Source organism: Bartonella taylorii 8TBB, assembly GCF_902825155.1.
Classification (GTDB): Bacteria; Pseudomonadota; Alphaproteobacteria; order Rhizobiales; family Rhizobiaceae; genus Bartonella; species Bartonella taylorii_A.
In genome coordinates this window covers 1-57,671 of the sequence record NZ_CADEAG010000007.1, presented here as the reverse complement: position 1 = coordinate 57,671, position 57,671 = coordinate 1, and the positions used below count along the sequence as shown (strand labels likewise).

The 57,671-nt window shown below is 36.8% G+C and carries 53 protein-coding genes, 2 tRNA genes and 3 pseudogenes (1 of these 58 running past the window's edge); 29 read left to right on the top strand and 29 right to left on the bottom strand.

What is annotated here, in order from left to right; genetic code table 11:
• Positions 1-936: the 5' portion of a UbiH/UbiF family hydroxylase gene (locus J7R13_RS06460; RefSeq protein WP_425523226.1), read on the bottom strand. 213 nt of this gene lie to the left of the window's left edge; the window shows 936 of its 1,149 coding nt (coding positions 1-936); it begins with the start codon at positions 934-936; its stop codon lies beyond the left edge, outside the window.
• A gap of 243 nt (positions 937-1,179) precedes the next feature.
• Between J7R13_RS06460 and pcsA the strand changes: the two genes are divergently transcribed.
• The 3 genes from pcsA to J7R13_RS06445 are packed head-to-tail and all read left to right on the top strand — an operon-like array spanning position 1,180 to position 3,469.
• Complete coding sequence (pcsA, locus tag J7R13_RS06455) at positions 1,180-1,992, top strand: phosphatidylcholine synthase (protein ID WP_208437970.1); 813 nt, start codon at positions 1,180-1,182, stop codon at positions 1,990-1,992.
• A gap of 29 nt (positions 1,993-2,021) precedes the next feature.
• Positions 2,022-3,068: an enoyl-CoA hydratase/isomerase family protein gene (locus J7R13_RS06450; protein ID WP_208437969.1), complete on the top strand. Its 1,047-nt coding sequence runs from the start codon at positions 2,022-2,024 to the stop codon at positions 3,066-3,068.
• Positions 3,065-3,469 (top strand): DUF6163 family protein, encoded by a 405-nt coding sequence (locus J7R13_RS06445; protein WP_208437968.1) that lies wholly within the window; start codon positions 3,065-3,067, stop codon positions 3,467-3,469. The genes J7R13_RS06450 and J7R13_RS06445 overlap by 4 nt, the downstream gene beginning before the upstream one ends.
• A 463-nt stretch (positions 3,470-3,932) precedes the next feature.
• Here the strand turns inward: J7R13_RS06445 and J7R13_RS06440 are convergent, their stop codons facing one another.
• From J7R13_RS06440 to J7R13_RS09665, 10 genes and pseudogenes are all read right to left on the bottom strand, one after another.
• Positions 3,933-4,292 (bottom strand): hypothetical protein, encoded by a 360-nt coding sequence (locus J7R13_RS06440; protein ID WP_208437967.1) that lies wholly within the window; start codon positions 4,290-4,292, stop codon positions 3,933-3,935.
• Positions 4,293-4,397: 105 nt separating this feature from the next.
• Positions 4,398-5,213: an MBL fold metallo-hydrolase gene (locus J7R13_RS06435; RefSeq protein WP_208437966.1), complete on the bottom strand. Its 816-nt coding sequence runs from the start codon at positions 5,211-5,213 to the stop codon at positions 4,398-4,400.
• Between the two features lie 10 nt (positions 5,214-5,223).
• Positions 5,224-5,997: a TatD family hydrolase gene (locus J7R13_RS06430; RefSeq protein ID WP_208437965.1), complete on the bottom strand. Its 774-nt coding sequence runs from the start codon at positions 5,995-5,997 to the stop codon at positions 5,224-5,226.
• A complete protein-coding gene (gene metG, locus J7R13_RS06425; RefSeq protein WP_208437964.1) occupies positions 5,987-7,546 on the bottom strand; it encodes a methionine--tRNA ligase in 1,560 nt (519 codons plus the stop codon). Before metG ends, J7R13_RS06430 begins: the two co-directional genes overlap by 11 nt.
• A gap of 63 nt (positions 7,547-7,609) precedes the next feature.
• The gene (locus J7R13_RS06420; protein WP_208437963.1) at positions 7,610-8,656 is read right to left on the bottom strand and encodes a DNA polymerase III subunit delta'; all 1,047 of its coding nucleotides are present in this window, start codon (positions 8,654-8,656) and stop codon (positions 7,610-7,612) included.
• Positions 8,653-9,321: a dTMP kinase gene (tmk, locus tag J7R13_RS06415; protein ID WP_208437962.1), complete on the bottom strand. Its 669-nt coding sequence runs from the start codon at positions 9,319-9,321 to the stop codon at positions 8,653-8,655. Before tmk ends, J7R13_RS06420 begins: the two co-directional genes overlap by 4 nt.
• Positions 9,322-9,351: 30 nt before the next feature.
• Positions 9,352-10,515: a D-alanyl-D-alanine carboxypeptidase family protein gene (locus J7R13_RS06410; RefSeq protein ID WP_208438005.1), complete on the bottom strand. Its 1,164-nt coding sequence runs from the start codon at positions 10,513-10,515 to the stop codon at positions 9,352-9,354.
• Between the two features lie 279 nt (positions 10,516-10,794).
• Positions 10,795-11,673, bottom strand: coding sequence for a septal ring lytic transglycosylase RlpA family protein (locus J7R13_RS06405; RefSeq protein WP_208437961.1), 879 nt, complete (start codon positions 11,671-11,673; stop codon positions 10,795-10,797).
• A gap of 429 nt (positions 11,674-12,102) precedes the next feature.
• A pseudogene (locus J7R13_RS06400) lies at positions 12,103-12,932 on the bottom strand (phage terminase large subunit); the annotation flags it as partial.
• Between the two features lies 1 nt (position 12,933).
• Positions 12,934-13,251 (bottom strand): annotated as a pseudogene (locus J7R13_RS09665) (hypothetical protein).
• Between the two features lie 465 nt (positions 13,252-13,716).
• Between J7R13_RS09665 and J7R13_RS06395 the strand changes: the two are divergent.
• A pseudogene (locus J7R13_RS06395) lies at positions 13,717-14,422 on the top strand (tyrosine-type recombinase/integrase); the annotation flags it as partial.
• Positions 14,423-14,482: 60 nt separating this feature from the next.
• On the opposite strand, the gene J7R13_RS06390 reads toward J7R13_RS06395, so the two are convergent.
• A tRNA-Lys gene (locus J7R13_RS06390) sits at positions 14,483-14,558 on the bottom strand.
• A gap of 925 nt (positions 14,559-15,483) precedes the next feature.
• Between J7R13_RS06390 and lexA the strand changes: the two genes are divergently transcribed.
• Both lexA and rimO read left to right on the top strand, forming a co-directional pair.
• A complete protein-coding gene (lexA, locus tag J7R13_RS06385; protein ID WP_208437960.1) occupies positions 15,484-16,197 on the top strand; it encodes a transcriptional repressor LexA in 714 nt (237 codons plus the stop codon).
• A gap of 240 nt (positions 16,198-16,437) precedes the next feature.
• Positions 16,438-17,751: a 30S ribosomal protein S12 methylthiotransferase RimO gene (gene rimO, locus J7R13_RS06380; RefSeq protein WP_208437959.1), complete on the top strand. Its 1,314-nt coding sequence runs from the start codon at positions 16,438-16,440 to the stop codon at positions 17,749-17,751.
• Between the two features lie 44 nt (positions 17,752-17,795).
• Here rimO and ttcA read toward each other — a convergent pair whose 3' ends face one another.
• From ttcA to J7R13_RS06360, 4 genes are all read right to left on the bottom strand, one after another.
• The gene (gene ttcA / locus J7R13_RS06375; RefSeq protein ID WP_208437958.1) at positions 17,796-18,674 is read right to left on the bottom strand and encodes a tRNA 2-thiocytidine(32) synthetase TtcA; all 879 of its coding nucleotides are present in this window, start codon (positions 18,672-18,674) and stop codon (positions 17,796-17,798) included.
• Positions 18,675-18,927: 253 nt separating this feature from the next.
• Entirely contained in the window at positions 18,928-19,545 is a 618-nt protein-coding gene (rpsD, locus tag J7R13_RS06370; protein ID WP_208437957.1) for a 30S ribosomal protein S4, read from the bottom strand.
• Between the two features lie 182 nt (positions 19,546-19,727).
• Positions 19,728-20,543: a glutamate racemase gene (murI, locus tag J7R13_RS06365; RefSeq protein ID WP_208437956.1), complete on the bottom strand. Its 816-nt coding sequence runs from the start codon at positions 20,541-20,543 to the stop codon at positions 19,728-19,730.
• Positions 20,536-21,372: an RNA methyltransferase gene (locus J7R13_RS06360; protein ID WP_078691700.1), complete on the bottom strand. Its 837-nt coding sequence runs from the start codon at positions 21,370-21,372 to the stop codon at positions 20,536-20,538. Before J7R13_RS06360 ends, murI begins: the two co-directional genes overlap by 8 nt.
• A 318-nt stretch (positions 21,373-21,690) precedes the next feature.
• Here J7R13_RS06360 and sfsA point away from each other — a divergent pair, with 318 nt between their 5' ends.
• Genes sfsA through radC form a run of 3 tightly spaced genes read left to right on the top strand, consistent with a single transcriptional unit; the run spans position 21,691 to position 24,041 of the window.
• Complete coding sequence (sfsA, locus tag J7R13_RS06355; RefSeq protein WP_208437955.1) at positions 21,691-22,407, top strand: DNA/RNA nuclease SfsA; 717 nt, start codon at positions 21,691-21,693, stop codon at positions 22,405-22,407.
• Positions 22,400-23,230 (top strand): type I methionyl aminopeptidase, encoded by an 831-nt coding sequence (gene map, locus J7R13_RS06350; RefSeq protein ID WP_208437954.1) that lies wholly within the window; start codon positions 22,400-22,402, stop codon positions 23,228-23,230. Before sfsA ends, map begins: the two co-directional genes overlap by 8 nt.
• Before the next feature lie 16 nt (positions 23,231-23,246).
• Entirely contained in the window at positions 23,247-24,041 is a 795-nt protein-coding gene (gene radC / locus J7R13_RS06345) for a RadC family protein (RefSeq protein WP_078691701.1), read from the top strand.
• A gap of 45 nt (positions 24,042-24,086) precedes the next feature.
• Here the strand turns inward: radC and J7R13_RS06340 are convergent, their stop codons facing one another.
• The 4 genes from J7R13_RS06340 to J7R13_RS06325 form a co-directional block, all read right to left on the bottom strand.
• Positions 24,087-24,299, bottom strand: a complete 213-nt coding sequence (locus tag J7R13_RS06340; protein WP_040297034.1) for a DUF3126 family protein — start codon at positions 24,297-24,299, stop codon at positions 24,087-24,089.
• Between the two features lie 387 nt (positions 24,300-24,686).
• Positions 24,687-25,460 carry an alpha/beta fold hydrolase gene (locus J7R13_RS06335; RefSeq protein WP_208437953.1) on the bottom strand — a complete coding sequence of 258 codons (774 nt, stop codon included), beginning with the start codon at positions 25,458-25,460 and terminating at the stop codon, positions 24,687-24,689.
• Positions 25,450-25,974, bottom strand: coding sequence for a DUF192 domain-containing protein (locus tag J7R13_RS06330; protein WP_208437952.1), 525 nt, complete (start codon positions 25,972-25,974; stop codon positions 25,450-25,452). The genes J7R13_RS06335 and J7R13_RS06330 overlap by 11 nt, the downstream gene beginning before the upstream one ends.
• A 209-nt stretch (positions 25,975-26,183) precedes the next feature.
• A complete protein-coding gene (locus tag J7R13_RS06325; protein ID WP_208437951.1) occupies positions 26,184-26,759 on the bottom strand; it encodes a cold-shock protein in 576 nt (191 codons plus the stop codon).
• 337 nt (positions 26,760-27,096) lie between these two features.
• Here J7R13_RS06325 and J7R13_RS06320 point away from each other — a divergent pair, with 337 nt between their 5' ends.
• From J7R13_RS06320 to J7R13_RS06300, 5 genes are all read left to right on the top strand, one after another.
• Positions 27,097-28,230 (top strand): ABC transporter substrate-binding protein, encoded by a 1,134-nt coding sequence (locus J7R13_RS06320; protein WP_208437950.1) that lies wholly within the window; start codon positions 27,097-27,099, stop codon positions 28,228-28,230.
• A gap of 119 nt (positions 28,231-28,349) precedes the next feature.
• Positions 28,350-29,426 (top strand): branched-chain amino acid ABC transporter permease, encoded by a 1,077-nt coding sequence (locus J7R13_RS06315; protein WP_208437949.1) that lies wholly within the window; start codon positions 28,350-28,352, stop codon positions 29,424-29,426.
• Positions 29,426-30,484, top strand: a complete 1,059-nt coding sequence (locus tag J7R13_RS06310; RefSeq protein ID WP_208437948.1) for a branched-chain amino acid ABC transporter permease — start codon at positions 29,426-29,428, stop codon at positions 30,482-30,484. Before J7R13_RS06315 ends, J7R13_RS06310 begins: the two co-directional genes overlap by 1 nt.
• On the top strand, positions 30,481-31,263 hold the full coding sequence (locus tag J7R13_RS06305; protein WP_208437947.1) for an ABC transporter ATP-binding protein: 783 nt from the start codon (positions 30,481-30,483) through the stop codon (positions 31,261-31,263). The genes J7R13_RS06310 and J7R13_RS06305 overlap by 4 nt, the downstream gene beginning before the upstream one ends.
• Complete coding sequence (locus tag J7R13_RS06300; RefSeq protein WP_208437946.1) at positions 31,250-31,960, top strand: ABC transporter ATP-binding protein; 711 nt, start codon at positions 31,250-31,252, stop codon at positions 31,958-31,960. Before J7R13_RS06305 ends, J7R13_RS06300 begins: the two co-directional genes overlap by 14 nt.
• 91 nt (positions 31,961-32,051) lie before the next feature.
• Here J7R13_RS06300 and gatA read toward each other — a convergent pair whose 3' ends face one another.
• Both gatA and gatC read right to left on the bottom strand, forming a co-directional pair.
• Entirely contained in the window at positions 32,052-33,536 is a 1,485-nt protein-coding gene (gene gatA, locus J7R13_RS06295; protein ID WP_004859918.1) for an Asp-tRNA(Asn)/Glu-tRNA(Gln) amidotransferase subunit GatA, read from the bottom strand.
• A gap of 31 nt (positions 33,537-33,567) precedes the next feature.
• On the bottom strand, positions 33,568-33,855 hold the full coding sequence (gene gatC / locus J7R13_RS06290; RefSeq protein WP_078691706.1) for an Asp-tRNA(Asn)/Glu-tRNA(Gln) amidotransferase subunit GatC: 288 nt from the start codon (positions 33,853-33,855) through the stop codon (positions 33,568-33,570).
• Between the two features lie 140 nt (positions 33,856-33,995).
• Between gatC and ruvX the strand changes: the two genes are divergently transcribed.
• The gene (gene ruvX / locus J7R13_RS06285; RefSeq protein WP_208437945.1) at positions 33,996-34,475 is read left to right on the top strand and encodes a Holliday junction resolvase RuvX; all 480 of its coding nucleotides are present in this window, start codon (positions 33,996-33,998) and stop codon (positions 34,473-34,475) included.
• Here ruvX and J7R13_RS06280 read toward each other — a convergent pair.
• Positions 34,460-36,088, bottom strand: a complete 1,629-nt coding sequence (locus J7R13_RS06280; RefSeq protein WP_208437944.1) for an acyl-CoA dehydrogenase family protein — start codon at positions 36,086-36,088, stop codon at positions 34,460-34,462. The two genes, ruvX and J7R13_RS06280, sit on opposite strands and share 16 nt — an antisense overlap.
• Before the next feature lie 127 nt (positions 36,089-36,215).
• Here J7R13_RS06280 and J7R13_RS06275 point away from each other — a divergent pair, with 127 nt between their 5' ends.
• From J7R13_RS06275 to dprA, 4 genes are read left to right on the top strand one after another with little or no spacing between them, the layout of a single operon-like run.
• Positions 36,216-37,181 carry an aspartate carbamoyltransferase catalytic subunit gene (locus J7R13_RS06275; protein WP_208437943.1) on the top strand — a complete coding sequence of 322 codons (966 nt, stop codon included), beginning with the start codon at positions 36,216-36,218 and terminating at the stop codon, positions 37,179-37,181.
• Positions 37,178-38,473 carry a dihydroorotase gene (locus J7R13_RS06270; protein WP_208437942.1) on the top strand — a complete coding sequence of 432 codons (1,296 nt, stop codon included), beginning with the start codon at positions 37,178-37,180 and terminating at the stop codon, positions 38,471-38,473. Before J7R13_RS06275 ends, J7R13_RS06270 begins: the two co-directional genes overlap by 4 nt.
• Before the next feature lie 17 nt (positions 38,474-38,490).
• A complete protein-coding gene (gene plsY, locus J7R13_RS06265; RefSeq protein ID WP_208437941.1) occupies positions 38,491-39,111 on the top strand; it encodes a glycerol-3-phosphate 1-O-acyltransferase PlsY in 621 nt (206 codons plus the stop codon).
• Complete coding sequence (dprA, locus tag J7R13_RS06260) at positions 39,101-40,321, top strand: DNA-processing protein DprA (RefSeq protein ID WP_484791201.1); 1,221 nt, start codon at positions 39,101-39,103, stop codon at positions 40,319-40,321. Before plsY ends, dprA begins: the two co-directional genes overlap by 11 nt.
• Here the strand turns inward: dprA and J7R13_RS09660 are convergent.
• Positions 40,251-40,457: a hypothetical protein gene (locus J7R13_RS09660; protein WP_246786300.1), complete on the bottom strand. Its 207-nt coding sequence runs from the start codon at positions 40,455-40,457 to the stop codon at positions 40,251-40,253. The two genes, dprA and J7R13_RS09660, sit on opposite strands and share 71 nt — an antisense overlap.
• 265 nt (positions 40,458-40,722) lie before the next feature.
• Here J7R13_RS09660 and topA point away from each other — a divergent pair, with 265 nt between their 5' ends.
• The 6 genes from topA to J7R13_RS06230 all read left to right on the top strand — a co-directional run bounded on the left by topA (position 40,723) and on the right by J7R13_RS06230 (position 48,980).
• Complete coding sequence (gene topA / locus J7R13_RS06255) at positions 40,723-43,311, top strand: type I DNA topoisomerase (RefSeq protein ID WP_208437940.1); 2,589 nt, start codon at positions 40,723-40,725, stop codon at positions 43,309-43,311.
• A gap of 3 nt (positions 43,312-43,314) precedes the next feature.
• Positions 43,315-45,603: a ribonuclease R gene (rnr, locus tag J7R13_RS06250; RefSeq protein WP_208437939.1), complete on the top strand. Its 2,289-nt coding sequence runs from the start codon at positions 43,315-43,317 to the stop codon at positions 45,601-45,603.
• A 1,104-nt stretch (positions 45,604-46,707) separates the two neighbouring features.
• Positions 46,708-46,875: a 50S ribosomal protein L33 gene (gene rpmG, locus J7R13_RS06245; protein WP_004859894.1), complete on the top strand. Its 168-nt coding sequence runs from the start codon at positions 46,708-46,710 to the stop codon at positions 46,873-46,875.
• Between the two features lie 378 nt (positions 46,876-47,253).
• Positions 47,254-47,811 (top strand): thermonuclease family protein, encoded by a 558-nt coding sequence (locus J7R13_RS06240; RefSeq protein ID WP_208437938.1) that lies wholly within the window; start codon positions 47,254-47,256, stop codon positions 47,809-47,811.
• A gap of 30 nt (positions 47,812-47,841) precedes the next feature.
• Positions 47,842-48,477 (top strand): uracil-DNA glycosylase family protein, encoded by a 636-nt coding sequence (locus tag J7R13_RS06235; RefSeq protein ID WP_208437937.1) that lies wholly within the window; start codon positions 47,842-47,844, stop codon positions 48,475-48,477.
• 20 nt (positions 48,478-48,497) lie between these two features.
• Positions 48,498-48,980 (top strand): Lrp/AsnC family transcriptional regulator, encoded by a 483-nt coding sequence (locus J7R13_RS06230; protein WP_004859887.1) that lies wholly within the window; start codon positions 48,498-48,500, stop codon positions 48,978-48,980.
• Between the two features lie 44 nt (positions 48,981-49,024).
• On the opposite strand, the gene cobT is transcribed toward J7R13_RS06230, so the two are convergent.
• From cobT to glpD, 3 genes are all read right to left on the bottom strand, one after another.
• Entirely contained in the window at positions 49,025-50,035 is a 1,011-nt protein-coding gene (gene cobT / locus J7R13_RS06225; RefSeq protein ID WP_208437936.1) for a nicotinate-nucleotide--dimethylbenzimidazole phosphoribosyltransferase, read from the bottom strand.
• Positions 50,036-50,427: 392 nt separating this feature from the next.
• Positions 50,428-51,408 carry a tRNA dihydrouridine(20/20a) synthase DusA gene (dusA, locus tag J7R13_RS06220; RefSeq protein WP_208437935.1) on the bottom strand — a complete coding sequence of 327 codons (981 nt, stop codon included), beginning with the start codon at positions 51,406-51,408 and terminating at the stop codon, positions 50,428-50,430.
• A gap of 425 nt (positions 51,409-51,833) precedes the next feature.
• Positions 51,834-53,375, bottom strand: a complete 1,542-nt coding sequence (gene glpD / locus J7R13_RS06215) for a glycerol-3-phosphate dehydrogenase (protein ID WP_004859880.1) — start codon at positions 53,373-53,375, stop codon at positions 51,834-51,836.
• 301 nt (positions 53,376-53,676) lie between these two features.
• Here glpD and J7R13_RS06210 point away from each other — a divergent pair, with 301 nt between their 5' ends.
• From J7R13_RS06210 to J7R13_RS06195, 4 genes are all read left to right on the top strand, one after another.
• The gene (locus tag J7R13_RS06210) at positions 53,677-54,549 is read left to right on the top strand and encodes a DsbA family protein (RefSeq protein WP_208437934.1); all 873 of its coding nucleotides are present in this window, start codon (positions 53,677-53,679) and stop codon (positions 54,547-54,549) included.
• 252 nt (positions 54,550-54,801) lie between these two features.
• Positions 54,802-55,293 (top strand): acetyl-CoA carboxylase biotin carboxyl carrier protein, encoded by a 492-nt coding sequence (gene accB / locus J7R13_RS06205; RefSeq protein ID WP_208437933.1) that lies wholly within the window; start codon positions 54,802-54,804, stop codon positions 55,291-55,293.
• A gap of 14 nt (positions 55,294-55,307) precedes the next feature.
• Complete coding sequence (gene accC / locus J7R13_RS06200) at positions 55,308-56,666, top strand: acetyl-CoA carboxylase biotin carboxylase subunit (protein WP_208437932.1); 1,359 nt, start codon at positions 55,308-55,310, stop codon at positions 56,664-56,666.
• Positions 56,667-56,874: 208 nt separating this feature from the next.
• Positions 56,875-56,950, top strand: a tRNA-Thr gene (locus J7R13_RS06195).
• A 104-nt stretch (positions 56,951-57,054) separates the two neighbouring features.
• On the opposite strand, the gene J7R13_RS06190 is transcribed toward J7R13_RS06195, so the two are convergent.
• Both J7R13_RS06190 and J7R13_RS06185 read right to left on the bottom strand, forming a co-directional pair.
• Entirely contained in the window at positions 57,055-57,243 is a 189-nt protein-coding gene (locus J7R13_RS06190; RefSeq protein ID WP_004859858.1) for a helix-turn-helix transcriptional regulator, read from the bottom strand.
• Between the two features lie 72 nt (positions 57,244-57,315).
• Positions 57,316-57,671: YqaJ viral recombinase family protein (locus tag J7R13_RS06185; protein WP_208437931.1), on the bottom strand; the 356-nt coding region annotated here is incomplete at its 5' end.

The window sequence follows — 57,671 nt, the reverse complement described above, 5'->3', positions numbered from 1 at the left end:
GTTATAACGTGCAACAATCATTTCAGAATTATAATTGGATATTTTCTTAGGTAAAATATCAATCAAAGTTTGCACATCACGAAACCCTAAATTTAATCCTTGCGCTCCAATAGGAGGAAAGACATGGGCTGTTTCACCCACTAAAATCGTTCGATTGGCAGCAAAACGATGAGAAATAAGTCCTGAAAGTGGCCATACCTGAATTGCCGTTTCTAATGTTAACTTTCCAAGCATTGATTGCATCTGGTCTTCTATGACTTTTGCAATTGTTTTTTCCTTCATATTCAATAATTTTTCAGCACGACAAGGACTAACGACCCATACAAGACTGGATCTTTTTCCTGGTAGTGGAACCTGTGTAAATGGACCATGTTCTGTATGAAATTCAGTTGATGTATTTTGATGAGAAAAATCATGAGAAAAATTGAGAATCAGTGCTTTTTGTGGATAATCCCACTGTTTAACACCTATACCCGCTGCCGCTCGTGTTAGAGAACGGCGTCCATCAGCAGCGACAACAAGTGATGTTTGAATAACCCTCTCATCTGCAAGGGTAATCCGTACATGACTCTTTTGGTGGTGGAAAGATTTTGCCGAAGAAACAAATCTTGTAATATTGGGCGTATGTGTGATACGACAAGCTAAAGCATTGTTTAACTCTATATTAGGAATATTATAACCAAAAGCTTCCTCACCAATTTCAGCAGAAGAAAAATCCACAGTAGGAGCGCGTACAATCCTAGAAGTTATATCTATGATTCTAATAAAAGATAAAGCGGCTGCATGACCTTTAAGAATATTCCAAATATTGAGTTTTTGAAGGACACGTATTGCTGGCATCATAAGAGTGGTTGTCCGTAATTCATTTGCATGAGAAGGTGGACCAATAAGACAAATAGAGTGCCCTTTATCTGCAAGACTAAGTGCTGCTAACATGCCGACTGGGCCTGCACCAATGATAGCAATATCTTTATGATCGTTTCTTTTTAATGTCACAATTACTTGAACCTTTCCCCATTTATCAAATATTTTAACATTTCTATATGAATAATCTCTTTTTATTATATGAAGTTATTCTATTATATTATGTAATAAATAATGCGATATAAAAAAGTAACCTTTTTGTGATTTTTTTTTACAATTAAAATCATATCATGGAAAAAATGGCGTACTGGTTATATGGATAAAAATTTTAAAAACGAGGATAAGAAAACCTTGAAACGTAAGCTAGCAAAAAAAATTAAAACAAATGCTGATCGATTGCGCCATAAAAAAGTAACGATGCCACAAGCAAAAGCCTTTTCTGTCCATTTACTCACAGCCTCGGGTTCATTTTTAGCATTTCTTTCCCTTATATCGGCGTCTCAAAAAGAATGGACTGCCATGTTTTGTTGGCTTGGGCTTGCACTTCTCGTTGATGGTATTGACGGGCCAATTGCACGCAAACTTGATGTTAAATACGTACTTCCAACATGGTCTGGAGAACTTTTAGATAATATCATTGATTATGTAACTTATGTTTTAATTCCAGCTTTCGCGCTTTATCAAAGTGGTTTGATAGGTTCAGGATTGTCATTTTTATTGAGTGCTATCATTGTCATTTCATCAGCTATTTATTATGCAGATACCGGAATGAAAACCAAAGAAAACTTTTTTAAAGGGTTTCCTGTAGTTTGGAATATGATGGTTTTCACGCTTTTTGTAGTGAATCCAAGAGAATGGATTACTTTTACTATTATTGTCTTATCAGCAGTTATATCTTTTTTACCAATTTATTTCATTCACCCAGTAAGAGTTATCCGTTTGCGGTGGCTTAATTTTCCAATTTTTCTCTTATGGTGTTCTTTTGGTGTTGTTGCCTTCTTTTATCAGCTTAATGCTCCATATTGGGTTAAGATAGGGATTTCAGTAACAGGTATTTATATGTATTGTATTGGTGCTGTCATGCAACTATTTCCCCAATTTGGAGCAAAAAGCATAATAAAACAATAAGATAATAGATATTTAAAGACGGGGATAAAATGCAAATTGATTTTGGAGCAGGGAATGATATCTCTTTTACAAAAGAAGGGCATGCTGGTATTATAAAGCTCACACGCCCTTCAGCATTAAACGCTCTTAATCAACGAATGGTGTTTGCTTTTCAAAAAGCTCTTAATACATGGGAAACAGATGATGATGTTTCTTGCGTCTTGGTTGAAGGAGAGGGGCGTGCTTTTTGTGCTGGTGGAGATGTTGTAGAAATTTATCATATGGGAAAGAAAGACTCTTCTTACCAATATTTTAGAGATGAATACCGCTTAAACGCTTACATTAAGCGTTTTCCAAAACCCTACATTTCTTTCTTGAACGGTATTTGGATGGGAGGAGGGGTAGGTATTTCTATATACGGTTCACACCGAATTGTTACAGAAAATACAATCTTTGCTATGCCAGAAGGCGCTATTGGATTTTTTCCAGATGTTGGCGCAAGCTTTTTTTTACCATCTCTTCCTGATCATTTTGGCATTTATCTTGCATTGACCGGTGCACGCATAAAATGGGGGGATTGCTTAAATTTAGGGTTAGCAACACATGCTGTTCCTGCAGTTGAATTAGAATACATTAGAAAAGCTATTATTGAGCAAGGAAACCCTAAATTAGCTTTAGATAAACAAGCGATTATAAAAGACTATGAAACAAGCCATAAAATACGTCGTGTTATCAGCGCTTGTTTTAGTACCCACATATTGGAGGAATGTATTGAATTACTTTATAAAAAAAGTAATCAAGGGGTCTTATTCGCCAAAGAATGTTATGATATTTTGCAGTCGCGTTCTCCAACAAGTTTAAAAATTATTTGGAAACAAATGAAACAGAACCTATTTCAAACTTTGGAAGATTGTATGAAAATTGAAAACCGCATCGCACATCATATGATCAGTTCACATGATTTCCGTGAAGGTGTGCGTGCAATGTTAATTGATAAAGACAAAACACCTAAATGGCAACCAAACAAACTTTCATCTGTAACAGATGAAATGATAGATGCTTACTTTCAACCTGTTGAAAAAGAATTATTATTTTGAAAAAGAAACTTCAAAAACAGATTTCAAAAATCACTTTAATTTATAAGTGCTATTTGCGATTTTTAGCACTCATTTGCTTAGGTTTAAGTGTTTTTTATTGGGTGCGTCTTATTGGTATATTTCCAGGTGTTCTATGGCGTTTTGATCTTATGCCATGGCAGTGGCAGTTTGCATCAGCCATATTAGCCGTTGTTTATCCTATCGCCTTAATTGGACTTTGGATGTATTCACTGTGGGGAGTTGTTTTATGGTGCGTTGCAGCATTTACCGAAATATTAACGAGGTATTATTCCGATTATCAGCCGTTTATACCATTGTTTTATGGAATATTATTTTTAACTTTTATAATACTACAAATTATAATGATCTTTTTAAAAAGGAATCATGCAAGAGAGTACTAGATTAAAAATTAAAGAAACCATTGCGATTCAGGCTTTCGGGCCAGCCAGAGAATAACTGCCCCGATTTTCAGTCTTAAAAGGTCGTAAAGTTTTCTTAAACAAAAGGTACCCACCATAAATCCCAAGGGCTAGTCGCTTTTGAACAAAATATCCATAGTAATGTCGAGATAGTTCCCCAGAGTGCCATTGCCATGTAACATATCCTTTCTATTTATAAAAGTTCCATAATATATATTATGCGATAAATAATGATGTAGAGTAAAAAATAGAGGGGCCTGATCAAAACAGAGCAAATCCTAATTTAGATACATTAATCGTATTTATGTCGCATAATTCACTTTTTAAACAAAAGTATGTCAAAAATTTGACAACGGAATAGTATATCTATTAAAAAAAAATTTGGCTTTAAGTAATATTACTTAAAGCCAAAAAGGAATAACTAATAAAATATAATATAAAAAAACTATTGTGATAATTTACAACGTTTCATATGTGCGAGATCACTCAAAACAGCATTGCGGTTATTTAAAGCTGAAATTTCATTGCTTTCACTTGACTTTACATCAAGAAAAAACAAGGCAGGAACAAATACAACACTTGCTGCAGTTAAAGCTACATTTTTATTTCTTGCTCTAGAACGTTCTGCTATTGTCGCTTCAATTTGGCGTTTATTAGCCCAAAGCTCCCGTTGAATATCGGCGCAGCTCATTGCCCCATCGTGTAATGTTGTAACTGAAATATTTTTTTCTAAACGTCCCCCACATGCTGATAAAGAGACCGCTAAAACCACAACACATATTGCCCGCTTAAAACACTTATACATAAAACCTCACTTTTAACATAAAAAAGACACAACTATGTCAAAAATGATACAAAATAAAGACTAGAATTTTAAAGAATGTTTTAGTTAACAGGAAATATTGTTTTTTTAGATTTGTACATCTGTTTCAAAAACAAGTCCTTGATGTGCGGGCTCAACATATGGTGGGACATAATTTACAACTTTATTGTAATCAAGTGATCTATCCATATGTGTGAGTATAGCTTTTTGAGGTTTTAAATATTTTATCCATTGTAACGCTTGATCAACAGAAAGATGACTTGGGTGAGCTTCAAATTGCAGAGCCTCAATAATTAAAACATCCAAATTCATTAATTTTAGTAACGTTTTTTCAGGAAATTTACTAACATCTGTACAGTAAGCAACATTGCCAATACGAAAACCTAAAGAGTAAATATTACCGTGACATTGTAAATGCGTATTGACGGTTATTGCTCCTCCCTGCCCTTGAATTATAAATTGGCTATCTTCATTGATAGTATGCGCTTTTAAAATGGGTGAATAAGATGAACCTCTTGGCTTCTGAAAACAATATCCGAATGCGTTTTTCAAATGCTCTAGTGTAAACTCATCTGCATAAATATCTATTAAACATTTTTGCGCAAGTGCATAACTGCGTAAATCATCAATACCATGAATATGGTCTGCGTGAGAATGCGTATAAAGGGCGGCATTAAGATGACTTACGCGGGCTTCGATCATTTGTGATCGAAAATCTGGACCAGTATCTATGACGACGGTTGTTTTTTTTCCTGATGTATGAATACGCTCGACTAATAAAGAACTTCTGTAGCGTTTATTTTTAGGATTATTAGGATCACAAGCTCCCCAATCACCATTAGGGCGTGGAACTCCTGGAGAGGAACCACAGCCTAATATTGTAAATCGGTACCGATCACACATGCCTTTTGCCTCATTTCATTTTACTAAATAAATGAAAAGCATTGCGTGTTGTTATTTGAGATATTTCCTCAATACTTAAACCAATTGTTTCAGCCAAAGTAGTAGCCGTATAACGTACAAAAGATGGTTCATTTCTTTTCCCTCGATGAGGAACAGGTGCTAAAAATGGTGCATCCGTTTCCACCAATAAATGCTCATGAGGTACAATTTTTGCTATTTCACGGATTTCAAGCGCATTTTTAAAAGTAAGAATACCTGAAAAGGAAATATAACCACCAAGTTCAATACCAGCACGAGCAAGTTGCATCCCAGACGAATAACAGTGAAGTACAAATGGAAAAGCCCCTTCTTTTATCTGTTCGCGTAATATTTGCTCCATATCTCCATCTGCATTGCGTGAATGTATAACAAGAGGTAGCTGCGTTTCTCTAGAAGCTATAATATGTTCGTGGAAAATTTTTTTTTGCTCTTTTGGTGAAGAATAATCATAATGATAATCCAGCCCCACTTCCCCAAACGCAACAATCTTGGGATGCTTGGATAGATTGATAAGACTTTCAGCTGTAATCTTTTGTTCTTCATGGGCATTATTGGGATGGGTACCAACGGAACAAAATACTTGATTATAGGCTTGTGTAATTGCCAAAAGCTTATCCAACTTACGAACATGTGTTGAAATCGTTATCATACGTTTAACATTAGCATCTAAAGCCCGTTGTATGACATCATCAAAATCTTGCGCAAAATCCTCAAAATCAAGATGACAGTGTGTATCAATCAACATGATGAATATCGTCTTTCTTCAAGATATAACGAGGAAAAATTGGTTCTGGTGTCGGAAGATCAAGACCTTCTTGAATCTTTGAATGGCTTATATGATGCAATAACCGATCGTCTTTAGCAACAGCGAGGCTGTCAAGAAGCTTGTCTGCTGATTGTGGAATGAAAGGTAACAGCATAATTCCTATTCGTCGCAAGATTTCTACAGTTATATAAAGAACTGTAGAAAATCTTTCTGGATTATTTTTCCGTAAACTCCAAGGTTGTTCGTTGGCAAAATAGCGATTTGCATCTGCTACAACTGAAAAAATAGCTGAAAGTGCTAAATGCACCTCATGACAAGACATAGCTTGGCGTACAGTCTCAAGTGCTCGAAGAGATTGTTTTAAAAGCTGTTCATCTTGATCTAAAAATGCAGCTGGTATAGGAATTTTTGCATCGCAATTTTTGGCAATCATAGACAAAGAGCGCTGCGCTAAATTACCAAGATCATTCGCAAGATCTGCATTAATGCGGTTCACAAAACTATCATGGCTATAACTGCCATCTTGTCCAAATGGTACTTCACGAAGAAGAAAATAACGGAGCTGATCAAGACCATAGTGATTGACCATTTCAAAAGGATCAATAACGTTTCCAATGGACTTTGACATTTTTGTACCGCGATTGAGTAAAAAACCATGAGCAAAAATATGCTTAGGTAATTCAATTCCAGCAGACATTAAAAATGCTGGCCAATAAACTGCATGAAAACGAATAATATCTTTACCAATGATATGAGTGTTCGCAGGCCAAAAATTATGTTTTTTTGAACTCTCATCGAAAAAGCCAATTGCTGACAAATAATTTGTTAGTGCATCAACCCAAACGTACATCACGTGTTTTGGATTACTTGGAACAGTAACTCCCCAATCAAAATTTGTCCGTGAAATAGAAATATCTTTTAAACCTGATTTGATAAAACTTATAACTTCATTACGTCGTTCGAGTGGAGCAATAAAATCAAAATGTTTTTCATAATATTCAAGAAGGGCTTTTTCATAACGGGAAAGTCTAAAAAAATAACTCTCTTCTTCGTTCCATTCAACTGGAGAGCCTAATTCCTTTTCACGACGGATGTTATCTTCTCCAACCTCCGTATCCTTCTCTTCATAATACGCTTCCTGACGAACCGAATACCAGCCCGTATAACGGCCAAGATAAATATCGCCATTCGCTTCCATCTTTTTCCAGATTTCTTGACAAGCTTGATAATGGCGATCTTCTGTTGTACGAATAAAATCATCGTTAGAACAATTTAATACTGCAAGCATTTTTTGAAACACAGCGCTATTACGATCCGCAAGTTGCTTAGGCGTCATTCCCAACGCTTCTGCTGTCTGTTGCATTTTTAAACCATGTTCATCCGTACCAGAAAGAAAAAATACAACTTGGCCATCTAATCGTTGAAAACGAGCCAAAGCATCACTTGCAATTGCACTATAGGCATGTCCAATATGTGGAGTACCATTAGGATAAAAGATTGGAGTTGTTATATAATATATATCACGCATGTCATACTCGTTATAAAACGCAATCAAAGATTACAAATGGCATAACGTCTGTTAATCACATTGTCACGCAAAAATCTCACTCTCGCGAATGATCTTATGGATTTTAAAAAGCAGATTTATAATAAATTGCTTCTTATCAAGATTAAACGATTGTATTTCTCTTATTTTTTGATGAATCTCTTGCCACACTTGCGCACAATTTTTTGAGAGCAACAAATCTCCTCTTTCAACGAGCATGATAGCTCTTTCTTGAATTTTATCAAGAATTTCATCGCTAAACTGTTGAAATTGAACATCTGAAGAAAGTGTTTGAGCAAGAACGTGTACGATAGCGGGATTGCAAACAGATTGCTTAAAGAGAGTATCAATGGTTTGAACAATTTCAAATCCACCGTGAAAAATAAGTAAGGCAGCTTTTCGAGGATTTCCTTTAGATTTTTGAATAATCACTTCAATAGCTTCTTCATCATTTAAATCGTGATTGGAAAAAACATGTGTAATGACTTGTTTCATCTCATCATTATGCAATGGTCGTAAAGAGATCTGTTGGCATCGTGAGCGAATTGTTGGAAGCAGTCTTCCTAAGGAGTGTGTAATAATAATGAATAAAGTTTTTGCAGGAGGTTCCTCAAGCATTTTAAGAATTGCATTAGCCGCACTTCTATTCATATCATCGGCGGAATCAATGATAACGATACGCCACCCATTATCTCGCGATGTCTGGTTTAAAAAATGCATAACATCGCGGATATCATCAATAAGTATACCTGTTTTGAACTTTTGGTTTTTTAAATCAAAGCGACGTGAAATGTGCAAAAGACCAGGATGACTGCCCTGCATAATTTGGCGCCACGTACTAGAATTAGACTCTGGTTGCAGGAAATCACTCTTTTGAGAGCTTAAAATATTCCACGCAAGATGAAACGCCAATGTAGCCTTTCCAATCCCATGTTCTCCTTCAAATAATAATGCATGGTGTAAACGTCCTTCCTTATGCATTTGTGCCAAAAAATGACGAGCATCCTCATGGCCAAAGATCATACTATTTTGTGAAGGTGATAAAACTGTATCAATATTATCATATTGGCGTAAAGAATTGACGTCATTCATGTAAAATGGTCCATCATTGCTTGATCACAAATACTTTTTATTTGGTCTGCAACAACGTGCATTGTATTTGTTGCATCAATCACACGAAATCTATGAGGTTCTTGTTCTGCCAGTCGAAGAAAAGCTTTGCGCCTTTGTTCTTGAATCTCAAAACTATCTTTTTCAAAATAATCGATCGTTTTTGTTTTCTTTATGTAATTTACATCTTCCAAGAATCTTCGATTATTTGCACGTTTCATAGCATATTTTGCTGATATATCTAATAAAAATGTTAAATGAGGCATTATTCCATTGAGTGCAACACGTTCTAAAACGGAAAGAATAGAAGAACTTATTTTATTATGGAGTCCTTGATAAACACGTGTAGAATCAATAAAGCGATCACATAAAACGACTTTTCCTTCTTGCAAAGAAGGCGTGATAACCTCAGTAACATGATCGATGCGTGCGGCTGTAAATAAGACAGCTTCAATTAAAGGCTCATACTGTTGTATCTGACCAGACAATAAAATATGACGTATTATTTCTGCACCTAGCGTTCCTCCTGGTTCTCGTGTCATAACAACTTCATAGCCTTTTCCCTTGAGATGGTCAGCAAGGAAAGAAATTTGTGTTGTTTTTCCTACTCCGTCCCCCCCTTCAAATGTGATAAAATAACCTGACACGTGTAAACCTTAATCCTTATGAAGCATGCACTAGAAATATTCTCGTAACCATCCAATTGTTATTTCATAGAATGCATCTTTTACTTTTTTAAAGAAACTTCCCTCCTGAATATTGATTCCAGCAAAAACTGGCTTTTCAAGAAGAAGTTTTTTATCTTCTAAAATTTGAATAACACCAATTGGCTGCCCTAAAGCAATAGGAGCTTTCAATGGACCACGGTATTTAATTTTTGCTTTAACATTGATTTTTTTTTCATTCAAAAGCATAAAACTTACTGGCTTTTTAACAATAAGTGGAACAGAATTGTGTATTCCACCATAAACAGAAGCATAGCCAACTGTTTCTCCTTCTGTAAAAACCGTTTTAAGATCAAAAGCTGTCATTCCCCATTGAAGAATGCGTTCTACTTCTTTTGCATATCCTTTACCATCTTGCAAACCATTTACTGCTAAAAAAAGGCGCCTATGATTTTTATAAACGGAAGCAACCATTGAAAAACCTTCTTTTTCACTATAGCCAAAACCAAACCCTTCTGCACCAATTTTCTTAGAAATAAGAGGATTTTTGTTCCGTTGAAAAATCTTATTCCAAGTAAAGTAAGGTTCACGATAAAGGGCATAATAAGAGGGGTATTCATGAACAATATGACGTGTTAGTACGATCATATCACGCAATGTTACAAACTGCCCTTCTTCAGGAAGCCCTGTCGCATTAACAAAACAGCTATGTGATAATCCGAGTATTTTAGCCCTCTGATTCATCAGCTTTGCGAAATTAGCCTCACTTCCCGCTATTCCCTCAGCAAGAATAATAGCAGCATCATTGCCATTAACAATAATTAAACCGCGCAAAAGGTCAGAAACACTAATTTCTGTCTTTACTTTTGCAAACATGGTAGTTGTACCGGAAGGTGCTCCACCTTTGCGCCAAGCATTCTCACTTACCTTGAATTTTTGTGTATCACTTAACAAGCCTTCTTTTAATTGATGAAATATAACTTCAGCCGTCATCAATTTTACTAATGAAGCAGGAAAAAAAGTAATGTCACTTTGTTTTTCAAGAAGTATTGTATCTGTATCATTATCCAATAATAGTAATTGCGGTGCAGAATCTTGAAAATTTTGTGCTCTCCCCCACCCTTCCAATGTCAACATCCAAAATAAGGTGAATAAAACCCTTAATGCTGTGCGCATAACCGTTTCTCCTATATCTAAAGGAGCAGCATAAAGAATCTCCTTATGCAAGAAAAGATTTGTTTTCTTGTAAATTAAAAATCACCAAAAAATGAGAACAGTTTCTTATTTTTGCTCACTATCATCAAAATAAACAAGCATGCTGCATTTCCCTTTTCATTTCTCACGTAGAATTTATTTTTAATGTTTTAAATGCCTACAAAGCGTAATTGATGCTCTTAAGCGTTACCTTTTTCATAACAATATGCAGCTTCATCTTTTTGTTTAAAATACCTGCAATTAATTAACGCGTATCTTTTTGCTTGGTTTATTTATGAAAGCCACTTGATCAAAGGACATCGGCTTATCAATCAAAACTGGACCATTTTCTGGCAATCTTACTGAAAGAGTTTTATTGAGTTGTTTTTGTTCAATTGCAGATTCATCTAATCGTTTTTGATTATCTGCACCGATTCTTTCTAGCACAATATTTTTTCTTTCTTTCGAAATATTCGCCAATACCAATGAGGATGGACCCTCATTCCCTGATGTATAAGAAGCCATTAAATAAGCACCATCATAATAACCAACAGGCGCTTCAGAAATATATTCCACTTTAACATTTGTTACGCCTGCACTTGCATATCCAAGTATTTCTGCAGCTTGCTTTGATAAATCAATGATTCTATCTTTCATAAAAGGACCCCGATCATTCACCCTAACAATGAGTGAAGATCCGTTTTTCAGATTAGTAACACGAGCATAACTTGGTAAAGGCATTGTAGGATGAGCAGCAGTCAAAAGATTCATGTTATAAATCTCACCGTTTGCAGTTAAACGCCCGTGAAAATCTGCACCATACCATGATGCTTCTCCAACACGCTGATAGGTTGGATCATTTTGGGGATAGTACCACTTTCCGTTTACTTGGTAAGGTTTACCGACAATAGCCTGCCCATTTTTCTTTTCTTTTAACTGATTTTGCCCACGTGCATTTTTTTTAGGAAGAACAGCAGTTTTTACGTTGGTTGCTCTATTATTGTAAAAACTTTTTATTGTAAAATGTGCTGTTTGGCTTGCACAGCAAGATACCAATAACTGGGAAACAACTACTACAGAAACAAATTGAAATGTTGAGTTAAGAATAGAAGTAAACTTCTCTTTGCTAATTAAAAGCATTTATCATCCCGCTTATTTTTAATTAAATATTTACTGCAAAAAAATCACATCGCACCTTCTATATGCGACAGAGAAATTCACATTTTCGGATAATTCCCCACGCACAGCTATAATAGCCCAAAAAAGTACCTTTTATCAAGAAATTAATATATTATTAATCTTTTTATGATTTTTCGCAAGAAATAAATGCAATCTCATAGACGTTATGGATGAATTAAAGAATAAAGAAATCAATATCTTCATAAAAAATATGATTTCATAATATAAACTGTGAATAAGTATGATGATTCTGTATAACGAGTAGTAAATCACTCTAATTAATGCAAAAAAAACGTAAATTAATAGAACAATCCAATAATTACGGACCATTTTCTTGAAAGTTTGAAATATCATCTTTAGTAATGTCTAAGCATTGTCCACTTTGTGTATTGCAATACATATCGCTGTTGCATCTGCCTTGCTGCCTGTTCCCCCAATGTCCCAAAAAGCACGCATTTGTATCAAGGGGTCACGAGCAACCACGCCCTATTCGTCCCTCCTACTCAACTGCCAACATTTCCTTTTGATAATAGGCACTCTGAACGGCTTTCAGATAATCCCCTTCCCAAATATGTTTGTAGTTCTCTGGACGATTGTTAAGATCATCCAACCGCGCTTCATTCGAGATCTTTGGAAATTTCGAATTATCTGACTAGTTGATCTCAACACACTTAATTGCCTCATTGTTGGAAAAACGAAACCGCCTCTCAACGGGGACATCCTCACGTAACGGTTTCCATGTGACCCACAACTCTGCTCTCCATCCCTCCCCCTCTTCACGTAAAGTCGGTATAAGCGTTTGCCAAGCCGTCTCTGTAACAGGCTCTGCTTCCATCAACCCCAAAAAAAAGCAAAAGTCGCTCCATAGACTTGATACTTACAATATTGCGGTCTAGTTCAGAAAACTGAAAAGCGATACAAGCATCAATCTTAATCGACGACTCCCCAACCTTACAATAGTCATTTAAAAAGTCATGCACTTCAATGTGCGTTTGATCTCTTCCAGAGAACTTTCAGCTAGCGAATTTTGGAACCGCTGTGCACAAAAATGGTCCTTGAAATGTCTTCCATGCCAAACTGATAGCCTTTCAAAGCCGCCATCAAGACGCAAATGATCTTGTTTTTCCAGATCCTCTCTCTCCTCAATCCGCATGTACCGCCGCACTGCCTGTAAATATCGGTATAAGCTTTGGAACTAATATAACTTGCCTTACAGCCATCTTACTCTAAAGTATTCCTCTCAAAATCAGGGGCTACAATTTCCACACGCGTTATCATCTTAATAGCTTCGCCATCCGCGCCTATCACTTGAAGAGGCAAAATCTTCCCCAACAATGACAGGTAATCAGCGGGACATTTGAGTGCTTATTTTTCGAGGTAAAAGATCAAACCGTCATCACCATATTTCTTTACCAGCGTGTTCTGCTGCTTTAAGCACCACTTCTTTCAAAATACGTGTCGTTTTATTTGGTACGCTTTTTTCCGCCCTTGACCTATCTTTGGAGGCATTCTTTTTGCAGTTTTTTCAATGGTTTTCATGTGTGTTTCTTTTTGTGAACAAGACAATAAAAAACCGCAAACACAGGAATCAGGACAATCATATAAACTTATAAGAGAGGTTATACCTTTACTGTAATTTTAGACACAACCCAGCTGGTACAGCAGCGACGTAAAATTCTGTTTCTCACATCCTGTCAACAAAAATCACGATATTGTATGTTTTTTTACTTTCTTACCTAAATCTGGTGTTTTTATAATCAACAACTCAAAATTGTATCACCTAAACGAATCAATTATACAACAAATAACTAATAAAGAGGGAAAAGACACCAAAAATGCTATATAGCACTCATGATATCTATATATCTACAATCACTACAATCTTTTTTCAGCGCATAAGAAGAGCATGAGATACAAACGATTTATCAAACTACAAAAATATTTTAAAAATAAAATGATACCAACATGACAGTACAAATACCACAAATATCGGAAACATTGCATGAAAAACAACATATTTTTGATATCATAGAAAGAAGACGTGCAACACCCACAACAGCAAGACACTTCTTAACAGCTTTAAATAGTTCTTTTAATTAAGCGGTTGATAGTGCGCTTTTAAACAAAAATTCTGCCCTTAATATTAAAACGCCTAAATCCTTTAACGCAGAAGGCTTTATACCTTGGTCAGATGCAGATATCGACCAATACTACCGTTGTTGGCAGCTAGGCAGGCACGAGCGTGTTTGGATTGACGTCCTTTTTTATACTGGCTTGTGCCGTGGTGACGCCGTTCGCATTAGTTGGAAAGACGCTGAAGATAACATCATCCATCTCAAAACAGAAAAAAGTCAATTGTTTTTCTTCCAATTTTACAGGAACTAGCCACAACACTTGAAATGAGTCCCATTGGTAATGAAACATTCATTTGTGGCAAAAGCGAAAATAAGCTTGTTAAAGAATGCTTTGGTACCACGTTTCGCGAAGCATGTAATACAGCTAAAATAAAAATCAGTACATGGATTGTGAAAGTTAGCAGCAACACGTGCAGTAAACGCAGGAGATACAGTAATCACAACTGAAAGCATTTTTTGGCTGGACAGAAGACAGCATGACACCACTTTATACTAAAACAACCGATAGAAAATGCCTAGCAATAGAATCAATAAAAAACTTCAAAAAGGTTCGGGCATACAGAAAAATAAGCTAACAGAATCAAAGGAACAAAAATTGCCGAACTTTTATATAAACTATTGATTTTACTGATAATTGGTGAGCGCGCAGGGATTCGAACCCTGGACCTACTGATTAAAAGTCAGTTGCTCTACCAGCTGAGCTACGCGCTCCCACACAAGTCATTTCGCTTGCAGAAAGTGAGTGGAACATACGGTTGACTTTTCATTTGGTCAACACCTTTCGAAAAAAATATTATTATTCAGTTTAGTTATCAATAATTTTCTGTCTTTTCTGTTTTTTCCATTACTAATGTATACAATTTTTCCCCTGTTTTAAATTGGAATAAAAGGGATAATTTCAACATAAAAGGCATCACAGCTTCTGAAGCATAAAAGAGTGAATATTTCAAAGTTATGGGAAAAGCAGAAAATTTGTACAAACGGTAAAATGTGTTGATAAACAACCAAAGAAAATAAGAAACAAAGCAGCTGTGTGTTTTGTTGTTAAGTTTAATGGATAAAACAAAAAAGAAATATAGTTATCGAAAGTTATAGATATTATATTATTTTCCTAAAAGTATAATTATCTATTTTTATATCTTTAAGTATTTTTTTCCAATTTTCAGATATGAGTGCAATTTTAGTAATACACAATGGAGATATAACGAAGAAATTCGTTTTTATAAAAAAAATAAGATAAATATAAATCGGAAGTTTATCTAAATTAAAATAACAATAAAAAACACGCTCAATATTTGAGATATAGATAAATTACTGAAAATAAAGAGCATGAATAATATGTGGAATGATCCGGGCACGCAAATCTCTTTTAAGAAGAGATGGATAATTTTTTTCAAAATGGATTGCATAATTTAACTTAAGAGAGCTCATCTCAATTAAAATGAGTAAAATATATTCAAAAATATTATTTTATATATACGATAATAATAAACAAATATTAGTTTATTAATATCAATTATAAACTAAAAACAAATAATTTCTTATAAACTTATATCAAAAAAATTAAAATATTTATAGATATATATATTTTATTTTCTATTTATCTTGCTTTTGATTCTTTTGATTGGAATATTGAATGCTGACATGTAAACAATATGAGCTACTCTTATTTATTCATAATCATATGAAAGAAACAGGCATTCCTCCCTCCTTTGATGAAATGAAAATTGCATTAGAGCTTTCTTCAAAGTCTGGTATTCATAGGCTCATGGTAGCCTTAGAACAAAGAGGTTTTATACGCCGTTTGCCAAATCGTGCCCGTGCAGTAGAGGTAATTCGACTCCCCGAGAAAATAACATTTAATCTTTCTCTAGCGCGTAAAATTTCTCCCAGTAAGATAGAGAAGAACAAAAGAGAAATATCAAAAAATTTTGATGATCTTGATAACTTTAAGATAGAAAACAAAAAGAATATTACCATTCCTATTATGGGTCGCATTGCTGCAAGTGTGCCTGCCTCCGCTATATTGCAACAAACAAACACGCTCTCTTTACCACAAGATATGATTAATTCAGGCGAGCACTACGCTTTAGAAGTCAGAGATGATTCTATGATTGAAGCTGGTATTCTTGATAAAGATACTATAATTGTTAAATGTCAAAGTACAGCAATATCAGGTGAAATTGTTGTAGCATTCATTGATAAAGAAGAAGCAACTTTAAAACGTTATCGACGCAAAGGAACCTCTATTACATTAGAAGCTGCAAATCCTCACTACGAAACACGCATATACGGATCTGAGCGTGTACAGATACAAGGTAAACTTATCGGACTTATCCGCAAATATTAAAAAATGAAGAAATTTTCTTAATACGTTCATACATTTAGCAAAAATTGTTTGGTATTTTTTCCATATTGTGCCACACTCATCAACAATAACGTATGCACCTATAAAATGTCTTAGCAAGAAAACAAATAATTTTGTAACAAGTCGTGTTGCATATGTATCAAGGATAAAGAGCGTTTTTTATTCTCAATGAAGTAAAAACAGCAAATAAAATTTAATTGTCATAAAGTTGCAGGATTTATCATGGCAGCACCTCGTATTAGTTTTGTCTCCCTAGGATGTCCAAAAGCACTTGTAGATTCTGAGCGAATTATTACTAGACTACGATCTGAAGGTTATGAAATCTCACATAAGCATCAACGTGCTGATCTTGTCATTGTGAATACCTGTGGTTTTATTGATTCTGCTCGAAATGAATCATTAGCTAATATTGGTGAAGCCCTCAAAGAAAATGGGAAGGTTATTGTAACTGGGTGTCTTGGTGCTGATCCTGATGTTATTCGTCAAGCACATCCTAATGTATTAGCTATTACAGGGCCACAGGCCTATGAAAGTGTTATACAAGCTGTTCATACAGTAATTCCTCCAATTCATGATCCCTTTATTGATTTAGTTCCCCCGCAAGGTATTCGCTTAACACCTCGCCATTATGCTTATTTAAAAATTTCTGAAGGATGTTCTAATCGATGTAGTTTTTGCATTATCCCTACTCTACGTGGTAACCTTACTTCACGCCCTATCAATGATGTTCTTCGCGAAGCTGAAAAACTCGTCCAAGCCGGCGTAAAAGAACTTTTGGTTATTTCACAAGATACAAGTGCTTACGGTATTGATATTAAATATCGCGAAAGTCCTTGGAAAGATCGCACAGTAAGAACCAAATTTTTCGATCTTTGTTGCGAGTTAGGCAACATGGGTATTTGGATACGCATGCATTATGTCTATCCTTATCCTCATGTTGATGAAGTTATTGAACTTATGGCGGAAAGAAAAATTCTCCCTTATCTGGATATTCCTTTTCAACACGCATCACCAACGGTTTTACGTAACATGAAGCGTCCTGCACATATGGAAAAAACAAATCGTAGAATTGAAAAGTGGAGAAAAATTTGTCCAGACCTCACTTTACGATCAACATTTATTGTCGGGTTTCCAGGAGAAACGAATGAAGATTTTAATATACTTCTCGAATGGTTAGAGGAAACAAAAATTGAACGTGCCGGCTGTTTTAAATATGAAGAAGTAAAAGGTGCTGCTGCCAATGATTTGGGTTTAGAAAATATTGCCGAAGAAGTAAAAGAAAGCCGCTGGCATCGCTTTATGGCAAAACAACAACAAATTTCAGCTCTTCTTTTGAAGAAAAAAATTGGAAAAAGACTCCAAGTTCTGATTGATGAAAGTCAAGGAAAAACCGCTAAAGGCCGTAGTCAATATGATGCTCCAGAAATAGATGGCATTGTGCATATATCATCACGACGACCGTTACGTGTAGGTGAATTTGTTACCGTAAAAATCGAAGAATCGGATGCTTATGATCTTTATGGTATAGCAGTTTGAAGGTAAATCTCAGACTTATTGCGCTTAATAAATAATCTTCATAATCATAAGAAAGTTTTAAAATCGAAGAAATTTTTATCAAGCAAATGGCTTGGACGAACATTTGTCAAAGCACGAATCATGGTATCCTTACGCCCCGGCATCCTTCTTTCAATATCTCTAAGCATTTCTTTCATTGTATTGCGTTGCAAACCATCTTGGCTACCACAAAGATTGCAAGGAATGATAGGAAATTGCATTGCTTGAGAAAACTTTTCCATATCTTCCTCAGCAGCATAAACAAGAGGGCGTAAAACAAAAAGATCTCCTTCATCGTTGATAAGCTTTCCAGGCATGGCTGCTAATCGTCCACCATGAAACAAATTCATAAAAAATGTCTCTAAAACATCATCACGATGATGTCCGAGAACTAATGCAGAACATCCCTCTTCACGAGCGATGCGGTATAAGTTACCACGTCGCAACCGAGAACAAAGCGAACAATATGTTTGCGTATGTGTCAATTTATCTGTAACAATGGAATAAGTATCCTGATACTCAATGCGATATGGAATTTGATAAGAGTTTAAAAAGTCTGGAAGAATATGCTTTGGGAAGCCTGGTTGTCCTTGATCAAGATTACAAGCTAGAATTTCAACAGGTAAAAAACCGCGCCATTTTAAATCTAAAAGAAGCGCTAGTAAGCCGTAAGAATCTTTTCCGCCCGATAAAGCGATAAGCCATTTGTCTCCTGAAGAAAGCATAGAAAAATCATCCAATGCTTGCCGCATATGACGTAAAAGCCGTTTACGTAATTTATTAAATTCCACAGTCGAAGGAGCAATCCGAAATATTGGATGACAATCATCAACTTCACTCAATAAAGAATCAGTTCTCTTTACATTCTCTTCCATTACCTGATATTCAACTGAAACATTACCCATAATACTGCATTAAATAGCAAATTCTACAAAAGTAACAGAAACAACAACGAGTGTAGTGCAGCCTAATTCAATCTATAAGATGAGATACATAGAAAAGCAATGGGCTATACAAACCCCATTGCTATAAAATATAAAAAATAAACTCAATACAACACCGTCTTATAAAAGACACTTCATTAATGGCTATAAAGCAATATAATGAATTTGAGCATATAAAAAAGCAGAAAGAGTAATAGCCTCTCTCATAGAGAATTTAACGAGAATAAAATTCAACAACTAAATTAGGTTCCATTCGTACAGCATAAGGAACATCTGCAAAAGCAGGAATACGCATAAATGTTGCTTTCATTTGATTATGATCCGCTTCAATATATTCAGGCACATCACGCTCTGCCAATTGCACAGATTCCAAAACCAAAACAAGCTGTTTTGATTTTTCACGAATCTCAATAACGTCACCTGGTTTACAGCGATACGATTGAATATTCGTGCGCCGACCATTTACCTTAACATGACCATGATTGATAAATTGGCGAGAAGCAAAAATTGTAGGTACAAATTTTGCACGGTAAACGACCGCATCCAAACGTGATTCTAAAAGGCCGATAAGATTTTCACCAGTATCGCCACGCCGACGAGAAGCTTCTGCATAAGTTTTACGGAATTGTTTTTCTGAAATATCACCGTAAAAACCCTTTAGTTTCTGCTTAGCACGCAATTGCACACCATAGTCAGAAAGCTTCCCTTTACGGCGCTGTCCATGCTGACCTGGACCATAATCACGGCGATTCACAGGAGATTTTGGACGCCCCCAAATATTTTCTCCCATACGACGGTCAATTTTATACTTCGTTGTTTCGCGTTTACTCATCGCATTTCCTTAAAAATAAAACACAAGGCCTTATAGTAGACCCCAAGGAAACGCACCCTCCTCTGCCTTTAAATAAAAAGACCGACAGGACACTTTAATAAATAATATGCAAAGTCATCCACGGGACACGTCAATTGATACTGCTTTCTCGAAAGAAAACAGCTAAAATAACTTTATTGATCTCATACCCAAAAGTCAACTCCTTTCACAATATTTAAGCCAAATCCTTTTAACAAATGCTTCGTTGAAGAAGTTATATTTTGCGATGTAAACAACGCAAAATCTTTATGATGCTTTTTTTTGTTTTGCTGATGCATTCTTGCCGGTAATAATGATCTTGTGTATTTAGCTACAGCTTTTGCTGGATCAATCCATTCAACAGGCCATAAAGCTTGTTCACGAAAGAAGTTAATCAAAAAAGGATAATGTGTACAAGCTAACACAATGATATCAGTATATTTACCATTTTTTTCAACAAAACACGGAAGAATTTCGTGACGTAATTCTCTTAAATCGATAGATTTTCCACGTAAATAATCTTCAGCAAATCCAGCAAGTTTTTCACTTCCAACAAGCTGAACATGACACTGAGCAGCAAAAGAATTGATTAATTCATGTGTATAAGCACGTTTAACTGTCCCAGGAGTAGCTAATACTGAAATAAAGCCAGATTTTGTTTGTTCTGCCGCTGATTTAATTGCAGGAACTGTTCCTACAAAAAGAATATGGGGAAATTTTTGTCGTAAATCTGCCATCATCAGTGTAGAAACAGTATTGCAAGCGATTACACATAAAGCAGGGTTATAAAGTGTTAAAAGAATTTTAAAAATCTTTAAAATGCGGGTTTTCAGAACATTTTCTTCCCAACTTCCATAAGGAAATCCCGTATCGTCAGCAACATAAATAAATTGTCTTTCAGGGATAAGAACGCGGACTTCCCTCAACACCGTTAAACCGCCAATACCACTATCAAAAAAAAGAACAGGCCGTTCATCCATCAGTATTCACACTTGTTTTTAATTTTTTGCGATCACGATCTACAGGCGCACCACTTCCTCGTGGAAATTTAGGCGAAAAATGATCCAATGAAGATATAACTCCCCGTAGCAAGCGAATCTCAGATTCACTAAAATGAGCACGCGTGAAAACAGAGCGCAGATTTGCAACCATCACTTCTTTGCGCTCTCGGGGTCTAAAATATCCACGGATATCCAAAGCACCTTCTAACTGAGATAAAAAACCATGAAAGGTTGCTTTATTCGCTGGCTTCATCTCTATTGCACGAAAAGCTGTATCTCTCACATCTTCCAAACCTGATTTCATCCATTCGTAAGATATAAGCAAAACTGCTTGTGCAATATTAAGTGATGCAAAAGCAGGATTGACTGGAAAAGTGATAATTTCATCAACAAGACTGATTTCATCATTTTCTAGTCCCCATCTCTCTCTTCCAAATAAAATACCCGTTTTATGTCCAATATTCTCATACTGACGTAACATACACGCTGCTTCAACAGCACTTTTTACAGTTTTAAAACCACATCTTTCACGTGCCGTTGTAGCAAAAACATACTGTAAATCCGCAATAGCATCACGCAACGTATTAAAAATCATTGTATCATTAATGACATGATCTGCTTTACTAGCTGCAGCTCTGGCTTTTTCATTTGGAAATGCTTCTCGAGGTTTAACTAACCGGAGCTTAGAGAGCCCAAAATTTGCCATAGCCCTTGCTACCATACCAATATTTTCAGGCAACTGCGGTTCAACTAAAATAATAGTTGGACCACTTGTTAAATTTGTACGATTCTTATCAGTTCCAGCCATCAGTCTTACCTAATTCCAAACATTCTGCCCCTATAACTGTTTTTGAATACAACCTTTTAATAGAATATGCCCCAAAACAACCTTTTAAATAACAAGTTACGGTGCATATTATCTTTTCATTAAGAGTTTATGAAATAATAATTTTAAAAGGATTAACAATGAATTGTGAAAAAAATGAACTTTCATTTTAAGTCTTAGAGCGGTTATACGAATTACCTTAATGTTTTTTGCATCCACAGCGCGTTATTTAATATTCTATAACACTTACAAATAGCAATCTGAGTTGAACTAAAAAATTATACATTCTAAAAAAGGTATATGCTCTTTATTCCCAAACTTTTTCCTGCAAAACTCATCCGTCGTTATAAACGTTTTCTTGCTGATGTTAAATGGGACGATCAACAAATCTTCACGGTATCAGTTCCTAACACAGGATCGATGCTTGGATTGACGACTCCAAACTCCAATATTTGGCTTTCACGTAACAACAATTCCAAGCGAAAATACACATATCGATTAGAAATTATCGAGGCAAATAATACTTTGGTTGGTATCAATACAACTTTACCCAATAAACTTGCATTGGAAGCAATTCAAAATAGATTATTACCGGAATTAAGCGGGTACAAAACAATTTTGAAAGAACAAAACTATGGTACACAATCACGGATTGACTTTCTTCTGCGTGATGGCGTTCAACCTGACTGTTACCTAGAAGTCAAAAATGTCCACTTTATTCGCCAAAAAGGATTAGCAGAATTTCCTGATACCGTAACAAAACGCGGCACACGCCATCTTGAAGAGCTCATAAAAATTGTGCAACAAGGAAAACGAGCCGCTATGCTTTATATAATTCAACGGGAAGATTGTTCATCTTTCACAATTTGCCATGATCTTGATCCAACTTATGGACGTAAGTTTGATTTAGCATTAAAATCAGGGGTAGAATTTTATGCTGTAAAATGTCACGTAAATATAGAAGGTATTTTTCCGATTCATCGAGTAAAAATAGAAAACAGAAAAAGCAATGATTGAATATATTGACTATAATAAAGTACCCTTAAAATTTAATGGGCAAATCCGCATTTTTGATGAGCACGCTTTTGTTAAAATGCGTGAAGTTGGTCGCATTGCTGCAGAATGTCTCGATGCACTCACGGATATTATTAAGCCTGGTGTTACTACGCAAGAAATTGATGATTTCGTGTTTATTTTTGGTGCTAAGCAGGGAGCACTTCCTGCTGACCTGAATTATCATGGATACGGACATTCATGCTGTACATCCATCAACCACGTTGTTTGCCATGGGATTCCCAATAAAAAGCCTTTACAAGAAGGTGACGTCGTTAATGTTGATGTAACTTTTATTCTCGATGGTTGGCATGGAGATTCAAGCCGCATGTACCCTGTGGGAAAAATCAGACGTGCTGCCGAACGTTTGCTAAAAATAACACATGAAAGTCTTATGAGAGGAATTGCTGCAGTCAAACCTGGAGCAACCACAGGTGATATTGGCGCTGCCATTCAACAGTATGCAGAATCTGAACGCTGCTCAATTGTAAAAGATTTTTGTGGTCATGGAATTGGTCAGCTTTTTCATGATGCGCCCAATATTCTCCATTATGGAAACCCAGGAGAAGGGATCGAACTAAAACAGGGTATGATGTTTACAATTGAGCCCATGATCAATCTTGGAAAGCCACAGGTTAAGATTTTATCTGATGGCTGGACTGCCGTTACACGCGATCGATCTCTTACCGCACAGTACGAACATACAATTGGTGTAACAAATGAAGGATACGAAATTTTTACACAATCTCCTAAAGATATTTTTTATATTCCCAATTTACATGCCTAAATAATGTAGAAACAACATGGCTAAAAAAATAAATAAAAAAGGAGACATCGAAAGCAACCATTTTGCTTTAACATCATGCTCTCCACTTACTCCAATATCAAAAACCAAAAATGAAAACCTACAGAAAAGCTTGCAAACACATAAGCATTACCAAGGACATCGTGAACGACTCCGTAAACGCTATTTAAAGTCAAAAGGAAATGCAATTGAGGATTATGAATACCTTGAATTACTGCTTTTTCGCACTATCCCCCGAGCAAATACAAAACCAATAGCCAAGAGCTTGATAGCACGTTTTGGCTCATTAGCTGATGTATTGGGTGCTGATATTCATCGACTTCAAGAAATTCAAGGATGTGGGCCAGCAACTGCAACTGATTTGAAAATTATTTCAGACGTTGCTGGACGCATTGTTCGTGCAGAGTTATTTAAACGTGATATCTTTTCATCATGGGATAAAGTACTCGCTTATTGTAAAGCTGTCATGGCTCATGAAACACGCGAACAATTTCGCGTTTTATTTCTTGATAAGAAAAATGGTTTACTTGCTGATGAAGTACAACAAACTGGAACCATTGATCATACTCCTGTCTATCCACGTGAAGTAATTTCTCGAGCTTTGGAATTATCCGCATCAGGACTTATCTTAGTACACAATCACCCCTCTGGTGATGCGACACCTTCTAAAGCAGATATAACAATGACATATAGATTAAAAGATGCAGCAAACGCGTTAGGCATTGTTATTCATGACCACCTTATTATTGCACGAAACACGCATACAAGTTTTAAAGCATTAAAAATCATATAAATCTTATTGAATGAAGAAAGATTTTATTCAATTATTTATAACGAATCAATTTTCTAAATCAATATCTAATATGGCCATTGAGAAATTGTATGATAGTTCATTTTCATCTTCATCTCGATAGATAATACCTAAAAACTCATCTCCAATATAAACCTCACAAGAATCATCCTTTTTAGGCCGTGTTTTCACTTGCAATGCTGAATTTCGGAATATGTTTTTAAAATAACTATCAAGTTTTTTTATTTCATCAGCATCCACCATGCTCTCCTATCTTTTGAGATTTTTAAATTAATTCTTGGGTAGCAAATAAGGTACTCCTATGATTCTGTAAAGATAGTAAAAAATCTTAGTTTCAATCTTTGCTTATATGTATTATTCACACTCAAAATAGCACTGTCTTGACAAATTTTTAATAAAGGTCTTTGTTAAAAAGTCTATTGTTGAAATATAACCGTATAGATTAAAAAACAAAAAAACGGTTAGAAAACCGTAAATTTTTAATGATTTCCACCTTATTCTCAATTTTAATACCCGCACTCATAAACATATTTTGACGAAGTATTAATCATCTGAATAAACTTTCTGCCTTACTCGATATAAAACATATTAAATTATTCACAAACTCTCAAACTTATGAATAATTCATCATATGATAGGATAACGAGAAAGAAAATCGATAACGCCTTTTTTATAGACTTTATCTCCCACAGCAAACATATGATCTCGATTAGGAATTAGTAATGCTTCGCCATAGGGCAACAAAGCCGCTAATGGTTCTGCTTCACCACCAATTTCATCTAATGAACCAACAGCAACAAGTGCAGGTTGTTTAATTTTATAAACCTCAGATGCTGTTAATTCCTGTTTTGATGTGATAATACAAGCAGCCAGAGCACACCTATCGCTTTTAGTTTGATCTGCAAATTTACGGAACATCAAACCACGTGGATTGGTAATGGTAGAAATATCTTCTGCTACAAGCGCCTCAGCAACAGGTTGCCAATCCCCTGCTCCTGTTACCATACCAATACCTAAACCACCAAAAATAACACTGTGTACATATGTTGGATACAAAAGAGCCATAAATGCGCTAATTCGAGCACCCATAGAATATCCCATGACATGTGCTTTAGACAATTTTAAATGCTGCAACAATCTCACGGCATCACCAGCCATAGCTTGAGGCGTATAAAAAGAAGGATCGTAACTTTTAACTGAATCTCCATGTCCTCGATTATCAAGAGCAATAACACGATATCCCGCTTCAGTAAGGGTGCGAAACCAACCCGTTGAATACCAATTTACACGTGCGGAAGAACCAAAACCATGAATTAACAAAATAGGCGTTCCCTGCCCTTCTTCTCGGTAAGCAAAGCGCAAAGCGTCATATTCAAAAAAACGAATATCTTCAGCCGTCATTATTTATGCCTTCGCACTTTCCACAAATAGCAGGATGAATAACACGTTGTCCCTTCTCTATTTGTTTTTCAGAAACTTCACCAGCGTTAACTTCAAGTGCAAAAGTTGCAGGAACTACTGATGAAATAATATCCGTTGAAAATGGAGAAGTTTTTTCGACAATAGATACAATAACTCCCTCAGCGTTTAAAAAAATCATATCTAAGGATAAAGGCGTATTTGCCATCCACATGAAAAATTTCTGCTTGTCCTTTAATTTCTTACTTTCCTGCTGCCTAAAGAGCATTGCGTGATTACGCGGAAAATCAGTACGATACATTAAACCAGCTGCCGCTTGAGATTGCGTAAAAGCAATCTCTACCCTATAAGAGACCGTCCCTTGCTTTGTCTGTATCCTTAAAGGAACAGGATGAAGAGGAAGCTCCATGGGTTTCTTTGCTACAGCTACACTCAACTCTAACATATAAAGCAGAGTTAATACAACAACGCACCCTCTTTTAAAAGGCTTTAACATTTTTATCACCACCACAGATAATTCTTCAATTTTATTACATAAAAAACACCAGAATTTTAAAAAGCTCGCAACGCACCTCATTTGATTTACGGCTTTACAGATATATTTCTTCTTGGACTTGCTGGCTTCATAGTTACTTCTGGTCATATTTGCACAGCAACAGCTCTCTCTAAAAAAAACAAAGAGAGCATTTGACATCAAGAGGAAATTCAATGCGTAACAAACGGAATCCCTATATCTGGATAAATTTCTGCTGTCATTAAGCCTTTATCCCCTTTACCAAAACGCACAAGGACAACCTGACCAGAACGAAGCTCTGCTAAACCAAAACGACGCAATGTTTCCATATGAACAAAAATATCTTCTGTTCCCTGTCCACGGCTGAGAAAACCGAATCCTTTATCTCGATTAAACCACTTAACAATAGCGCGCTCTAAACCACTTTCTGGAGTGACAACAACATGTGTACGGACTGGAATCTCTGACGGATGAACCGCTGAAGAACAATCTATGGATTTTACTTGAACACACTTTAACCCTCGCTCAGTTTTTTCCACAGCACAGACAACTTTGGCACCCTCCAGAGCTGTTTGAAACCCATCCCTTCGCATTACCGTAACATGCAACAATATATCAGGAAAACCAGGCAAATCAGGTATAATAAACCCATACCCCTTACTACCATCAAACCACTTAATGACACCGCTAATTTCAATAATCTCACCACAAGCACCTAAACTGTCTTCAGACAGGGAATAATCCTTTAATGCATCCTTACTTGTCATAATAAAATGTGATCCTGTAGGTCTAATTACACGATATTGATTCTCTACTTTTAAGTAAACATTGCTCTTGTATCAACACGCAAGCCCCAAGATAAGATTTCCCCATATTGTCGCATCTCTTAATATTAATATCACTCCATAAATCTGAATATTTACAAAAATGTTTGATCGTCTGTTTCAAATATCTCACAACACGCGTTTTACAAGAGGTAATATAGCTAAGGTTTTTCACATAGCGATATTTGCATAACGTGTAGCTTGCATGATGAGGAAGTTCAATATAAGAAGGACTAAAAGTTACGATAAAGATCCACAACTAAACTAAGGCAGGTGTACAATGCAATTAAGAAAAATATTTACTACACTCGCTGCTGTAACAGCGTTTGTAGCGAATGTCTGCGCGAGTGAGCCTATTAAAATTGGTGTTTACCTTCCATTAAGTGGACAAAATGCATTTGGAGGTCAGCTTGAAATGAGAGGTATACAGCTGGCACATAAAAAAATCCCAGAAATACTGGGACGTAAAGTAGAACTCATTATCATTGATAATAAATCCGATAAAGTAGAAGCAGCTAACGCTGTTATGCGCTTAACTGCTAGTGAGAAAGTTAGCGGAATCATTGGTAGTTATGGCTCTTCACTCTCGTTGGCTGGTGGAGAAATATCTGAAAAAGAAAAGACTCCGGCTATTGCAACCTCTTCAACGAGTCCGCTTGTTACACAAGGCAAAAAATATTATTTTCGTGCTTGCTTTATTGACTCCTATCAAGGTATAGGAATTGCAACCTATGTAGCTCAGACTTTACAGGTAAAAAAGGCAGCTATCCTCAAAGATATATCAAGCGATTACGCGATTGGCCTCGCAAGTTATTTTGCACGCGCTTTCAAAAAACTAGGTGGTGAAGTTATCTCAAACTTAAACTATAATTCCGGAGATCAGGATTTTTCAGCTGTTCTCACACAGATTATAGCGCAAAAACCTGATATTCTATTTATTCCCTCCTATTTTTCCGAAGGTGCTATCATCATGAAACAAGCGCGTGAGTTAGGTGCAAAGTTTCGGATTATGGGTGGAGATGCTATGGATAATCCAGAAACTACTACAATCGCAGGAAAGGCTGCAGAAGGTTTCTTACATACAACACTTCCCTACAGTGTAGATATGCCAAACATGTCAGCAGCTGCACAAGAATTCACAAATGAGTGGTATGCAAACTATCCTGATAAGGAGCCAAATATCAATTCTGTTTTAGGATATACAAGTTATATGATGTTTATGAAAGCTATTGAAAATGCTGGTAGTGATGATCGCGAAAAGATCACTTTAGAACTTAGCAGATTAAAAGATTTTCAAACACCTTTCGGTGCTATGTCTATGGATGAAAACCATAATCCTAAAATTCCTATCGGTATAATTGAAATAAAGGGTGGGAAACGGGTCTATTTGGATGAAGTTAAACCTGCTTTTTAAAAAATCAGGAAGTTTTACTCATAAAAATACAGAAAGTAGTTGAGGATTTTTTCTCAACTAAAAGTTTAAAGGCTTCATGTTTCATCTTGTATGAATTAACAAATGTGGAAGGACAAGAGATGAGCACTGAAATGTTCATCCAGTATTTTTTTAATGCACTGGCATTAGGGTCACTTTACGGGCTTATCGCTATTGGTTACACCATGGTTTATGGTATCCTGAGACTCATTAATTTTGCTCACGGTGATATTTTTATGCTGGGAGCGTATTTTGTTTTCTTTTCCACAATTAGCTTTATGCCTGCGTGGGGCGCTATCCTTCTTGTGTTACTAGCCGTTCTCATTTATTACTCGGTATTTATAGGGTTTAAAAAACGGCCTCCAGTGTATTGGATAGCTGTTTTTTTAATTCTTGCTCTAGGGTTCATTTATTATTTTAAAATTGCTCCACAAGATTTTACACCAATTTGGATTTTAGCTATTTGTTTTTCAGTTTTTATCACAAGTGCAGTAGGTGTTACTGTTGACCAATTTGCCTATAGACCTCTGCGTCATGCTCCACGTATCTCAGCACTTATTGGTGCAATAGGAGTTTCCTTTTTTATTGAAAATCTTGCTACCGTACTCTTTAGTGGTGTTCCCAAAGGGGTAAAGCAGCCAGATTTTCTTGTAAAGCCGATTCTATGGCATGTAGGACAAAACTCAGAAGGAATCATTAGAATTGCTCCTATGTCCCTGATTGTTCCTACTGTGTCATTTTTTCTGATTGTATTATTGCTATGGATTATCCATAAAACAAAGCCTGGTCTCGCTATGCGTGCAATCTCATATGATATTGAAACGACTCGTTTGATGGGTGTTTCCGTCAATAAAGTCATTGCATTCACATTTGGGATAGGCTCAGCACTTGCTGCTATTGCTGGAATCATGTGGTCTCTGCGCTACCCTCAAATTCAACCTTATATGGGCGTTCTTCCTGGACTAAAAGCATTTATTGCAGCCGTTATCGGAGGTATTGGCTCAATTCCAGGAGCGATGTTAGGTGGATTATTACTAGGATTTATTGAAATTATGATTATTGCATTCTTTCCTGCTTTATCTGGATATCGAGATGCCTTCGCATTTATTTTATTGATTCTGATTTTATTGGTAATGCCCACTGGTTTAATGGGCAAAAAAAGTCAGGAGAAAATTTAATGGCAAAATTAGCTACAACTTTTCTGTCATGTGCCAGTATTTTGATTTTTATTGGTTTTTTATTTTATGCAAACAACTATTTTAACGACTATACACTTCGTGTTATTAATCTTATTGCTATTAATGCGATATTAGCAATTTCACTTAATTTAATTTATGGCTTCACAGGTATGTTTTCTCTTGGGCATGCTGGCTTCATAGCCATTGGTGCTTATGTATGTGCAATTTTACTTCTTTCCCCTGAACAAAAAGAAATGATGTGGATTCTCGAACCTATAGCTGAGCCGCTGCATTATTTGCAATTACCTTTTTTTGTAGCTGTTGTTATAAGTGGTCTGTGTGCTGCAATCGTAGGTTTATTGATTGCTCTTCCAGTGTTACGTCTTGGTGGCGATTATCTTGGAATTGCAACATTAGGTTTTGCAGAAATTATTCGAATTATTATTACGAACACGACATCCCTAACAAATGGTTCTTTGGGGATCAAAGGAATACCTCAAAATGCGACATTATGGTGGAACTATGGTTGGTTAGCATTTACAGTTATCTTTATTATTTTCTTACTGCGAAGCAATACTGGTAACGTATTGCGTGCTATTCGTGACGATGAAATAGCCGCGAAAACGATGGGGATTAACGCTTTTTTTTACCGTAGCTTTTCCTTTGCTGTTGGTGCATTTTTTGCCGGTATAGGAGGAGCATTGATGGCTGCCCTTATTTCAACGATTGATCCAAAAATGTTTAACTTTCTCCTAACCTTTAATATTTTGATGATTGTTGTTGCTGGTGGTCTTGGTTCAATTACAGGGAGCATTATTGGTAGCATTATTATTACAGTCATGCTTGAATGGCTTCGTATTATTGAAAGTCCGCTTGACTTAGGTTTTATACATATTCCAGGGATACCAGGACTCCGTATGGTTGTTTTTTCTCTGTTATTGTTAATGATTATCTTATTTTGGCGAAAAGGATTGTTGGGGCAACATGAATTCTCGTGGAATGGGATTTATTGCTTTTTAACACGCAAGAAGTTCCCTAATAGTGAGGGAAAACTATGAACGACACCATCCTTTCACTCGATAATATCGTGATGCGTTTTGGTGGGTTGGTTGCTGTAAATAACATTAATATAGCAATCAAACGTGGTACCATTACTGGATTAATTGGTCCAAATGGTGCTGGAAAAACAACTGTTTTTAACATGATTTCAGGATTTTATACTCCCACAAGTGGAACAATTCTTTTTGAGGAGAAAAAAGTTTCTGGAGCCCCTCCTTACATTATCTGCAGGCGTCATATTGCACGAACATTTCAAAATATTCGCCTGTTTTCAGGATTAACGGTCTTGCAAAATGTTATGGTGGGAGCTCATGTCAGACAAAAATATCCATGGTTTTCTTCAGCTTTGTTTTTTCCAAAAGCACTGAAAGAAAAAAGAGAAATCCATAAAAATTCAATGGAACTTCTTGAACGGTTACAACTTGATCACATTGCTAATCAATCCGCAATGACTCTGCCCTATGGTGTACAACGTCGTCTAGAAATTGCGCGTGCTCTAGCAACAAAGCCCAAATTACTTCTTCTTGATGAACCTGCGGCTGGAATGAATCCACAGGAAAGTGAAGATCTTAGAAAATTCATAGCAAAAGTGCAAAAAGACTTCGATCTTACTATTCTGCTTATTGAACACGATATGAAAGTTGTTATGGGGCTTTGTCAATATATTTGGGTAATGGAGTATGGCTGTTGCATAGCCAATGGCACACCAGATGAAATTCGTAACAACCCTAAAGTTATTGAAGCTTATCTTGGCGGAGATGTCTATGGATATTCTTAAAATCAAAAATCTTCACGTTCATTATGGCGCCATTAAAGCTATCCAAAATCTTTCTATGTCTATAAAAAAGGGAAGTATAGTAACTTTAATTGGTGCCAATGGAGCAGGAAAAAGCAGCATTGTACGTTCCATTACAGGACTTAATCGATCTGTTTATGGAGAGATTATCTATAAAGGCGAATCAATTGTTAAAAAATCACCGGAAAAAATCTTGCGGTTGGGGATTGCTCTAAGTCCTGAAGGACGGCGCATTATGCCGCATTTTACTGTTTTAGAAAATTTACGTTTAGGTGCCTATATATGTCATGATAAACTAAGGATTGCCCGTGATATCGAATGGATATTCGATCTTTTTCCCCGCTTACGTGAAAGAGCAAAACAATTGGGAGGAACAATGTCAGGTGGTGAACAACAAATGCTTGCTGTAGGCCGTGCACTTATGAGTAATCCTGACATGATAATATTAGATGAACCCTCTCTGGGTTTAGCACCGCTTCTTGTAAAGGAACTTTTTTCGATTATCCGAAAAATTAATGATATGGGAAAAACTGTTCTTCTTATTGAACAAAATGCATTTGCTGCACTTTCTATTGCTGACTATGCTTATATTCTAGAAGTAGGGCATATTTTATTTCATGGTGAAGGTAAAGCTATGCTTTCTGATCCACGTGTTAAAGAAGCATATCTTGGTGGATAAAAACTACACAATGTTAAAAAAACAATAGGCTCATTCTCTTCTGAAGCATCTCTCTGTTAGAGAAATGCTTTTTTGATGAAGGTTTTCTTTATTATACCCACCATTTTTCAGAGTTAAATGTTCCCGCTGCTTGTTCTATAATGTGTGCTATCTGAAAAATAACTTCTTCAGCAAAAGGTTTACCAATCAATTGCAATCCTAGTGGTAGACCATTTGATGAGAGACCAGCAGGAATAGATATTCCTGGTAAACCTGCCATATTAACTGGTACAGTAAAAATATCATTGAGATACATTGCTACAGTATCATGTTTTATTTTTTCATCAGCGATGCCAAAAGCTGGTGTTGGTGTTGCGGGTGTGAGGATAGCATCAACGCCAGAAGCAAAACACTGATCAAAATCATGCTTCACTAATGTTCGTACTTTCTGAGCTCTAAGATAATAAGCATCATAATAACCTGATGAGAGAACATAAGTACCAATCAAAATACGCCGCTTGACTTCATCTCCAAAACCAACTGAACGAGTTTTCTCATACATTTCAATGATATCTTTTCCCGGTTCACGGAGACCAAAACGAACACCATCATAGCGTGCTAAGTTAGAAGATGCTTCTGCAGGAGCAACAATATAATAAGCAGGCAAGGCATATTTTGTATGTGGTAACGAAATATCTTTAATTTCAGCACCTGCTTCTTTTAGCCAACTCATTCCTTTTTGCCAAAGTTCGACAATTTCAGGAGACATTCCTTCCAGATGGTATTCTTTCGGAATACCAATTTTCATTCCTTTGATTGATTGACCAAGATAACTTTCATAATCAGGAACGGGCAAATTCACGGAAGTAGAATCTTTTTCATCAAAAGAAGCCATTGATTGAAGTAAAATAGCACAATCACGAACATCTCGCCCGATAGGCCCAGCTTGATCAAGTGATGAGGCAAAAGCGATGGTTCCCCACCGTGAACAACGTCCATAAGTTGGTTTAATCCCTACCGTCCCAGTAAATGCCGCTGGTTGACGTATTGAACCACCTGTATCTGTTGCTGTTGCACCAGCACAAATCCGTGCTGCAACAGCAGCTGCAGAACCACCTGAAGAACCACCAGGTACGAGCTTTTCATGAGAACCCTTTTTTCTCCATGGGCTAACAACTGGACCATAATATGACGTTTCATTGGAGGATCCCATAGCAAACTCATCCATATTAAGCTTACCTAACATAACGGCTCCATCTTGCCATAAATTAGCAGTTACGGTTGATTCATAATGCGGCTTAAAACCATCAAGGATGTGTGAACAGGCTTGTGTATGAACACCTTGTGTTGCAAAAAGATCCTTAATTCCCAAAGGGATTCCTTCTAAAATCCTCCCCTGCCCTCTAGCTAAACGGCTATCTGATTCAGTAGCCATTTTTCTTGCTTGTTCTGCTGTTATTACCACATAAGCGTTCAAAGTTGGATTCGCCAGTTCAACCGCTTTTAAATAAGCTTCTGTTAATTCAGTTGCTTTAAACTCTTTCTTTATGAGAGCATCACGGGCTTGTGCAATTGTGAAAGTTGTTAAATCGGTCATATTGGTTCTCAAGTTTTTAAAATATAAAAAATTACTCAATGATTTTTGAGACAAGAAAGAAGTTTTCCTCCGTAACAGGTGCATTTGCTACGATATCTGCGACTTTATCACCATCTGTGATACTATCTTCACGCATTCGTAGTGTCATTGGCATCACTGAGGTTAATGGTTCAACACGACTGACATCGACTTCATTCAATTGTTCTACAAAACCTAAAATGACATTGAGTTCTTTTGTCATACGCTCTGCTTCATCGTCATGAACAGCAATACGTGCTAAATGTGCTATCCGCTTGACGGTTTCTTGATCAACAGACATACTATGCCTTTCTGCTTTTTATTTTGATATTCATTTATCGGCTATACAAGGCTGCATTTGCAAGCGCAAGAGTATTGATAACGCAAATAAAGAATATAACTATGAACCTGAAACACGAAAAGATCTAAATTATAAACCTCATGACCATTATTAACATAAATGAAGTTATTACACATCTCTTACCTAGGCAAACAATAGCAGGCTTAGATTTGGGCACAAAAACTGTCGGAATTGCGGTTTCTGATATGGGACTAACTTTTTCAAATCCGCGTCCTGTACTTCAACGAAAAAAATTTACGCTAGATGCTCATGCGCTTATACAGATTTTTGATCGTGAAAACGTTGGAGCTGTTATCATTGGCTTACCTCTTAACATGAATGGCAGCAGCGGTCCTCGTGCTCAAGCAACCAGAACTTTTGTGAGCAATATGGAAACACATACAGAAATCCCATTTGTTTTTTGGGACGAACGTTTATCGACAATTGCCGCAGAACGTTTTCTTCTAGAAATGGATGTATCGCGTGCTAAAAGAGCAACCCGTATTGATTCGGCTGCTGCCGCTTTCATATTACAAGGCGCTCTTAACAGAATACAAAGCCTCCATCATATAGAAGGATAAAGAACATTTAACAAATGTCCAGCATTATATCGTGCAATGAGCATTCCATAAGAGGATCTCCATTGTCCTCCAAGGCGGCTTTCCATATAAGCATTTGCAACATGCTCTATGTCAGTAGAACGTAACGCTGCTGCTGCCGCTGCATAGGCCACTTGTTCAACAAAAAATCTTCCGGCTCCCTCGTTTGTCGATACCATCTCTACAGCAGACTTAATAATCTCAATGGCTCGTGGTCCTGCTGGACCAATATCAAGAGCAATTTTTTCTAACAGTTTTTGGAACAATCCTGGTGCTTTTTCAGCAATGAGAATTGCATCCTTTACCAATTGATTAGAAGAACTATTTCTCACAATTCGTGCAGGGCCATTACACAACATTTGCGATAATGGATTACCCTCTACAAAGCTTTCAATGCCAAGCTGTGCAATAATTTCACCAATAATAGGAATAACTAATTGGCTTACGTGATAAGAAATAATAGGCGTCATGATTCGCGCAAAAGCTGCTTCAGAGCGATCATTTGCAGCGTTATCAAATGCTCGCGCTAAACGTAAAACCAATGCTTGTGCAGCTGCAATATCCAGTGCAATATCTGCAAAAATACGTTCTGTCAGTGGTGGTAAAGCCTGATCTGGCATTTTTTGCCGAAAAAAATCTATACCAAATTGAAGGGCTGCCCGCAGAACACCTGCCGATACAACAGATTGATCAAAACGCATCATTGTTTCGATATCCTTAATGACTTTAATTCCCTCTCCAACATTTCCCAAAAGCCAACCATAACACCCTTGGAAACCGACAACCCCCTCTGGCGTTAAAGCTTCTCCAGAACGCTGCACCAAATGGCGAACTGATATGATACCATTTAATGCACCATTTTCTTGTATACGGGGAACGAAAAAGCAGCTTAAATGACCATCTAACTCTGCACTCACAAGATATCCATCTGCTATAGGGTTAATAACATTGGTTTTTACAACATTTAAACGATACAAATCACGCCCTATGTTCTCATCAAAAGAAATTTTCTTAACACTTGGAAAATTGAAAGAATATTTTTCGCGTTGTTCAACATCATCAAAAGCAAAAGTAAGTGAAGCAGCCTTTTTACTATTAATCGGCTTGGACGATAAATCATATTGACGTGATAAGAGTACATTTTGCCATTTTTTAAAAAGCTCCACATCACTAATTAAGACTGCAATAGCAGCACTTGTTATAATAATCTCATTCAAATGTCCTGTTTCCAAACTAGCAGATAAAGCCAAGCGGATAGCACGCGCTTGATAGCGCACCCCATTTTCTGAAGAAGTATTTTCCCAAAGCGATGTGACAAGACCAGCTTGTCTAGAATACTTTTGAAGAGCTTGATAAGAGGAATGTATCTCTAATTTTTCTGTTGTCAGTCCCCATTCGTCATTATAGCGCAATACTGGCCGATAACGATTCGCTAAAAAGGAATGTTCCCACGCTTCACGACTTGCTACAAAATCTCCTATTTCTTCAAAACTTGTTAATAAAAACTTAGGCAAAGTAGAAGCAATACGAAACATAAGCGTATCACTGAGAAACGTATTTTTTCGGCGAACATTTTGCGCAGACACAGCACTCATAGGCATATTCCTATTATTCAAATCATTCATATCATAGACTATTTGTCGTTTTGCAGTTAAAAAAACATTTATTATATTCAAACAAATGCTTGTTTAATCTGTTTAGAGAGAGATAAAAAAGAATGCTATGACTCAAAACACTTTTTTTCCCCTTTTCCCCCACCAACATCTTTTAGGCATTAAAGGATTAAGTATACAAGACCTTACCACATTACTTGATCGCGCAGATGCACATATTACCCTTTCTCAAAAAATTGATAAAACAAAATCTCTGTTATTTGGGCGTACCCAAATTAATCTCTTCTTTGAAGCTTCTACGCGAACACAATCTTCCTTCGAATTAGCTGGAAAACGATTAGGAGCCGATGTGATGAGTATGGCCATTGGCAATTCATCTGTAAAAAAGGGGGAAACATTAATTGACACAGCTACAACCCTCAATGCAATGAAACCAGATATACTCGTCATTCGCCATAGTAGCGCTGGAGCAGCCGCTTTGTTGGCACAAAAAGTGAATTGCTGTGTTATTAATGCAGGTGATGGTGCCCATGAACATCCAACACAGGCTTTATTAGATGCTTTGACCATAAAAAAAACAAAAGGCCGTATTGAAGGATTAACCGTTGCGATTTGTGGAGATATTCTGCACTCACGTGTTGCCCGTTCCAATATCCTCAGTCTCAATGCTTTGGGAGCTCGGGTTCGTGCTGTCGCTCCTTCAACACTCTTGCCCGCAGGAGTTGCTGATATGAGCGTTGAGGTTTTTAACACAATGAAAGAAGGACTTAAAGGTGCCGATGTCATTATGATGCTACGCTTACAACATGAACGTATGACAGGTTCCTTTATTCCCTCCATTCGTGAATATTTTCATTATTTTGGCTTACATAAAGAAAATTTAGCCTACGCTAAAAATGATTGCATTATTCTGCATCCTGGTCCAATAAACCGTGGTGTAGAGATCGCATCTGATATAGCCGATGGACCACAAAGTATGATTCATACACAAGTAGAAATGGGAATCGCTGTGCGTATGGCTGTCATGGAAGCTTTATTGGATTCACGCCTTCAGCCAAGTGGAGACAAAATATGACAAAGCCAATTGTCTTTCAAAACGCCCGCATTATTGATCCTTCACGCGCAATCGACGAAATTGGCACAGTTATTGTTGAAAATGGACTAATTACAGCTGCTGGAAAAGAAGCCTTGAATCAGGGAGTTCCCGATGGGGCAGAGATTATTAACGCACAAAATAAAGCAATTCTACCCGGACTTGTTGATGCTCGCGTTTTTGTTGGAGAACCAGGAAATGAACGTCTTGAAACAATTGCATCAGCAAGCCAATCAGCAGCAGCAGGTGGTATTACTTCCTTCCTTATGATGCCGGACACAAATCCAGTCATTGATAATATACCCCTTGTTGAATTCATTAAGCGTACAGCACAAGAAATGTCATCGGTCAATATTTATCCCGTTGCTGCGATCACGCAAGGTTTCAACGGACAAGAAATAACCGAATTTGGCTTACTCAAAGAAGCAGGAGTGGTTGCTTTTAGTGAAGGAAAAAAAACACTTCAAAATTCATCTGTTATGCGTCGTGCAATGACTTACGCACGTGACTTCGATGTTCCATTGATGCATGAAACGCAAGATAAGGACCTTACAGGAAAAGGTGTTATCAATGAAGGTCTATTAGCGAGTTGGCTTGGTCTTTCTGGAATACCTCGCGAAGCAGAAATCATCCCACTCGAAAGAGATTTGCGCCTAGCGGCATTAACACAAACACGCTATCATGCTGCACAAATATCGACAAAATTATCTGCTGACGCACTTCACTTAGCAAAGCAGCGAAGTGAGAAGATTTCAGCCGGCGTATCCATTAATCACTTATCTCTTAATGAAAATGACATCGGTGAATATCGTACCTCTTTCCGTCTTATCCCCCCACTACGCACAGAAGAAGATCGTATGGCAATGATTGAAGCAATAAAAGATGGAACAGTAGACATTATCGTCTCTTCCCATGATCCCCAGAGTATTGACAAAAAACGTTTACCATTTAACGATGCGGCCGCAGGCGCCATTGGTATGGAAACCTTATTGAGTGCTGCTTTACGTCTTTACCATAATGGAAGTATATCCCTTCTACGATTAACGGAACTTTTATCAACCACACCTGCAAAACTCTTTGGACTTAATGCAGGAACACTCAAAAAAGGTGTTCATGCAGATCTTATTTTGGTTGATCTTGAGGAGCCATGGGCCGTTTCTACAGAGAGGCTGTATTCACGCTCAAAAAATACACCTTTTGAAAATGCACGCTTCCAAGGACGTGTTATCCAAACCTTTGTTAAAGGACAATCAATTTTTAAACTTGATCAATAAACTTAATGAGATTTTTAATGAATGAAGGTGAGACACTTTTACAGTTCACTACATGGTTTATATTTCTAATGTCCTATCTTATGGGATCAATCCCATTTGGTTTTCTTTTTACGCGATTAGCCAAACTTGGTGATGTGAGAACGATTGGTTCCGGAAATATTGGAGCTACCAATGTTCTACGAACAGGAAATAAAAAAGTTGCTGCTCTCACACTTCTTTGCGATATATTGAAGGGAACCGTTGTTATTCTTGTTATAAAATTTTTGAGTAATCCAATAGAAAACAGTATTGTTATCTTTCTAGCTGGTTTTTTTGCTTTATTAGGCCATCTTTGTCCCATATGGCTCAAATTTAAAGGTGGTAAAGGTGTTGCCACCTATTTGGGTATATGCTTAGGATTCTACTGGCCAGCAGCAATTGTTTTCATTATTGTGTGGATGGTGATTTTTCTACTCACGCGCTACTCTTCATTATCCGCACTCGTTTCTGTTATTATCACTCCAATATTTGTGTATTTTTCCTATCCTTATCTCTATGCCCATTGTATGGTAATTACGATGAGCATCTTGGTGATTATAAAACATCATACAAATATCAGTAAATTATTAGTTGGGAAAGAAAGCAAGATTGGCACTTAAAACGGGGATGAATAAGGGAATCCTGCTCACTGACCGTCAACGTTTAAACTGGTTACGGTTGTTGCGTAGCGAAAATATTGGAGCAGTCAGTTTTCGTAACCTTATTGATCATTATAAAACGGCAGAAAATGCTTTGGAAGCGCTTCCCGAGCTTAGTAGAAAGGGTGGTCTTCCTACGTCTGTTCGAATAACAACAATAGAAGAAGCAGAGAAAGAAATGCAAGAAGCCGAAAGATTAGGTATTCGGTTTGTTGGTATAGGAGAACCAGATTATCCAGCTTTTCTTAAGGTAACAGAAGCATCTCCACCGCTTATTGCCATAAAAGGCAATATTTTGGTTTTTCAGAAACCTTCTGTTGGAATTGTTGGATCTCGAAATGCCTCAGCTGCTGGCAAAAAGCTCACTGCTCAATTTGCGAATTTTCTTGGGGAAGCTGGCTTTACAACAATTTCTGGATTAGCGCGTGGCATTGATAGTATTGCACATCAAGCAAGCATATTAACAGGCACAGTTGCAGTAATGGCTGGTGGAATTGATCACATCTATCCTCCTGAAAACAAAAAACTGCATGAAGATATTATCAGTAACGGTGGAGCGATTATCAGTGAAATGCCCATTGCTTGGAAACCGCGTGCTATCGACTTTCCGAGAAGAAACCGTATTATTGCAGGGCTATCACTTGGGCTCTTGGTCGTAGAAGCCGCTCTACGGTCAGGCTCCTTAATTACCGCACGCCAAGCTGCTGAAATGGGACGTTTGACTTTCGCCATTCCCGGTTCTCCACTTGATCCAAGGTCTGTTGGTACAAACAATCTCATCAAGGAAGGTGCCCTGCTCACCACCCATCCTTCTGACATTATAGAAACACTCACACCATTAACTCCAGCAGTCACTCATTCTCAACTCAATTTTTTTGAGGAAGGAAAATCAGTTTCGCTACAACTTGAAAAAGACAGTTCGAGTGTAACTGATGAAAAAAACAGCCGTCACTCTTGCGTTGGGGACGAAAAAGAACGCGCAGCTGTTCTTTCCGCCCTTTCCACAACTCCAATCGATTTAGACACACTTCGCACCCATTCAGATATTTCACTCCCAAACCTCTATCTCTTGTTGGTGGAGCTCGAGCTTGCTGGAAAGCTTATTCGACACTCTGGTGGTTATGTGTCATTGTCGAGTCCGGATCTTCCCCAAGAGCCTCCGCACTATTAATAATGCTTTGCCCTTCTTTGGCAACCATGTCCAAAAGCAATGCTAAAAGCGGGCTATGTGCTTGACGTGCCATCTGATTCATTTGTTTTGACATATCTGTAATATATTGGATAACTTTTAAATTATTTATAAACATAATCCTCTATCCTTGAGCATTTCCTTTCCTACTTCTCAATAGATGTTATCTTAGTATTTTGCCGTATGTTTTTGTATTAACAGTAAAAAGTAAATTGTATAGTTTCATATAGGGTATATTTTAATAATAACAATCATAAGTTGTACAATATTAATGTTTTTTATATGGCTAATATTTTTTTTATGTGCTTTTAACTAATTGCTATTAGCTATTCGTGTGAAAGGGAGTTATAAAAAGGCTTTCATTTCAACATTCGGGTAAAATTATGAATATCGTTATCGTTGAATCTCCAGCAAAAGCAAAAACAATTAATAAATATCTTGGATCTCAATATAAAGTAGTGGCATCATTCGGACATGTTCGTGATTTGCCTGCAAAAGATGGTTCTGTTCTACCTGATCAAGATTTTTCTATGAAATGGGATATAGATTCTACTGCCGCTAAGCGTTTGAATGAAATAGCAAAAGCAGTCAAAGAAGCCGATAGCCTCATCTTAGCAACGGACCCTGATCGTGAAGGGGAAGCTATTTCTTGGCACATTCTGGATATTCTTCGTCAAAAAAAAGTTTTAAAAGATAAACCTGTAAAACGCGTTGTGTTCAATGCCATCACCAAAAAGTCTGTGCTTGATGCTATGGACAATCCACGTGATATTGATACATCACTTGTAGATGCCTACCTTGCACGTCGCGCTCTTGATTATCTTGTAGGTTTTACACTTTCACCTGTTTTATGGCGTAAACTTCCCGGTGCACGTTCGGCTGGTCGTGTTCAATCGGTTGCTTTACGTATTATTTGTGATCGTGAATCAGAAATAGAGCATTTTGTCAAAGAAGATTATTGGTCCATTACAACAGACTTAAAAACCATCCGAAATGATACTTTTCAAGCAAGATTAACAATGTTTAATCAAAAAAAGATTGGTAGACTGGACATTCAATCTCAAGAACAAGCAGATCAAATTCGCCTTATGTTAGAGGAAGCAAAATATCGTACACTTAGTGTTGAAGCAAAACCCACAAAGAGAAATCCTTCTCCTCCGTTTACAACATCCACTTTACAGCAAGCGGCTTCTTCAAAACTAGGATTCTCAGCCTCTCGCACCATGCAAATTGCTCAAAAACTTTATGAAGGTATTGAAATTAATGGTGAAATGGCTGGACTTATTACCTATATGCGTACTGATGGTGTGCAAATAGCACCGGAAGCGATTGTTTCAGCACGAAAAGTCATTCATGAATCCTTTGGTAGTGACTATGTTCCTGAAAGACCACGTTTTTATTCAACAAAAGCAAAGAATGCACAGGAAGCACATGAAGCTATACGCCCAACAGATTTTCAACGCATTCCCAATCAAGTACGCAATTTTCTCGACAGTGATCAGGTAAAGCTTTATGAGCTGATATGGAAACGTGCCATTGCTAGCCAAATGCGTTCTGCTGAAATTGAACGCACAACTGTTGAAATTGAAGCACAGCAAGGACAAAACTGCGCAAATCTACGTGCAACAGGTTCTGTTATTCGTTTTGATGGTTTTATTTCTGTCTACACTGATCAACGAGAGGAAGAAAATAGTGAAGAAAATGAAGCAACACGTTTGCCACAAATAAACACTAGTGAAACGCTTACAAAAGAAAAAGTTGAATCTGTACAACATACCACAGAACCACCTCCCCGTTATTCTGAAGCTTCCTTAATTAAAAAATTGGAAGAGCTAGGAATTGGACGTCCTTCAACCTATGCATCTACACTGTCCACACTTTGTGACCGTGGATATATTGTAATTGATAAACGAAAGCTTATTCCTGATGCTAAAGGACGTATTGTTACAGCCTTTCTTGAAAATTTTTTTAATCGCTATGTAGAATATGGTTTCACAGCTGATCTTGAGGAAAAACTGGATCTTATATCGGATGGAAAACTTTCTTGGAAAGATGTAATGCGCGATTTTTGGGATGGATTTAACGCGTCTATTACTAGTATCAAAGAACTGCGTATCACTAATGTCCTTGACGTTTTAAACGTGACATTAGCGCCTCTCGCTTTCCCTGTACGTGAAGATGGAAGTGATATCCGTTCTTGTCCTCTCTGTACAAACGGCCAATTATCCTTAAAACTTGGGCGTTATGGTGCATTTGTTGGCTGTTCTAATTATCCCGAATGCAAATACACACACCAACTTGGAACAGATACAGGAGAAGAGAATGAAGCCATGCATAATGATGAACCTGTTATACTTGGTGTCGACCCTAAAACAGGAAAAGAGATCTCTTTTCGCAATGGTCGTTTTGGCCCCTATATTCAACTTGGTGAAAGCAAAGAAGTGAAGCGTGCAGGACTACCAAAAGAATGGCAAACAGAAAATATAACTCTCAATAGAGCTTTGGCCTTACTATCACTCCCCCGTGAAATTGGAACACATCCTGAAACAGGTAAAATAATTACAGCCACAATTGGACGCTATGGCCCTTACCTTAGTCATGATGGCAAATCAGCGCCCCTTCTTCATGCAGATGAAGTTTTTGATATTGGCATCAATCGCGCTGTTACAGTGCTTGCCGAAAGACAAGAAAATAAAACAACGCGAAATAGAACAGCATCCGCAACCCTTGCAACATTAGGAGATCACCCAGATGGAGGGACTGTAACTATACGCGATGGGCGATATGGTCCGTATGTTAATTGGGGTAAAATTAATGCAACATTGCCAAAAGATAAAGAACCAATTAGTGTAACACTTTCAGAAGCATTAGAACTTATATCGGCTAAAGCATCTAGTAAAAAAATAACCGGTAAAGCTTCCAGTAAAAAAGTAACCACCAAAAGAGCTCCTTCCAAAAGAAAAGAGACATAAATTTTGGTTAAAGGCGAAAAAAAAACAAAGTATTTCCAATCATTTAATATAGAACGACTGCCTAACAAAGCGGAAATACTTTCCTTTATTCATGAGAACCCTGACCGATCAAGTAAACGTGAAATTGCTAAAGCATTTAACTTAAAAGGCGATTCTCGTATCTGGTTAAGAGATATATTACGTGAGCTAAAGGATCAAAACCTCATATTAAAACAGTGTAAAAGGGCAGTCAAAAAAGCAAAATTACCGCCGGTTGCTTTAGTCAAAATTAGTGGGCGCGATGAAGATGGCAGTTTTATTGCACAACCTCTTGAATGGGAAGAGGATCCAAAACCAAATATTGAAATACGCCCTTTTTATCGTATAAAAGGGGTGAGCGTTGGCGTTGGAGATCATATTCTTGTAAAAATTTTTCGAAATAAAACGTCTCAAAACATTCCTTATACAGGACGAATTATTCGTAAAATTGATATATCTCCAAGGAGCACATTTGGAGTGGTACAAAAGTTAAACACTGACCAATGGCGACTGGAACCTATAGATCGCAAAACAAACAAACTGATTCTTGATACCTCTGACTTATCTTCAAAAATGAAGATAGAATCTGGAGATCTTGTTGAAGTTGAAATTAAAAAAAATACTGGTTATGGCTTGAAAAGCGCACAAATAAAGAATGTTTTAGGACATATTGGAAGTGAAAAAAAACTGTCAATGATTGCTCTTCTTTCAAAAGGAATTCCTTATATTTTTCCTGAAGATGTTTTGGAGCAAGTAAAAAACATAAAACCTGCCAGCGTAGAAAATCGTGAAGATTGGCGGCAATTACCTCTAGTTACAATTGATCCACCAGATGCCAAAGACCATGATGATGCCGTTTATGCAACAAAAGATAAAGATCCTACAAACAGCGGCGGTTGGATTATTATCGTCGCAATTGCAGATGTTTCTTACTATATCAAAACGGGAAGTGCTTTAGATAAAGAAGCATTAAAACGGGGAAACTCTGTTTATTTTCCGGATCACGTTGTGCCAATGTTGCCAGAACGCATTTCTAATAATTTATGTTCTCTACGTGAAGGAAAAGAAAGGCCTGCTTTAGCCGTTCGCATGATTTTTGATGCAAATGGCAAGAAACGAAAACATAGTTTTCATCGTATTATGGTACGTGTAGTAGCTAAACTCTCTTATCAAGAAGTACAACAAGCCATTGAAGGAAAAATAAATGAAAAAAGTGCTCCTCTTATCAAGAGTGTCTTGCAGCCCTTATGGCAAGCTTATGGGTGTCTCAAAATCGCACGCAATCGTCGACAACCACTGGAATTAGAAATAGCAGAAAAAAAAATTATTCTTGATCAAAATGGATGCATCAAAGATGTGGTAAGTGAACCACATCTAGAATCACATCGTTTGATTGAAGAATTCATGATACAAGCAAATATCGCAGCTTCTGAAACATTAAAAGAACATCATCAACCCTTTATCTATCGTATTCATGACAAACCCTCTCTTGCAAAACAAGAAATCCTGCGAACTTTTCTTCAAAGTCTTGGGATAGCACTCTCTCGAAGTTCAGAGCTTACATCAGCACACTTTAATAGCATTTTAGCAAAAGTCATGAATAGTCAGCAACAAGAATTGATCAATCAGGTTATTTTACGCGCACAATCTCAAGCAGAATATAATCCTAAAAATATCGGCCATTTTGGTTTGAACTTACATAACTATACACATTTTACATCACCGATCCGTCGTTATGCGGATCTTATTATTCATCGCGCACTCATTAAAGCCCTAAAACTAGGGGATGACCAACTAACCGAGAAACAAGAACAAAATCTCGCAGAAATAGCTGCACAAATTTCTTTATATGAGCGCCGTGCAATGACGGCTGAAAGAGAAACCATTGACCGACTTGTCGCTCACTATTTAACCAATAAAATCGGACGTACCTTTACAGGTCGTATTTCCGGAGTGACAAAAGCAGGTCTTTTTATCTCTCTTGATAAACTCAATACAGATGGTTTTGTGCATATTTCTACACTTAAAAATGATTATTATTATTTTGATGAAGTCCAACATATTCTTGTAGGAAAACGCAGTCATAAAGGCTATCAACTGAGTGATATAGTAGAGGTGAAGCTTATAACAGTACAGCCTTTTGCTGGTGCTGTATGCTTTGAGCTGTTAACAGAACCTCGTCCAATACCATTTTCATCTACATCCTACCATAAAAGTAAATTTATAACAAAAAAACGCAAGCATGCTTTTTATGGAAGAAAAAATATTAACTAAAAATACAAAATAAGCGATAATTTAAAACCAAAATATACTTTATCTGTATTTTTATACAATTGCCCTTCTTTATCACATAAAGTCAGATATTTTGTTATTTGATCAATAACAACGCTTATAAAAATCTGAAAAAAATTATTATACTATATAAACGAGAAAATCTGTAAAGGATAGATTTGTATAATGAACGAACGAAGGCACAACTCAGTCATCCTTATGATCAAAAAGCTTTGAACCCTCAAAATAATGTTTTATGATGCAATCATTGCAACCATCACAATTATTTATATCGTTGGAATAACATTAGGAATGGGTACAAAAGATTTACACCTTTTACCACGAACTACGTCCTTATTGTACTTGCTGCTATATCAATCTCGCAATCGGAAATTAAGTCCAGAATTTCAAGATAACCCAACATATATTATTTGTTCCCTATCTTTTCCATGTTCCAAACTCAATGATGGTAGTACTCGTTTAACGATGCTATCCAAATAAGAGCATTGCCACTTATAACGTCCTGTATAGTTTATCCATTGGATATAATGAAAATAAGACTACACACTTTATGGTAATTCTCGCACTTGGTCATATTTTTTAATTCCTAGCAACGTTGTAAGCAATGATGCAAAAGATTGACATTATTTTCTTATGAGCTTTGCTATCTTAGGCTTTGTTAAAATTTTATGATACCATAGATAACAAAACATCAATGGCTTTTGATAAGTTTGACCTCTTTCTTCTCAGAGGCGTATCTGCCAGTCTTTATATAATCTGGTTTGTACGTCTAAGTGCACGCCTCAAAGGATATGAATTTGGCTCTGTTCATTCTTTTTTTATTTTTTGTTATGGAATCGAGATGCTCATTGGCTAACCATTATTGAATAGTCCATAAATATTTTAAGACCATTTGATTTTTTAGTAAAAATAGCTTGTTTTTTTAGCTTATATATTATTTAGATGTTTGTACAACTCATGAGAAAATTAATCAGCTCTTGACTTTTCTTAGAACATCCGTAGTGTTGCCGTAAAATCTGGTTACATCGGAAATAGATTTTTATAGTAAGATGATATCGTTTTCAGGATAAATAGGATTCATAAATTATGGCCAAAGCAGCAACCATTAAGATCAAGCTTTTGTCAACAGCGGATACTGGTTTTTTCTATGTGACAAAGAAAAATAGCCGTACAATGACAGAAAAAATGAGCAAACGTAAATATGACCCTGTTGTAAAAAAACACGTTGAATTTAAAGAAACAAAAATTAAATAATGGGCTACAGCGTTTAACTGTTAGATTATGCAACCAAAGGTAAATGCGGTTTCATTACTCCTCAGAGTTATTTTTTGTGGGGGTCTTTTTGTTATTTAAGTAACACGATGTGTGGATCTGTAATTCCTATGCCTTGTACACAATTAAATGGATTGATTTATTTTTTGGTTGCCTATTTACTTCATAGTCATAAAGTCTTGTCGTAATATTGTATTTGATCTATTTTGATAAGCAGCTAAAATGCAAAGCACATTAACTATAACAAAATTTTCTCATGAAAATGAGAGGGTGTTTTTATTGAAGGAATAGAAATTTTTCACAAAAATTATAAGTAATTTCCACTAAATAAAATATACATAGTAGCAGTTTCTTTATTTCATGAAAAAGAAGTTTTCCCATTTTAATCTAAGAAACCTTAACCTAAAGATTATAGGTTTTAGCATTCTTCTTGCTGCTACTATCCTTATCATTATGATAATTTATTTTAAATATGTACTCCCTCAAAAAGCAGTCTTTTCTTCTAAAACATCACTCGAAGGTCATGCATTTGTTATTGATGGCGATTCAATCATGATTTCTTCTGTCATAATCCGGCTTGAAGGAATTGATGCTCCGGAACTCCAACAATTTTGTGGTAAAAAAGACGCACGCTATCCCTGTGGGCTTGAAGCAAAAAAATATTTAGAAAAACTCATAGCAAACCATCCTGTCATATGTCATTGGCACAAAAAAGATAAATATCGCCGTATTCTTGCGACATGTAAAACAAAACAAGTCAGCAATATCAACGCAACGCTTGTACGTAATGGTTGGGCAGTAAGTTACCACGCTTATCCTAAAGAAGAACAAGAAGCGAAAGAGAGAAAAAAAGGAATATGGCAATCAAATTTTCAACGACCGAGAGAATGGCGAAGAGCACATCCTCGAATAGAATAAGAAAAAATTTCTTTGATCTCCTATTTTCCAATGAATCAAGCAGACTCTAGCCAAATTATCGAACTTGAAAAGAGAATTTATTCTTGTCGCATTTGTACCCAACAACCACATTATCCTCCTCCTCTTCCTCACGAACCAAAACCTGTTGCTTATTTATCCGATACAGCTTCGATTGCAATCGCAGGGCAAGCACCGGGTCTACGTGTACATGAAAGTTCTATTCCTTTTAATGATCGCTCTGGCGAAAGATTGCGTAATTGGCTCAACGTAACAAAAGAAGAATTTTATAACAGATCTCTCTTTGCTATTATTCCTATGGGATTTTGTTTTCCAGGCTATGATCAAAATAAATCTGATTTACCACCAAGGCGTGAATGTCATGAAATATGGCACGATAAGGTCTTTCAGGCTATGCCACAAATAAAACTTGTCCTTGCTATTGGAAGTTATGCGCAAAAGTGGCATATTACAGAGTTAAAACATAAAACTGTTTCAGAAACCGTCAGTGATTGGAGGAATATTCTTTCCATACGTCAACCACGAGGCTATAATGTCATGCCTTTACCTCATCCATCATGGCGGAACACTTCTTGGTTACAGAAAAACTCTTGGTTTAACGATGAGCTTATCGTGTGCCTGCGCAGTTTGGTGCGCAAATTTTTATAAACTGAATATTGAGAAAAAACATGGATCGTCTTGATCGAAAAATTTTACATCTTTTGCAAGAAAATGCGACTCTGTCTGTCGCTGATATTGCTAAAAAAGTTGGTCTTTCAACCACTCCTTGCTGGCGCAGAATTCAAAAACTTGAAGAAGATGGTGTTATTCAACGTCGTGTTGCTGTTCTTTCTCCAGAAAAAGTAAATGCACACGTTACTGTTTTTGTGTCTATTCGTACAAACACACACAGCCATGAATGGTTTAAGCGTTTTTCTAAAATTGTACAGGAATTTCGTGAAGTGATTGAATTTTATCGGATGAGTGGAGATATTGACTATTTATTACGTGTTGTTGTTCCCAATATTGAAGCTTATGATCTTTTTTATAAGAAATTAATTGCTAAGATTGATATCCGTGACGTCTCATCCTCTTTTGCAATGGAACAGATTAAATACACAACGGAACTTCCGCTCGATTATATAAAATTACACGAAAAAACCAACGAATAAAACTCTTAAAGGCTTACTTCAATCTTTAAAGATGTTATCACCCTTTAGGCAATCGAGCCTTCTTTTTCCAAAACTGCCATTTGTGTATGTGCCAAAACAGCAGCCTTGACAATACCAGCCGCTAAAGCCGCACCTGTCCCTTCGCCAAGACGCATCCCTAGATCTAAAAGCGGTTCTTTGCCAATTTTTTTTAAAAGTTTACGATGTACTGACTCAGAGGAAACATGTCCAACAAGAGCATGATCAAGAGTTCTTGGATTTATTTTATACAGTACTGCTGCTGCTGCTGTTGCTACAAAACCATCTAAAATAACTGGTACTTTTTCCATCCTTGCCGCTAAAATGGCACCAATCATAGCAGCAATTTCACGCCCTCCTAGACGGCGCATTATTTCAAAAGGATCTTTAAAATGCTTCTTATGTAAAGAAATAGCTGTCTTGACCGCTGCTATTTTACGTTGATGAAATTCCCCTTCAGATCCCGTATCACCACTTCCTGTCCATTCCTCAACTTCTCCACCAAACAATGCTAAACACAAAGCTGAAGCTATCGTTGTGTTTCCAATACCCAATTCACCTATACACAAGAGATCCGTTCCACCAGCAATGGATTCCATTCCAAACGCCATAGTAGCAGCTGCACTACGCTCGTCCATTGCTGCATCTTTGGTAATATTCATTGTTGGATATTCCAGTGCTAAATCAAATATCTTCAGTCCAAGATCATAAGCTATGCATATTTGATTAATAGCAGCACCACCAACTGCAAAATTTTGTACCATCTTTTGTGTCATAGATTGTGGTAACGGCGTAACATTTTCTTCTGTAATCCCATGATTCCCAGAAAAAATCGCAACCAAGGGGCGCATTACAAGCGGTTTTTCTGTTCCTCTCCATCCTGCATACCAAACCGCAATATCTCCTAATTTTCCTAGCGCTCCTCGAGCGTTCGTTAATTTTTCTTGCCTTTTTTTTGCCAAAGTTATAGAAAATGCATCAGCAATAGGTAAATTTGTGAGTAAAGCACGAAAATCATCAAATGGACTAACGGTCATGAAGTTACCTTTTCAAATCTACAATCTTGAATGAGAATCTTTTCATATATACAGGATATGAATAATTTGTTGGTTTTTAAGCAGCATTTTAAAGTTAAATGTTATGAGAGAATTATCTTTGTACTCTATTTTCTAACAAAATAACTGTTTTAATAATTTACATATTACAAATATTATCAATATCTTATACTATATTTTTATATTACATTCTTAATTTTTCTATATTGAAGAATATTGATCCACATACTGTTTAACATGTGCTACCAACATTTCCTCCATAACAAAGATAATGACTTTCTGAAATTTACGAAACTTGTTTGTTCACAATCCACGTAAAAAAGTAAAGCTTTAAGGAATCTAAGCTCTAACATGGATTAATCTGTAAACTGTTGTTACATGAGAGCAGAAAAAGCTTCTTTCAAAACGTGCACGCCCGCATTAGCTTTTATTGCATCATTTGATAATATTTGCCGCCATCGACGTGCCCCGTCTCGACCATGAAATAAACCAATCATATGACGCGTTACATGAGAAAGCCGCCCTCCTAATGCAATATGCCGAGCAGCATAATCACACATGACCTCAATAAGCTCACTATCACTCAGTTCACTCTGCGGTTCACCATATATTTCAAAATCAATATGCTTTAACAAAGTTGGATCATGATACACTTGTCGACCAACCATAGTAGCATCACAGAAAATTAAATGCTCTTTTATTTCATTAATCAATTTAATTCCACCATTTATCCCAATGAATTTATGAGAATATTTACGTTTTAATTTATAAACTCTTTCATAATTAAGTGGAGGAATATTACGATTTTCTTTCGGACTTAATCCTTTTAACCATGCTTTGCGTGCATGAACCCAGAATGCATCACACCCAGCATTCCAAACTTGATCAGCAAAAAGATCTAAAGTTAATTCTTCATCCTGCTCATCCACACCAACACGACATTTGACAGTGACAGGTATAGTAACGACTTCTTTCATCGCTTCCACAGCATTTGCTACAATGTCAGGATGTAACATCAAACAAGCACCAAATACACCCGCTTGAACACGATTTGATGGACAACCAACATTGAGATTTATTTCGTCATAACCAAATCCTTCAGCAATTCGTGCCGCCTCTGCCAGTTTTTGGGGATCTGCCCCCCCTAATTGCAACGCAATTGGATGTTCTGTATAGTTCAAAGCCAACAATTGTTTACGAACACCATGGATTACAGCATCGGCTACAATCATTTCTGTATAAAGGAGTGCCTTTTTTGTTAAAAGACGATAAAAAAACCTGCAATGCTTGTCTGTCCAGCCCAACATTGGTGCTACTGCAAATTTTACTGATGATGGAGAACCATAAAGTATCATAAAAAGTTTACTCTCTCATCTCTATTAAATGCGCCCTATTCGTCTATACAAAGCCACCACTTTTTCTACTCCATAGAAAACTTTATTCTCTTTACCACCACTTAAAGGTGTAGAAATACACTCTCTATCCTATTGTCTTCTTTAATTGACCAAAATTTTGCTAAAATCAAAAGAAAAAAGCAATATACCGTTTCTAACCGAACGACTTCCGGATATATAGAAATGTTTTTATTTGAATGCCTTTTCTCTCATATGAGTCTTTAAAGATTATATCTGCGTTATCCAATATCTAAAATATTGCTGTGTCTGATAAACAATAAAAAAGCATTATATATAATTCTCATCATTATGGCTTATCTCCCTTCAGTATTTTCAACTTATTGTGCGAATAGATGCCATAATAAGATGGCTATCGCAAAGCCAAATTATAACAAATCTTGTTTGCTCTCTTTTTGACTTTGCATATAAGCAGAAAGAACGCCAATCTCTTTATCATTAAATAGAAGTCCAAGTTTTGAACGGCGCCATAATACATCTTCACATGTTTTAGCCCATTCTTTTTCCATTAACCATTTGACCTCTACTTCATAGAGTCCATGTCCAAAATCTTTTCCTTTATTCGCCTTACCATTTGCAAATATCACCAGCGCCTCCGAACCATAAGACCGTGCAAGTCTGCGGTATGTAAAAACATCTAAATCTGGAATCAAAAGAGCGATTTTATTTTCAATTGTATCTAGCCCATTATACGGAAAATCACCTCCAGGAAGCGTTGAATTTGCTGTCCATGGCGCTCCCTTTGTTCCAAGCGCTTCTTCAACAAATTTCATTGCATCTTCAGCCAACTTGCGATACGTTGTAATTTTACCACCATAAAGATTAAGAATCCGTGGTAGACCTTCTGACCCCATTTCTTTCAGAATGTAGTCACGTGTGATTTCTTGTGCTTTTGAAGCTCCATCATCATAGAGCGGACGAACACCAGAGTAAGTCCAGACAATATTCTCACGCAATACAGGTTGTATGAAATATTCACTCGCTGCTGTACAGATATAATCAATCTCTGTATCCGTAATATGAACATCAGCAGGATCACCCTGATAATCACAATCGGTCGTTCCAAGCAATGTAAATTCTTCTTGATACGGAATAGAAAATATAATACGCCCATCACCGTTTTGAAAAATATAAGCACGATCATGGGTATAAAGCTTGGGAACCAGAATATGAGATCCCCTGACAAGTCGCACAGGCGGATTCTCTTTATCTTGACAGTTTAATACGTCTGCCAAAATATGATTAATCCAAGGACCCGTCATATTCGCAACATAAGAAGCACTAACACTATATTCTTTACCGCTTAATCTATTTCGAAGAATTATAAGCCATTTTTTTTCTTCTTTCTTTAAGGAGAGCACTTCTGTCCGCACTTTTATATCGGCGCCCTGCTTTTCTGCGTCACGCGCATTAGCAATCACTAGACGCGCATCATCTACTCTTGCATCAGAATATTCAAAACCTATACGATACTCTTCCTTAAGTGTAGAGCAAAAATTTTTTGAAAAATTAACTGTTTTACTGCGCCACAGTTTTTGATTCCAATTCCCTAGATAATCATAAATGAAAAGTCCAAAACGTAACATCCAAGCAGGACGCAAATTTTTATGATAAGGGAGAAGAAAACGCAAAGGACGCACAATGTGGGGAGCCATACGCCAAATGATTTCGCGTTCTTTTAACGCTTCTCGAACCAATCTGAATTCATAGTGTTCAAGATAACGAAGACCGCCATGAATAAGCTTTGTTGATGCACTTGATGTCCCTGAAGCCAAATCATTCATCTCCGCCAATCCTACTTTAAACCCGCGTCCAGCTGCATCTCTCGCCAATCCACTTCCGTTTATTCCTCCACCAATAATAAACAGATCATAATGCGTTGTAGTTTTCATAATTTTACTTTTCATCATTCAATTTAATTTGTTCCACCGTGCCCAATAAAGCAACAGTAAAAAGTCAAGACAAATGCTGTTAATTGGATTATTAACAAGCTTTATCCACAGCAAATGCACATAAAAAATTTTAGCAATTAAAGAACACAATTAGTGCAAAATATGTACAATATAAAATCTTCCAAGAGAAAAAAATTGATGTTTTCTCAGCAAACTACTAAATTTACACTATAGTCAAATGCTTTATTGCACGTAAGCAATAGATCTCATACAGTCTGCTCAACATGACAGTGAAAAATAGAAATAAGAAGCCATATAAATGACCCATCAGCCTCAATCCTCAAAGATAACGTTCATTGCAAAATTGTCAGCAACAATTATGTTGAGTATTTTTATCTGCTCATCTTTTTTATCAAACGCAACATCACGCGAGAAAACAGCAAATTATGTAAACGCAGAAAGCCTGAAAACACAGCTTTTGGAAGATCCCACTTTTTTATCGAAGCTCAAAGAAAAGATCACACCGCGTATTGATGATCACGATATTCGAAAAATTATAAGAGACTATTTGCTTACTCATCCAGAGATCATGATAGAAATGCAGCTTAGCCTCGAAGAAAAACTGGAAAAGAAAAGTGAACAAAAAGCCAAAAAACAAGCTTCAATCATCAATTTGTTGAAAAAAGAAATTTTTCAATCTCCTCACGATGCCCTTTTAGGAAACCCAAATGGTAAGAAAGTACTTGTTGATTTCTTTGATTATAATTGTGGCTATTGTAAGATGTCTTATTCGTACATAGAAAACTTAATAAAAGAACACCCAGACCTCCGAGTGATTATCAAAGATTTACCAATTTTGGGCACTGATTCTATGGCTGCGCATACTGTTGCCTATGTTTTCCGTAAACAATTCCCAGAGAAATATCCTCAGTTTCATAAAGCCCTTTTAACGAGTAAAAGTCGAGTAAATGAAACTAAAGCTATAAAAATAGCAGTTTCATTAGGAGCAGATGAGAAAAAGCTGCGCAATGCAATAAAAGATTCTAATCTCCAAAATTCCTTTAAAGAAAATATTCAGATTGCATCTACACTTAATATTACGGGAACACCTTCTTATATTATTGGTGATAAAGTATTTATCGGAGCCGTGGATCAAAATATTTTGAAAGAAGCCATAGAAAATATACAATGAATATTTTTCCTTACCTCGTCATTTTATGAAGAATCCCGTAAATGAAATAATTTTATGCTTTCTCTTTTTTAATAACAGGCTTATAAATGCAGTTTCGCATAGCAGGTACTGGTTTAAAAATTGCAAAATATAATTCTAAAAAAGTAAAGAGCTTTTAGCAAAGCCTTAAAAAAGATCATCCGTAGTCTAGAGATATTCAGTCATAAGAATTAAGTAATGACGATCTTCATTGATCAAGGAGTTAGTGACAAAATGACCACAAAAAAAATGGATAAGGTAAAACATACCACAATTGACACGAAAATTATCCGTGATCTTGCTGAAATTTTAAATGATACCAATTTAACAAACATTGAACTCCAACAAGGTGAACTTCGTATTTGTGTATCACGTCAAAATACCTCAGCCATTCCTGAACAAACAATTTATGCCCCTGTTTCCACCCCTACTCTTGCCGTAACTCCTCCCTCTGCCTCAATAGCTGAAACTCCTATACAAGAAGATAAATCAAAAAACGCAATAACGTCTCCAATGGTTGGAACAGCTTATCTTGCACCTTCACCAGGCGCACAACCTTTTGTAGAAATAGGGCAAAATGTTTCTGAAGGACAAGCATTACTTATCATTGAAGCAATGAAAACGATGAATCAAATTTCATCACCACGCTCAGGTACAGTGACCTCTATTTTTGTTAAAGATGGTCAACCTGTTGAGTTTGGTGAACCACTTATTGTTGTTGAATAAAGCGAGGGGCTACCATGATTCGAAAAATCCTCATTGCTAATCGGGGAGAAATTGCTCTTCGCGTTCTGCGAGCCTGCAGAGAACTTGGAATAAAAACTGTAGCCGTTCACTCCACTGCTGACGCCGATGCAATGCACGTTCGTCTTGCTGACGAAAGTGTCTGTATTGGTCCTCCTCCAGCGCGCGATTCGTATTTAAGCATTCATCAAATTATTGCAGCTTGCGAGATCACAGGGGCTGATGCTGTTCATCCAGGCTATGGCTTTCTTTCTGAGAATGCAAAATTTGCAGATGTTCTCGAAGCCCATGATATTACATTCATCGGCCCAACGGCTGCGCATATTCGAACCATGGGCGATAAAATTGAAGCAAAAAAAACCGCTAAAAAACTTGGAATTCCTGTAGTCCCTGGTTCAGATGGAGCAGTCACTGAAGAAGCAGAAGCTTTACGCACAGCTTGCGAAATTGGTTATCCAGTTATTATTAAGGCTTCTGCAGGTGGTGGTGGACGCGGTATGAAAGTCGTCCATTCTGAACAAGAGTTTGCTATAGCTCTCAAAACAACTCGTTCAGAGGCAGCATCAGCTTTCGGTGATGATGCAGTTTATATCGAAAAATATCTAGAAAAGCCCCGTCATATTGAAATTCAAGTGATAGGCGATGGAGTGGGGAATGCTATTCATTTAGGAGAACGTGATTGTTCACTTCAACGACGTCATCAAAAAATATGGGAAGAAGCCACGTCACCAGCTCTTAATGAAACTGAACGGAAAAAGATTGGTGATATTGTCGCAAATGCTTGTGCACAACTTGAATATCGTGGTGCTGGTACCATTGAGTTTCTTTATGAAAATGGTGAATTCTACTTCATTGAGATGAATACGCGTTTACAAGTTGAACATCCTGTAACAGAAGCGATTACAGGTATAGACTTAGTTCATGAGCAAATTCATATTGCATCAGGTGAAAAACTTTCCGTTACTCAAGATGATGTCTGCTTCTCTGGCCATGCTATTGAATGTCGTATCAATGCCGAAGATCCTATTAACTTTACGCCGTCACCAGGGACTATTACACATTTTCATACACCTGGAGGTTTAGGAATTCGCGTTGATTCAGGTGCTTATTCAGGTTACCGTATTCCCCCTTATTATGATAGCATGATTGGAAAGCTGATTGTTCATGGGCGTACTCGTTTAGAATGCATGATGCGTTTACGACGTGCTTTAGATGAATTTGTTGTCGATGGAATAGAAACCACATTGCCTCTCTTTCGCGATCTCATTAACAATCAAGATATTGCAGAGGGCAATTATAATATCCACTGGCTAGAAAAATATCTTTCCAACCAATCAACTCCTTCAGATTCATAATTCGATAAGAAAATGATGTATTTTCATCAACGCTTCTCTATGAAGAGCATACATAGGAATAACATCCAACATTACTGTAAACGATAGTAAGAAAATAAAGAAACTGATTATTTTGTAATTTGTGATATAAGTTTTAAAAAATATGCTCCAAAACCGATAATTTTCTATTTTCCTTTTTGTAAGTTTGTGCTACTTGCTATGTGGTTATGCCCTTATAGCTCAGTTGGTAGAGCACCTGATTTGTAATCAGGGGGTCGGGAGTTCGAGTCTCTCTGGGGGCACCATTTTTTATCTTTAATGTATTGAAATATATAGATTTTTTCTTTAAAGAGCTGTTTTTAGACCACCTTTTAGACCACCCTTTACGGTTTATACAACTTTATCTAATTTACTCCTTATTTTTCTTTGGAGTGAAAGCTAAGATCTCTTTCTTTCTCCACCTCACTGCCCTCCCTAGCTTATATGGCTCCGGAAACAACCCCTGAAGCACCCAATTGCGAATCGTTGTTGTGGATACACTAAAAAGCTGTGCACATTCACGTGTCGTTACATATCTATCTCCATCATCAAATATCATCTCATTACCTTTCTCTTTTTTATATTAATTAAATGGGCGGGGGTGCTGGGAGGAGAAAGCACCCCCATAGGTTCAAGCAGCTTTTGTCAAAATCTTTTGCATCTCTTGTTCTATTTCCCCTAAAAAGATTTCGACCGCTTTATTAATCTCTTCAATGTGTTTCTCATCACGGTTGACACGTTTGATTTTCATTCTCAAACCAGTAGATCTGCCTACAAAGTTTGGATTATAGCTCATGAAATGACACCATTTTCGCCCCGTGCACGCCATTTGGAATTGCATCTGTGCGATATATTCAGGTTTGATTTCGTCATATATAAAGAAGCGCAAATGCGTGGTTGATTGTGGGCATTTGACCTCAACTAAGCCGTCCTCTCCAATGAACCCATCAGGACTTGCACCCGCCATTTTCATTTTTGGGTGTTGGA

Coding starts and splice junctions, on each gene's coding strand:
- J7R13_RS06230 (WP_004859887.1), top strand. CDS start 48,498: ATGGATCGTCTTGATCGAAAAATTTTACATCTTTTGCAAGAAAATGCG.
- J7R13_RS09660 (WP_246786300.1), bottom strand. CDS start 40,457: ATGTTTATAAATAATTTAAAAGTTATCCAATATATTACAGATATGTCA.
- J7R13_RS06450 (WP_208437969.1), top strand. CDS start 2,022: ATGCAAATTGATTTTGGAGCAGGGAATGATATCTCTTTTACAAAAGAA.
- ruvX (WP_208437945.1), top strand. CDS start 33,996: ATGACCATTATTAACATAAATGAAGTTATTACACATCTCTTACCTAGG.
- J7R13_RS06410 (WP_208438005.1), bottom strand. CDS start 10,515: ATGCGCACAGCATTAAGGGTTTTATTCACCTTATTTTGGATGTTGACA.
- J7R13_RS06325 (WP_208437951.1), bottom strand. CDS start 26,759: ATGACAAGTAAGGATGCATTAAAGGATTATTCCCTGTCTGAAGACAGT.
- J7R13_RS06275 (WP_208437943.1), top strand. CDS start 36,216: ATGACTCAAAACACTTTTTTTCCCCTTTTCCCCCACCAACATCTTTTA.
- pcsA (WP_208437970.1), top strand. CDS start 1,180: ATGGATAAAAATTTTAAAAACGAGGATAAGAAAACCTTGAAACGTAAG.
- rimO (WP_208437959.1), top strand. CDS start 16,438: ATGGCAGCACCTCGTATTAGTTTTGTCTCCCTAGGATGTCCAAAAGCA.
- J7R13_RS06240 (WP_208437938.1), top strand. CDS start 47,254: ATGAAAAAGAAGTTTTCCCATTTTAATCTAAGAAACCTTAACCTAAAG.
- topA (WP_208437940.1), top strand. CDS start 40,723: ATGAATATCGTTATCGTTGAATCTCCAGCAAAAGCAAAAACAATTAAT.
- dusA (WP_208437935.1), bottom strand. CDS start 51,408: ATGATACTTTATGGTTCTCCATCATCAGTAAAATTTGCAGTAGCACCA.
- J7R13_RS06315 (WP_208437949.1), top strand. CDS start 28,350: ATGAGCACTGAAATGTTCATCCAGTATTTTTTTAATGCACTGGCATTA.
- glpD (WP_004859880.1), bottom strand. CDS start 53,375: ATGATGAAAAGTAAAATTATGAAAACTACAACGCATTATGATCTGTTT.
- metG (WP_208437964.1), bottom strand. CDS start 7,546: ATGCGTGATATATATTATATAACAACTCCAATCTTTTATCCTAATGGT.
- ttcA (WP_208437958.1), bottom strand. CDS start 18,674: ATGGGTAATGTTTCAGTTGAATATCAGGTAATGGAAGAGAATGTAAAG.
- J7R13_RS06270 (WP_208437942.1), top strand. CDS start 37,178: ATGACAAAGCCAATTGTCTTTCAAAACGCCCGCATTATTGATCCTTCA.
- J7R13_RS06360 (WP_078691700.1), bottom strand. CDS start 21,372: ATGGCTGGAACTGATAAGAATCGTACAAATTTAACAAGTGGTCCAACT.
- J7R13_RS06430 (WP_208437965.1), bottom strand. CDS start 5,997: ATGTTGATTGATACACACTGTCATCTTGATTTTGAGGATTTTGCGCAA.
- J7R13_RS06235 (WP_208437937.1), top strand. CDS start 47,842: ATGAATCAAGCAGACTCTAGCCAAATTATCGAACTTGAAAAGAGAATT.
- plsY (WP_208437941.1), top strand. CDS start 38,491: ATGAATGAAGGTGAGACACTTTTACAGTTCACTACATGGTTTATATTT.
- cobT (WP_208437936.1), bottom strand. CDS start 50,035: ATGACCGTTAGTCCATTTGATGATTTTCGTGCTTTACTCACAAATTTA.
- J7R13_RS06190 (WP_004859858.1), bottom strand. CDS start 57,243: ATGATATTTGATGATGGAGATAGATATGTAACGACACGTGAATGTGCA.
- accB (WP_208437933.1), top strand. CDS start 54,802: ATGACCACAAAAAAAATGGATAAGGTAAAACATACCACAATTGACACG.
- J7R13_RS06300 (WP_208437946.1), top strand. CDS start 31,250: ATGGATATTCTTAAAATCAAAAATCTTCACGTTCATTATGGCGCCATT.
- lexA (WP_208437960.1), top strand. CDS start 15,484: ATGCTGACATGTAAACAATATGAGCTACTCTTATTTATTCATAATCAT.
- J7R13_RS06280 (WP_208437944.1), bottom strand. CDS start 36,088: ATGAGTGCTGTGTCTGCGCAAAATGTTCGCCGAAAAAATACGTTTCTC.
- rpsD (WP_208437957.1), bottom strand. CDS start 19,545: ATGAGTAAACGCGAAACAACGAAGTATAAAATTGACCGTCGTATGGGA.
- map (WP_208437954.1), top strand. CDS start 22,400: ATGATTGAATATATTGACTATAATAAAGTACCCTTAAAATTTAATGGG.
- gatA (WP_004859918.1), bottom strand. CDS start 33,536: ATGACCGATTTAACAACTTTCACAATTGCACAAGCCCGTGATGCTCTC.
- murI (WP_208437956.1), bottom strand. CDS start 20,543: ATGGATGAACGGCCTGTTCTTTTTTTTGATAGTGGTATTGGCGGTTTA.
- sfsA (WP_208437955.1), top strand. CDS start 21,691: ATGCTCTTTATTCCCAAACTTTTTCCTGCAAAACTCATCCGTCGTTAT.
- J7R13_RS06405 (WP_208437961.1), bottom strand. CDS start 11,673: ATGCTTTTAATTAGCAAAGAGAAGTTTACTTCTATTCTTAACTCAACA.
- rpmG (WP_004859894.1), top strand. CDS start 46,708: ATGGCCAAAGCAGCAACCATTAAGATCAAGCTTTTGTCAACAGCGGAT.
- J7R13_RS06335 (WP_208437953.1), bottom strand. CDS start 25,460: ATGACGGCTGAAGATATTCGTTTTTTTGAATATGACGCTTTGCGCTTT.
- J7R13_RS06310 (WP_208437948.1), top strand. CDS start 29,426: ATGGCAAAATTAGCTACAACTTTTCTGTCATGTGCCAGTATTTTGATT.
- J7R13_RS06320 (WP_208437950.1), top strand. CDS start 27,097: ATGCAATTAAGAAAAATATTTACTACACTCGCTGCTGTAACAGCGTTT.
- J7R13_RS06420 (WP_208437963.1), bottom strand. CDS start 8,656: ATGAATGACGTCAATTCTTTACGCCAATATGATAATATTGATACAGTT.
- J7R13_RS06305 (WP_208437947.1), top strand. CDS start 30,481: ATGAACGACACCATCCTTTCACTCGATAATATCGTGATGCGTTTTGGT.
- radC (WP_078691701.1), top strand. CDS start 23,247: ATGGCTAAAAAAATAAATAAAAAAGGAGACATCGAAAGCAACCATTTT.
- gatC (WP_078691706.1), bottom strand. CDS start 33,855: ATGTCTGTTGATCAAGAAACCGTCAAGCGGATAGCACATTTAGCACGT.
- J7R13_RS06435 (WP_208437966.1), bottom strand. CDS start 5,213: ATGTGTGATCGGTACCGATTTACAATATTAGGCTGTGGTTCCTCTCCA.
- J7R13_RS06330 (WP_208437952.1), bottom strand. CDS start 25,974: ATGTTAAAGCCTTTTAAAAGAGGGTGCGTTGTTGTATTAACTCTGCTT.
- J7R13_RS06210 (WP_208437934.1), top strand. CDS start 53,677: ATGACCCATCAGCCTCAATCCTCAAAGATAACGTTCATTGCAAAATTG.
- accC (WP_208437932.1), top strand. CDS start 55,308: ATGATTCGAAAAATCCTCATTGCTAATCGGGGAGAAATTGCTCTTCGC.
- J7R13_RS06440 (WP_208437967.1), bottom strand. CDS start 4,292: ATGTATAAGTGTTTTAAGCGGGCAATATGTGTTGTGGTTTTAGCGGTC.